Below are 57,671 nucleotides of genomic sequence, written 5' to 3'. Positions count from 1 at the left end.
CACTGTATTTTTACCGTATTTAAAAAGTCTTAACTTAGACAACTTAACTATAGCTTCACCAGATATGGGAGGTTCTAAAAGAGCTTATGCTTATTCTAAAGCATTAGAAAGTGACGTTGTTATTTGCTACAAGCAAAGAGCTAAAGCCAACATTATTTCACATATGGAATTAATTGGAGATGTTACAGGCAAAAATGTAGTCTTAGTAGACGATATGGTAGATACTGCTGGCACATTAACCAAAGCAGCAGATTTAATGATGGAAAGAGGTGCACTTAGCGTAAGAGCTATATGTACGCATCCTATTTTATCTGGAAACGCATATGAAAGATTAGAAAATTCTAAATTAGAAGAATTAATAGTCACTGATTCTATTCCACTAAAGCAAAAGAGTAAGAAAATAAAAGTACTTACTTGCGCTAACTTATTTGCCGAAGTAATGCATAACGTACACTACAACAAGTCTATAAGTTCAAAATTTTTAATGTAATTAATAATTAAATATAAATAACAAAAATGAAATCGATTACAATCAACGGATCTCAAAGAGAAAGCGTGGGCCGAAAAGCAACAAAAGCCTTACGTAATGCTGGTCAGGTTCCTTGCGTATTATACGGAGGAGACAAATCAGTGCATTTTTCAGCAGCTGAATTAGCATTCTCAAAATTGGTTTACACACCTAATGCGCATACAGTTGTAATTAGCTTAGAAAATGGCGACACTTACAATGCTATTTTACAAGACATTCAATTTCACCCAGTAACGGACAAAATTCTTCACATAGATTTTTACCAATTATTTGATGATAAAGAAATTACCATTGATATTCCTGTAGCATTTACAGGGAACCCAAAAGGTGTTAGAGCTGGTGGTGTTTTAAGAAAAAACAAACGTAGTTTAAGAATTAAAGCTTTACCAGGAAACCTACCTGATTTTATTGAAGCGGATATTACAGAACTTAAAATAGGAAACAAATTATATATTACAGCTTTAGAAAATGAAGCCTACAAATTTGTGCACCCAGAAAACACTGTTGTATGTTTAGTAAAACGTTCTAGAACATCTACAACTGAGAGCGAAGACGAAGATGACAACGAAGGAGAAGAAGCAGCAGAATAAATTTAAGTTCGTTTAAACAACAAAAGCATTCTGTTAACTCAGGATGCTTTTATTTTTATAAAAGAACTGTTAATCCATTGCAATAGAAAATAAACATTCTATGAAAAAATTCCTTATTGTTGGCTTAGGAAATATAGGCTCTAAATACGAGAATACTCGTCATAACATTGGATTTAAAATATTGGATTTTTTTGCAAAGCAAGAAAACCTAACATTTGAAACTCAAAAACTAGGAGACATTGCCACATACAAATTAAAAGGGCGTACTTTTATTTTTCTAAAACCCAATACGTTTATGAATTTAAGCGGTAAAGCAATTCTATATTGGCTAACAAAAGAAAAAATCCCTTTAGAAAACCTATTAGTTATTACAGACGACCTAAACCTACCTTTTGGTAGTTTGCGCATAAAATCAAAAGGAAGCGATGGTGGACATAACGGCTTAAAAGACACTCAAAATAGCTTAAACACTACAAAATACAATCGTTATCGGTTTGGTATAAGCGATACTTTTAGCAAAGGAAGACAAGTAGATTACGTATTAGGAGAATGGACAACTGAAGAAGAAAACATACTACCTGAAAGACTAGAAAAGAGCGCAGAGATTATAAAATCATTCGCTTTAGCTGGTGTCAGCAACACAATGAACACCTTTAACGGTAAATAATTTTTATCCGTTATCACTAAGGTTTTTTTTGCATAATGCTATTTCTGAACAAGAAATATATATAATAAAAAAGGAGGCTCTTAGCAGCACCTCCTTTTTCTTTATTAATGCTATAACGTGTTTAGCAGTGTCACATTTTTAAATGAGACTTTTTAAATTACTGTACAATTATTTTCTTTGTTACTTCATATTCACCATTAGAAACATTCAATAAATACATTCCTGATTGAACATCTCCTAATGTAATCATTTGATTAAATTCTGATGTTTTTTCATATGTTCTATCAAAGACGCTTCTTCCTCTAATATCAAATACAGAAACGGTTACATTTTCATTTAAATTAGAATTAAACTTAACTACAAATGAACCATTATTTGGATTTGGGTGAAGAGAAAATCCTAAGGCATTAAATTCATCCACACTTAAAGTAGGCACTACATTAACAGTATAGTCTTCTACTTCTCCATCATGGCCGTTCTCACAAGATGTAGGAAAATCGTTAGCATTCGGAGCTGTATATTTCGTTGTCACACGCATTAATGTATTTCCTGGAATCGCATCTACTGGTATCACTACAGACAAAGGGGAATTAACAGTAGGCGCATTATTAATATTAGCAGACGTTCCTAAATCATATTGCTCACCAGGATCATCGAAGCTACAATTTTGATTCCAATCGATCCATACATAAGTAATAATACCAAAATTACCATCACTATTTGCGTTTATAGTCAAGTCATAAGATTCTCCAACATTAACATCTGTTACCATTGCCGTATAATCACTATAACCACTTGGCTTCCCTGTATTCAAATTACTTATAGTATTAAAAACAACACCCGTCGTACTTGTCGCAAATGATGTATTAGCTACAGAACTACAAACACCATCAGCAATACCTAATGTCACATCTATTGTTTTAGTCATCGATGCAGAAGTTCCTGTTATAGTAATTGTATAATTTCCTGCAGCAATACCAGACAAACCACTTACATCCATAGTAAATGCTCCATTAGCACTTAAAGCAGAAGGCGTCATAACCACTGATGACCCTGCTGGATTCCCCGAAACTGTAAATGTAGTCTCTTCGGAAAACCCGTTAGCCGCAGTATAATCAAAAGTATAACTTGCAGTATCCGCATTACACACACTTTGATTTCCATTTGTACTTACCATAAAAAACTCTGCCGTATTAGATATCGTAAAAGCACTAGTTACCGCGTAAAAAATATTATCAGCAGCTTCCACCAGTATTCTAGCAGTATTTGTATCTGCAATAGCAGGTACTACAATTGTTTCAGAACCATCATTAGGCGTATTAGTAGCCAAGGTTGTAGGGAAAGTCAAACCGTTATCTGTAGAAAGTTTAATATTTACATTTTGACAATTAATCGTTGCGTTAGTGGTTGTTGCGACATCCCAAGTAACCATACCATTATCACCCTGTCCCCAACCAACTGGAGCAACAACTGTAAAAGGCCCTCCTGATTCAACATTTACTGTCATCGTATCAAAATTAGTTTGAGGCATTTGCCCTACACCACCTGCTTCAGACCGATCTCTCACTGTTAAGGCAAAATTTAATGTTCTTGCCGTTGTAGATACAGTCTCCCATGAGGTATTATCTACAGTTTCCACAGGACTTGTTTCTGTAAGTTCACCATTTAACACACGTTCTAAAATCGGCATATACCTGTTTGGCGATGCACTTGGAGGCCTTGATCTAAACGTTGCTCCTGCTGTATTTGCTGGCCCAAAACTAGCACTAGTTACATTCCCATCATCTATTTGTTCCCATGTATAGCTTAATACATCTCCTCCATTAGGTTCTGTTGCAGACCCACTAAGAACAAATGCCGTCCCCATAGGAATAGCATAATCACTACCAGCATCGGCAACTGGAGGCGCATTTGTTATTGCTGTGGTTACTGCACAAGTGTTTGCACCAGTCGTTACATTATTAAGTATTTGATTAATACTATGATAATGAAAATACGGGTCACTATGATCCTGCACATCATTTGGGCCTGTAATCCCAGCGTATCCCATTATAGTTGTTCCACTTCCTGGCTCGGCATTTACACCCGCGCCTTCGTTATTGAAAGAAAATGTATGATTAGCTCCCATTTGGTGCCCTATTTCATGTGGCACATAATCAATATCAAAAAAATCTGCCATATATGGCCCGCCATCATTATCTACAAACATATGAGCAGAAAACCCACTCCCTTTTCCATTCTCACACACACAACCTATACATCCAGCATTTCCATTATTTCCAGCAAAAGCAAGTAAATGTCCGATATCATAATCGGCTTCTCCTACTGTAGCTGTTAAATTCGCTTGTAAATCCCCATTTAAATTCCCTCCATAAGGGTCACTACCAGAATAAATTAAATCCAACGCTGGATCATCTGCGGTATCTACTAAAACAAACGTAATAGCCATATCCACCTCAAAAACTTCATTATTTCTATTTAACGTAGACACTAATTGCGCTAGTGCATCAGCTTTATCGTCGCCATTAGCAGCATTACCATCATCCCAGAAATTAGTATATTCTGAAGTTACAGACATAGCCATTCTAAAGGTTCTTAATAGTTGATCATTTGCATCTCTATGCATTAATGAATTCGCTTCTCTTTCTACAACCTCATCCATAGTAGAGCATACGAAATCCTCAATATGATCTGGGCGAGAGTTTCTATTATAGATTAAATATTGCCCATTAGACACTTTAGTTACTGGCTGAATAAATACAGTTTCATTTCCCGGAGTAGACAGCATAGCATTTAATCCTAATGGCGTAACACTAAATCTAACCCGCGTTCCTGATCCATCTGCACTCGATCCTAAATACGTTTTAATATTAGGATGTGCTATTGCAGCATAATCTGGATCAGAAAAAATAGAGGTTTCTACAACTCTATACTGTTTCATTTTTCCTTTCTCATCAGGAAAACTCACCATAGTATTAGATTTCCCCGCAGACAAACTTCTTAGAGGCGCCCCAAGCAATCTCTGCTTTAACATTTCAATATTTAATTGAAAAACCTGATAGTTATTCTTATCTAATTTTTCAAGAGAAACATCCTGTGTTCCATTTCTAAATGTACTTGTTAACCAATACCCTTCTTGAGCAGAAATTGATCCCGCTAACAATGAAAATATTAATCCAAATACACAATGTAATTTTGTTTTCATTTATAATAATTTTAGAGTTCGCATAAATTTAGTATTTATTTTCAATTATGAATAAAAAATTATAAATAAATTCATCTAAATAACAAAAAACTCTTTAAGTATATTTATTAAAAAACCCTAGAGAACTTTAAACAATAATATTTAGAGGCGCTTAAAGTTATTTGAATCTGCTTTTTTCTATTTTTGTATTTTTAAAAGGCATACTGCAATTGAAAACAGAAAGACATCAAAAGAGAGATACCGTAATTACCATTGGAACTTTTGATGGTGTTCACATCGGGCATCAAAAAATTATACAACGTTTAATAGCTGTAGGTAAAGAAAAAAAACTAGAGCCAACCATTTTAACATTTTTCCCACACCCTAGAATGGTATTGCAAAAAGACGCAAACATCAAACTAATCAATACCATAGATGAGAAAAAAAGCATTCTTACCGACCTAGGGTTAAAAGCACTCGTAATAAAAGAATTTACGCAAGAATTTTCTAGACTGACAGCTCAGGAGTTTGTTGAAGACATACTCGTTAAGGAACTAAATGCAAAACACATAATTATTGGGTATGATCATCATTTCGGAAGAAACAGAACAGCAACTATAGACGATTTAAAAGCTTATGGTAAACGCTATAATTTTAGTGTTGAAGAAATTACAGCCCAAGACATTAATGATGTGGCGGTAAGCTCTACGAAAATAAGAAAAGCGTTATCTGAAGGCGCAATACAAACTGCAAATCGGTTTTTAGGATATAACTTTTTTCTTACTGGGGAAGTCGTAAAAGGAAAAGGAATAGGAAGAACAATCAATTTCCCTACAGCAAACCTTCAAATACAAAAAGACTATAAACTCATTCCTAAACAAGGTGTCTATGTTATAAAATCAATTTATCAAGGTGATCTTTACTACGGGATGATGAATATTGGAACCAATCCAACCGTTAACGGTAAAAAAGAAACCATTGAGATTCACTTTTTTAATTTAAACACATCGCTTTATAACAAAGCTTTAAAAGTTGAAGTTTTAAAACGAATAAGGGACGAACAAAAATTTGAATCTATTGATGCCTTAAAAAAACAACTCTATTTAGATCAGAAAAATGCCTTAACCTTTATAACAAAAAATGATTAACTCTCTTTTATTTAAATATATAGACAATAGCGCCTTAATTATTTTTAGAATTATTTTTGGTTTGCTTTGCTTTTTAGAATCTGTTGGCGCCATTTTCACGGGCTGGATTACAAGAACATTAGTCGCTCCAAAATTCACATTTACATTTATTGGTTTCGAATGGCTACAACCGCTACCAGGGAATTGGATGTATGTTTATTATGCTATTATGGGACTTTTCGGCTTACTTATAATGGTGGGCTACAAATACAGAATTAGTATTATTGCCTTTACTTTAATGTGGTCATGCACTTATCTTATGCAGAAAGCATCTTACAACAATCATTATTATTTATTGATTTTGCTTAGCAGTATTATGGTTTTTTTACCAGCAAACAAATATGCTTCTATAGACGCCAAACGAAACCCCGACATAAAAAGCAATGCAATGCCCAGTTGGTGTAAATGGATTTTTGTTGCTCAACTTTTTATTTTATACTCCTATGCTTCTATTGCAAAAATGTATCCTGATTGGATAGACTTAACCTTCCCTAAGTTATTAATGGCAGGTAAAAAAAACTACCCTATTATTGGCGCTTTCCTTCAAGAGGATTTTATAGCCTATCTTATTGCTTATGGCGGCATTTTATTCGACGGCTTAATTATTCCGCTATTATTATTTAAGCCCACTAGAAAATATGCCTTTTTCGCATCCATATTTTTTCATTTATTTAATGCTATCGTTTTTCAAGTAGGCGTATTTCCGTTTCTATCGTTATCGTTTTCTTTATTTTTCTTTGAACCCAAAACCATAAAAAAAATATTTTTAAAACATAAAAAATTCTATAACAAAGGAGAAGTCATTGTCCCTAATTACAAAACACCATTAATTGCAACCCTAAGCATATACCTTCTTATCCAGATAGCCCTTCCTTTGCGCCAACATATTATTCAAGACAATGTTCTTTTTACTGAAGAAGGCCACAGGTTATCTTGGAGGATGATGCTACGATCAAAAAGAGGAATTGCAACGTACAACGTTAAAGACAAAGCTACTGGAGAGACACAAAAGATTAACTTAAACCATTATCTCTCGGTAAAACAAAAAAGACTTGCCAGTACTAAACCTGATGTTATTTGGCAATTTGCACAATATTTAAAACAAGATTTCAAAACAAAAGGCCAAGATGTTTCGGTTTTTGTAGACTGCAAAATAAGTGTCAATGGAGGAAAGTACAAAAGGTTAGTAAACCCTAAAACAGATCTCGCCAATGTAGAATGGAGCGCCTTTAAACATAGTAATTGGCTACTTCCTTCAAAATAGGCATTCAAATTATTTCTTACAAATCAAAAACTTACTACTTTTACCTTTTTAAATTAAAATTATAATTTGCGTTAAGAAGTATCCCTTCTATTTAAGTTCTTTTGTATTACTTACTGGAAATAACAGTAAATTGATATCTCAATTTATATAAAACAGGAGCTAAATCCAAACTTAAAATAAAAACGCACAAACAAAAAAACATGTTACAAGTACCATTTATTAGAGAAAACAAAGACCTCGTAATCAAACGATTGGAAAAACGAAATATTGACGCCTCTCAAATGATTAGCGATGTTATCGTTTTAGATGAAGAACGTCGTGCCTTACAAGCACAGTTAGATAACACTTTAGCTGAATCGAACACGTTATCCAAAGAAATTGGTCTCTTGTATAAATCTGGAGAAGCAAAAAAAGCGACACTTTTAAAAGAAAAAACAACTCTATTAAAAGAAAGCATAGAAAACCTAAAAGACCGTTTAAAGACTAAAACTGAAGATTTAAATCAGTTATTATATAAAATCCCGAACATCCCCAATGCCATTGTTCCTTCTGGTAATACAGACGAAGATAATGAAGAAACGTTTCGTGAAGGCGTAATTCCAACACTACATGAAGGCGCACTTCCTCACTGGGAGTTAGCAAAAAAATACGACATAATTGATTTTGAGCTGGGCAACAAAATAGCAGGAGCTGGCTTTCCTGTATATAAAGGTAAAGGTGCGCGCTTACAACGTGCATTAATTGCTTATTTTTTAGATAAAAATACTGCCGCAGGTTATACAGAGTATCAATTACCACATTTAATAAACGAAGCTTCGGGCTTTGGGACAGGACAGCTACCAGATAAAGAAGGTCAAATGTACCATGTAACAGAAGACAACCTGTATTTAATACCAACAGCCGAAGTCCCTGGTACTAATATTTTTAGAAATGTTGTATTAAACGAGGCAGAGCTACCCATTGGCATTACTGGATATACTCCTTGTTTTAGAAGAGAGGCTGGAAGTTACGGCGCACATGTAAGAGGCCTAAATAGACTTCACCAATTTGATAAGGTTGAAATACTTAGAGTAGAACATCCTTCAAAATCCTATGAAGCTCTGGATGCTATGGTAGAACACGTTAAAAGTATTATGGACGAATTAAAATTGCCGTACCGAATTTTACGTTTATGTGGTGGAGATCTTGGTTTTACTTCTGCCTTAACTTACGATTTCGAATTATTCTCTACAGCTCAAGACCGCTGGTTAGAAATTTCTTCAATATCCAATTTTGAAACCTTTCAAGCCAATCGTTTAAAATTACGTTTCAAAAACAGCGATGGTAAAAATGAATTGGCGCACACACTTAATGGAAGTGCTTTAGCCCTACCTCGTGTTTTGGCTGGAATTCTAGAGAATTACCAAACCGAAAACGGTATTAATATACCAGATGTTCTAGTTCCATATACAGGGTTCAAAAGCATTAACTAATAAAAACTAATTGTTAAACTGTTAATTTTTCACGCTGTTTAACGATTTTCCGCTTTTCATTTTGGTTATTTAATTTATTCTTCTCAATTTTAGAATCCCCAATTAAATAACCTTAACCAAATGAAAAACATTAAACGTTTACTTTTACTTGTTGCGTTAATAGTTATAGCAGTTAAAGTGTTCTCATCGGATTTTGAAAAAATAAATTCCGAAAAAAACAGAGCGGTTATTATTGCGAACAACTAAGATAAAACCTAATATCCCTAATAATTCTATTATCTAGCAAAGTAATTTAACAATCCTTAATTTTAAAACCTGAACTACTAAGTTCAGGTTTTTACATTTATTTCACAATATCTAGGTTATACTTTTGTTATATTTACAAAAAGTATCATTGAATATGCGATTTTTAATCACACTCCTGCTCCTAGTTAGCTTCAACACATTTGCTCAAAGCGATCTTGTTGCGAGAGAATATTTTAAAAATGGAGCGTTTGAAAAGGCACTCGTTGCTTATCAAAATCTTGTTAAGAAAAATAAGCACAATTCCAACTACATCATACAGCTAATAAAAACACATCAACAATTAGAACAATTTATTGAAGCCCAAGCAATAATAGAAGAACAGATTTTAAAAAGAAATTATGCCCCGCTTCTAATTGAATTGGGTTATAATTATGCTTTGCAAAACGATACTATAAACGCTAAATCAAACTACAACAAGGCTATAGAAGCTATAGATAGCAACCCTAACTATGCTTATGCCTTGGGCAGACGATTTGAAAGCTTATCGCTTTTAGAAGAAGCTATTATCACCTACAATAAAGCAATGTTATTAAAACCCGAACTTAATTTTAACATGCAACTGGCTCGTATATACGGAGAACAAGGAAACATAGAGAAAATGTTTAATAGCTATATTAATTTTTCTGAAGCTAATGAGTCTTATATTAATAATATTAAACGAGAATTTAGCACATTCATTAGTCAAAATAGCGCGAACGAAAATAATATCATTTTAAAAAAGGTACTATTAAAAAAAATACAAACCCACCCCAATCTCATGTGGAATGAAATGCTTAGCTGGTTATTCATTCAGCAAAAAGAGTACAAAAAAGCATTTACTCAAGAAAAAGCAATATATAAAAGAGAGCTTTCTTCTTTAGCCCGTATTGAAGAACTGGCTATGATAACCTACAATAATAAAGCGTATGAAATTTCAAAAAGCATATTTAAATTTATTATAGACAATACTCAAGATATAGACACCAAAATAAAAGCCCATTATAACAGTTTAAAAATTGAAACAGAAATAGCTACCAAACAAGATTATAATACCATTAATAAAAAATATGTAAATACTATTAATGAATTTAAGCAGATTGGTAATACCTTAAACTTACAAATTGCCTATGCGCATTTTTTGGCTTTCAATTTTAAAAAAACTAACGAAGCTATTTTGCTCTTAAAGCAAACTTTAAAACAAAAGCATTCCAATTTTGATCTCGCAAAAATAAAATTAGAATTAGGCGATATTTTAGTGCTTGAAGAAAAATTTAATGAAGCATTAATCTACTACACGCAAATACAGCGTAGTTTAAAAAACAGCACCATCTCTCAGGAGGCACGATTTAAAGTAGCCAAAACAAGCTATTATAAAGGTGATTTTAAATGGGCAGAATCACAATTAAAAATATTAAAATCTTCTACATCTCAACTTACAGCAAACGATGCTCTAAATTTAAAGCTATTAATTTCAGATAATAAACCAAACGATTCGCTTCAAGTTGCCTTAAAACACTATGCAAAGGCAGATCTACTAGCCTTTCAAAACAGAGATAATGAGGCGATTACACTTTTAAACACTATATTAAAAGACCATAAAACAGAAACCATAATACCACAAACACTTTTTAAACAAGCCCAACTATTTGAAGCAAAACAGGATTTTGAAAAGGCAAAAAACAATTACGAGTTGCTTATTAAAAATTACAGTGACGGCATATTAGTCGATGACGCTTTATTCGCTCTAGCAGAATTGTATGCTACTGTTTTAGCGTTACCCCAAAAAGCGAAAGCTTTATATGAAATTATTTTGTTTAACCATGCAGACAGCATCTATTTCGTTGAAGCTCGAAAGAAATTTAGAGCCTTACGTGGAGACACACTAAATTAACGTTCAACAAGGTTAAACAAATAAAAAGAACTTTCCCTACCTAGTAACAGCGCATAAAATATAGTTTACCAGCGCCCCTTCACCAATAAAAAGGCGATTAAACTATAATTTAGTTATTATAAAAATGAAAATGAACAATGAAAAAACAGGAATTCCTTTTGATCATGATAAAGAACTTCTGTTATTTGCAAAAAACTTAGGATAATGTACATATATAATGTGACGGTTAATATAGAAGATAGTGTTCACGACGAATGGTTAAAATGGATAAAAGAACACATTCCAGAAGTATTATCCACAGGAAAGTTTAAAGAAGCAAAACTCACCAAAGTATTAATAGAAGAAGAAATGGGAGGGCAAACTTATTCTATTCAATACCGTTCTTACTCTCGTGAAGCCTTAGATGCCTATTACAAAGAAGACGCTCCAAAATTAAGAACAGCAGGCTTAAAAAAGTTTGCAGATAAAATGTTAGCGTTTAGAACAGAACTAGAAATTATTGATGAGTATTCAGTAAATTTCAAATAATCCCTTAATAAGTAAAACTCACTTTTAAGAACAACTATGGCTCAGAAACCAAATAACCACCAAGTAAAAGCAAAAAAGTTTTTAGGGCAACATTTTTTAGAAGATGAAACCGTTGCAGAACAAATTGCAAACTCTTTATTATTAAAAGGGTACAAAAACGTTTTAGAAATAGGCCCTGGAATGGGAGTGTTAACCAAATATTTATTAAAAAAACCCATAACCACCTATGTTATAGAAATCGACAATGAAAGTGTTGAATACTTACAAAATAACTATTTAAATTTAGCTCCAAGAATACTGGAGAAAGACTTTTTAAAATATAACTTAAACGAAACTTTTAAAGAAGAACCCTTTGCAATCATTGGAAACTTCCCATACAATATCTCCACCCAAATCGTATTTAAAACCTTAGAACTACGGGATCAAATCCCAGAATTCTCAGGAATGTTTCAAAAAGAGGTTGCTGCACGTATTTGTTCTAAAGAAGGTAGTAAAGTTTACGGCATTCTTTCGGTTTTAACCCAAGCTTTTTACAATGCTGAATATTTATTTACAGTACCCCCAACAGTATTTAACCCACCTCCTAAAGTAGACTCAGGTGTTTTAAGACTTACAAGAAAACCCGATTACAGCTTACCTTGTGATGAAAAACGCTTTTTTAGAGTTGTAAAATTGGCTTTTCAACAACGCAGGAAAACAATTCGTAACAGTTTAAAAACATTGAATTTAAGTGATAATTTAAAAGCAAATGTTATATTTGGCAAACGCCCAGAACAATTAAGCGTTTCGCAGTTTATTGAACTCACGTGTCTCATTGAAAACGACACACATAGCGACGAATAAAATATAAATTTAATACCCTCTCAATTGTATTTTTAACCATATATTTTGAGAGATTCTTAAACTAGTTTTGGTGGAAGAAAACAAAGAAAACACTCAGTTTAAAATAAGTGACACACTTATTAACACTGTAGAACAACTAATAGAATCAAGAAACAATATCGAAATTCTTGAACTATTAAATGATCTACACCACGCTGATATTGCTGAAATTCTTGAGGAACTTAAAATACAGCAGGCGACTTACATTATAAAACTCTTAGATAGCGAAAAGACGTCGGAAGTCCTTATGGAACTTGACGATGATGACCGTGAAAAAATTCTTTCGTCGCTATCCATTAAAGAGATTGCCGAAGAAGTAGAGGAACTAGATACCGATGATGCCGCAGACATTATTGCTGAACTCCCTGAAGCACGCAAAGAAGCTGTTATATCTCAAATTGAAGATGAAGAACACAAAGCCGAAATACAAGAATTACTTACCTACGGTGAAAATACAGCTGGAGGATTAATGGCCAAAGAGCTCGTAAGAGTTAATGAGAATTGGACGGTCACACAATGCGTAAAAGAAATGCGAGCGCAGGCAGAAGAAGTTACCAGAGTTCATTCCATTTATGTTGTAGACGATAACGAACGGCTAATAGGGAGATTATCCTTAAAAGATCTTTTAATGGCTTCCTCAAGAGCTCACATTTCTACTGTATACATTCCAAAAGTAGATTATGTAAAGGTTAATGATGCCGCAGAGGATGTCGCTAGAATAATGCAAAAATATGACTTAGAAGCCATTCCTGTAGTTGACGAAAATAAAGTGCTACTAGGTCGTATTACTATTGATGATATTGTAGATGTTATTAAAGAAGAAGCTGAAAAAGATTATCAGCTTGCTGCGGGGATTACTCAAGATGTTGAAGCAGACGATAGTATTCTAGAACTCACCCGAGCACGACTCCCTTGGCTGTTTTTAGGTCTCCTTGGAGGTATTGGTGCCGCGGGAATAATGGGAGGTTTTGAAAACTTAATTAATGAAAATTCTATTTTATTTTTTTTCACCCCATTAATAGCCGCTATGGCGGGTAATGTTGGCGTACAATCTAGCGCTATTATTGTACAAGGCTTAGCAAACGACGATGTAAAAGGAAGTATTAACAATCGCTTAGTAAAGGAAATGCTTTTAGCAATGCTAAATGGGGCTATTCTTGCCTTAGTTTTATTCCTTTTCGTTTGGGGATGGAAAGGAGAGATAAAAACAGCCTTAGCAATTTCGACTTCCTTAGTATTGGTTATTATAGTTGCAGGAATAATAGGCACATTTATCCCTCTATTTTTAAACAAAAGAGGTATTGATCCTGCCATAGCTACAGGCCCTTTTATTACAACAAGTAACGATATTTTTGGAATATTAATATATTTCTGGATTGCTAAGTTAATTTTGAATATATAACGCGATTCAATAAGAAATACATTAAACGTTATAACCCTTTAAATATTGAGACGATTTTAAGCCCTAAGCAACCAATATTAAAAACGGTAGGCCCCTTTAATTTAAATTAATTAATAATCACCTGTGTAGAAAACATTATGAAAATCCTTCATTTAGACACCAACCACCCTTTGTTAATTAACAAACTTGATATGTTAGGTCACACCAATGACGAAGATTACACATCATCCAAAGAAGACATTCAAAAAAAAATACACAAATACGATGGTTTTATCATAAGAAGCCGGTTTAGTATAGATTCAAATTTTATAGATGCAGCAACAAATCTAAAATTTATAGGTCGTGTTGGCGCTGGGCTAGAAAACATCGACTGTAGTTATGCAGCGCAAAAAAACATTACACTAATTTCTGCTCCCGAAGGCAATCGTAATGCCGTTGGAGAACATAGCCTAGCAATGATTCTATCCTTATTCAATAAGTTAAATAAAGCAGATAAAGAGGTACGATTAGGACAATGGAAACGAGAAGACAATAGAGGCATTGAACTCGACGGAAAAACCGTAGGACTTATAGGCTATGGCAATATGGGTAAAGCTTTCGCTAAAAAACTAAAAGGGTTTGACGTAAAAGTGCTCTGCTATGATATAAAACCAAATGTTGCCGATGAAAACGCTACTCAAGTCTCCTTATCTAAACTTCAAAAAAAGGCAGATATCATAAGCCTACATACCCCCGAAACACCATCCACTAAAGGCTTGATAAATAAAGCATTTATAAATACTGTTCAAAAGTCTTTTTGGCTAATTAACACCGCTCGTGGTAAAAGTGTTGTCACATCAGACTTAGTTAATGCCTTAAAGTCTGGCAAAATTATGGGCGCCGGACTAGATGTCTTAGAATACGAGAAATCCTCTTTTGAAAATTTATTTACAAATAATGAAATACCGGAAGCTTTTCAATACTTAATACAAGCAAAAAATGTTATCTTAACACCTCATGTTGCTGGTTGGACTATTGAAAGCAAAGAAAAATTAGCACAAACTATCGTTGATAAAATTAACCATAAATTTCATTAATTTCACAAAACAGACACAATGCCTAAGCCTTAAATAAATTAATATGAAGAAAACAATTTTAATTTTTAGCGCACTCATATTGGCATTGCTTCTCCTTTTTCAAATTAGCAAGTACGCTTTTCTTTATAGTCATTTAAAAATCGAAATCTTAATTGCTATTGTAGCGATTCTCTTCTTTTATATAGGAATTTATATCAATAAAAAAAGCCTAGATAAACCCATAAAATCGGCAACTGAAATCAATTATAATAAAATTAAAGCCTTAAAAATAACAAAACGAGAATACGAAGTTCTTCAAAATATTTCAGAAGGATTATCCAATAAAGAAATTGCAGATCGCTTATTCTTATCTGAAAGCACTATAAAAACATATGTTTCTAACTTACTAGTCAAACTAAATGCAAAAAGACGCACCCAAGCCATTTTAATTGCAAAAAACATTCAAATTATATAAAATCAAAGCCTTATAGATGGACACAAGTTATTTTAGTACTTTAGTATGAGCTTCAATTTAAAGCATTACCATACTTTTGAAAGCCTTATTAAAAATAATAATCTTATGAAAAATATAGTTTTAAAATATGGCGGTTATGGTTTTCTTACTGGCTTTGTTATTTTTACTTTACATCTTGTTTTAGGGATTCCTAATTTAGATTATTCCACAAACGAAGGACTAGGTTATATCTCCATATTTATTTCATTATCGTTTATCTTTTTTGGAATAAAGCATTATAGAGATCATATTAATAATGGGATACTAACCTTTAAAAACGCCCTTATTATAGGTGTTACAATCGCGCTTTTGGTTGGTTTTGGCATTGCTATAGCAGATTTTATATACACAAAATATATAGATCCTTCTTTTTTCAGTAATTATGAAGAACTATTAAAATCCCAAGGAAAAGAAGATGACATTATCAAAATGACTAGTCTTTCTGCTGCATTATTTATGCTTGTTCTTGTAACTCTTATTGGGTTTATTATATCTTTAATATCTGGATTAATTCTACAACGTAAAACGCAACAGTAATGCAATACAAAGCAAATTCCCCTGAAGACTATATTAGTCAGTTACCAGATGAAAGAAAAGCGCCTATAGCCAAGTTAAGGCAAATAATACTAAAAAACCTCCCCATTGGAATGGAAGAGCAAATGAGTTATGGTATGCTTGGCTACGTTATTCCTCACAGTATCTATCCCGCAGGTTATCATTGCGATGCAAAACGCCCTTTACCTTTTATGAATCTCGCTTCTCAAAAAAACTTTATTGCTGTGTACCATATGGGTATGTATTCAAAAAAAGAGATCTTAGACTGGTTTACAAGCGAATACCCAAAACACTGTAAATACAAATTAGATATGGGAAAAAGTTGTGTTCGCTTCAAGAAAACAGAAGACATCCCTTATGCGCTTATTGGTGAATTAACCGCAAAAATGAGTACAAAAGAATGGATCAATGTTTACGAAACCGCTATTAAAAAAAAATAACTTTAATTATGAAAAAACGCGTTACAGGAATTGGAGGAGTATTCTTTAAAACTAAAGACCCTAAACAAACAAAAGAATGGTATAAAAAACACTTAGGATTTAATACTGATGATTACGGCTGCACTTTTTGGTGGAAAGATAAAAATGATAATGATTGCTCTACACAATGGAGCCCTTTTTCTGAAGACACAAAATACTACGCCCCATCTAAAAAAGAATTCATGATTAACTACCGTGTAGAAAATTTAAAAGAATTATTGGTAGCGTTAAAAAATGAAGGCGTGACTATTATTGGAGAAATTGAAGAATACGAGTACGGAAAGTTTGGCTGGATATTGGATAATGATGGTAATAAAATAGAATTATGGGAACCTATAGATAAGGCTTTTTCATAAATCAGTTGATTTTTATTAACTTTAAAGTATCTAATCAATAATAAAACCAACAATGTCTAACGAAAAAAATCTAAGTGATGATCTTAACGAAATGTTAGGAGACGCTAAAAAGGGAGCAAAAAAGGCAGCTAAGAAAGCTGGTGAATTTGCTGGTGAAGCTAAAGAAACAGCTAATGAATTTGCCGACGGCGCTAAAGAAACTTACAATTATGTTACGTCTAATACAAATAAAAAAATATTAGCAGGAATATTAGGCATTCTCTTTGGCTGGCTTGGAATACACAAGTTTATTCTTGGCTACAATAAAGAAGGCGTAATTCTTTTAGTGGTTAGCCTTTTAACTTTTGGAGGAGCAGCAAGTCTTATTGGACTTATAGAAGGGATCATTTACTTAACCAAATCTGATGCTGATTTCTATAATACTTATCAGGTTGGCAAAAAACCATGGTTTTAATAATTCTAAATAAAAGCTTGAATTAGCATAGTATTCAAGCTTTTATTATACTAAAGTCGTGGTACTCATCTGATAAATAGAAACTATTAAAAACTCTATTTTAAAATTTAAAAAGCCTCATCTAAGCTCAAAAAAACATAAAAACAAGTCACTAACAATTATATTTTACCAGCTACTTATCTTCATTAGTTCCAGAAAACTTACGCTCTAATTCCTCTTGAAACTCTTCCATTACAGGACGAACGGTACTTTCTGGTAAATCTGATATTTTAATATACATTAAACCATCTACCGCATTATTAAACAATGGATCTACATTAAACCCAATTAATCTACAATTTTGTTTAATATATTTCTTTAATAATACTGGTAAACGTAAGGCTCCTGGTTCTATTTCATCTATAACTTTATCAAACTTATTTAAATCTGCAGCTGTCGAATCAAAAACAAAATCTTTATCTGCATCATTCAATTTAACTTTAAAAGCCTTTTTAGGGTGTACATATTGTGCCACATACGGATCGTAATAATGAGATTTCATAAACTCAATCATTAATGATTTCGAAAAGTTAGAAAACTGATTACTAATACTTACCCCTCCAATTAAGTATTTATGTTCAGGGAAACGCAATGTCGTGTGTACAATACCTTTCCATAACAAAAATAACGGCATAGGCTTTTGCTGGTATTGCTTAATAATAAAAGCACGTCCTAATTCTAAAGATTCACTCATCATCTTATGAAGTTCTGGTTCAAAGCGAAATAAATCTTGGAGGTAAAATCCATCGATACCAAATTTTTCAAAAATTTTAGCTCCCAATCCCATTCTATAGGCCCCTGCTAAAACGTTGGCTTCACAATCCCAAAGAAACATATGGTGGTAATAACTATCAAATTCATCCAAATCAATAGCTTCGTTTGTCCCTTCTCCTACAGCTCTAAATGTAATTTCTCTTAGGCGGCCAATCTCTCTTAATATATTTGGTATTTTCTTTGCTGGCGCAAGGTATACTTCATAATTTTTACTTTTCAGTAATCTATTATCATCTTCTCTAAGCAACTCGACTTCCTTTATCATAATTTCTGCTTTTACAGGTGTTACAATTTTTTTTGGAGCTTTGTGGGGTTTATGAGGCTTTAAACTAGAGGAAATTGTTTCGCGTAGATTTTCTTTAGGCTCGAAAGCATTGGAAAGCATGTAAGTTTTTTTTCTGATAAAGGCAGAAAAATCGGCTAAAGTTTTATGCGCATTTTGATCTTTTATCGAAATTGGTTTTCCTATACGTACTTTTATTGTTCTACGTTTCTGTGTTAATAATTCTGATGGTAATTTTGCAGTTCTAAACGTATCACTAATCTTAGACAATTTATAGAACAGCTTACTATTTTGAGCATGAAAATATATAGGCACTATAGGGACATTCGCTTTTTGAGCCAGTTTCATAGCTGCTGCTTCCCAAGGTTTATCCACAACTAATTTCCCATCTCTATAGGTAGATACTTCGCCTGCAGGAAAAATACCTAATGGGTGCCCATTTCTTAAATGTTTTATAGCATTTTTAAACCCTGCAATACTAGATTTAACATCTTTTCTATCTTCAAAAGGGTTTACAGGCATTATAAAAGGCTTCATTGGCTCTATACGGTGTAAGAGAAAATTAGCTATAATTTTAAAATCTGGCCTTTTTTCCAACATCAACTTTAACAATAGAATACCATCTATTCCTCCTAGCGGGTGATTCGATATCGTTATATAAGCACCATCTTTAGGCAATCGCTTTAAATCTTCTTCTGGAATTTCAAATTTAATCTGAAATTCTTCAAGAATAGCATCTAAAAACGCTGTATTACTTAAATGCTTATTACGATTATATATTTTATTAAGTATTGTGATTTTTAGAACTTTCATTAAAATCCAACCAATAAAAGTGCCTAAAACCCCATATTTACTAAGGTTAATTGCTTTTGAAACTTCTTTAGCGGTTACTAATCCCATTCTTTATTTTTATTTTTTTTGATATTTACAAATGTAACAAATACATTACTTAGTTACTATTTGAACCGTTTCTTGAAATAACTGTTTTAACAATACTGTTTTACCGTTTTCTAACGCTTTTACAGAAAGAGAATCATAATGTCTTATCGTATACAAAGAGACATTAATGTGACAAGTTACCTTAAATTTCGCTTTTAAGTGTAACAATAGTTCCTCTAAATTATTGTAAGCATTCTCAAAACACACCGAAAAACTTATAGCAGAATTATGAATCACATCTACCTTCATTTTATACAGAGCTAATAAATTAAATATCTCACTTATATTTTCTTCAACTATATACGAAAAATTTAAAGTAGAGAGAGACAACAATACCTGATTTTTTTTAAGTATAAAGCACGGCACTTTTGGATTTATCCCTTCGTCTTTATTAACTATTGTCCCTGCATTTTTTGGCTCTAAAAACGATTTAACTAACAATGGTATCTCTTTTTTCTGTAAAGGCTGTAAGGTTTTAGGGTGTATAACCGAAGCCCCATAAAAAGCAAGCTCAATCGCATCTGTATAAGATATAGCGTTCAATAGTTTTGTGTTTTCAAAAACACGTGGATCAGCATTCAAAACCCCAGGGACATCTTTCCAAATTGTTACGCTTTCAGCATTTAAGCAATAGGCAAATATAGCTGCTGTATAATCACTTCCTTCTCGCCCTAAAGTAGTCGTAAAGTTATTTTTTGAATCACTTGCTAAAAACCCTTGAGTAACATACACCGTCGATACATCTATAGTTTCTTGAATGGCTTCTTGTGTCTTTTTCCAATTTACATTCCCGTTTCTATAATAACTATCTGTTTTTATACAAGTACGCACATCTAAGCATGTATTCTCAAACCCCTTTTTATTTAAGTAGAAACTAATAATTGTAGTCGACAAAAATTCACCATAGCCAATAACTTGATCATAAACAAAATTATAGTCTGGAGACCTATTTGTTTTAAAAAACAACTCTAAGTCTTCAAATAGTGTTGTTACAACTTTAAAAACATCCTCTTGTTCATCTTCAAATAAATCTAAAAGAATATTCTTATGAAAGGTTTTTATAGGATCAAGTACTTTTTGTAATTCGTTTGTAGCATTAAAGTACTTATCGATAACCGTTTCAAAAGCATTTGTCATCTTACCCATAGCAGAAACAACAATAAGTGTATTGTTATAGCCTACTGTTTCTAACACTTTAATAACATTTCGTACACCGTTAGCATCTTTTACAGAAGCCCCACCAAATTTAAATATTTTCATTATATGTTATTAATATATTTTTTTATGCCATCTTTATCTAATTGTACCACATCCCAATCGCGCATAATCTTAGCGCCTTTTTTTTCATAGAATGCGATAGCAGGTTCGTTCCAATCTAAAACTTCCCATCCAATACGCTTAACTCCTAAAGTATTCCCATAAGTTATCACTTCATTCAATAAAGCGGTTCCTAGTCCACTTCCTCGCATTGCCTTACTTACAATAAGATCCTCTAAATGTAAAGCTTGTCCTTTCCATGTAGAATAACGCATATATACAAGGGCTATTCCAACAATTTTATTTTGAGATTCTGCTACAAAACATTTAAACTTAGGAACAGCACCAAACCCATCATTTTGCAATTGCGCCACAGTAAGCTCTACAGCGTCTAATGCCTTTTCATAAAGTGCCAATTCCTTTATTAAATCAAGCACTTGTGGCATATCGCTTTTATTAGCAAATCGAATAGAAAAATCCATAATCTTAATTTTACACCAAATATAGTTTAAACTTAAATAGGGTAATACATTAATATAACATGAAAACGATATAGTTTATTAAAAAATACGATATTTGCATATAAACTCATCTAGGCCTTTAAAGCCTAGATACAAAATAAACAGCATTACGCTTTATGTCTCGAAAAAATCAAACGTTAGGAGAGTTCATTATTGAAAACCAATCGGCCTTTAAATATACCTCTGGCGAGCTATCTAGACTAATAAACTCTATTCGTTTAGCCGCTAAAGTAGTAAACCACGAAGTAAACAAAGCGGGCTTAGTAGATATTATTGGTGCTGCTGGCGACACTAATATTCAAGGTGAAGATCAACAAAAACTGGATGTATATGCTAATGATAAGTTTATACAAACATTAACCAATAGAAATATTGTTTGTGGAATAGCTAGTGAGGAAGAAGACAATTTTATATCCATAAATAGTCAAGATGAAAACAATCAAAATAAGTATGTTGTTTTAATGGATCCCTTAGACGGCTCCTCGAACATAGATGTTAATGTTTCTGTAGGTACTATATTTTCTGTTTATAGGCGTGTTACTCCTGTAGGAACTCCTGTTACCATAGACGATTTCCTTCAAAAGGGAAATCAGCAGGTTGCCGCAGGATATATTGTTTATGGCACGTCTACAATGCTGGTTTATACAACAGGATATGGCGTTAATGGCTTTACATTAAACCCAGCAATAGGAACCTTTTATTTATCGCACCCTAATATGAGCTTTCCTGAAGATGGGAATATCTATTCTGTAAATGAAGGAAATTACATTCATTTTCCTCAAGGAGTAAAAGACTATATAAAATATTGTCAAATGGAAGAAGGTAACAGGCCTTACACTTCTAGATATATTGGATCTTTAGTTTCCGATTTTCATAGAAATATGATTAAAGGAGGAATTTATATGTATCCTAAAAGTTCTAAAAACTCTAACGGAAAACTACGCCTTTTATATGAGTGTAACCCAATGGCGTTTCTAGCGGAACAAGCTAATGGAAAAGCGAGTGATGGGCATACACGAATATTAGATGTAGAACCTACAGAGCTTCACCAACGCATTCCTTTTTTCTGTGGCAGTAAAAAAATGGTTGAAAAAGTAGAGTATTTTATACAAAAAGCGCACTAATTTAGTGCACCCTGTTTTTATATATAAAATAAAAATGTCTTGAAGTTATTAGCTCCAAGACATTTTTATTTTATAGACACCGCTACTGGTCTAATTTTTAAACCAATATTTATGCTAATATGTACTATTGATTCATTGCTTTCATTTCATCAATAAAAGTATCTAAGTCTACACCGTTATTAACCAGAGTTAATGCTTTATCACACACGTACTTTACGTTTTCTGGTGTAAAACCAAGTCCTACTGCTATTTTTCTAAGCAATACCTCTTCATGATCACCCTTAATATGATCTACATAAACCATACGAGACAAGTCATAAAGACGTTCTAATCTCCTTTCATAAGAAGTCGGTGGATTAATAGGGTGCTTTTTGTAATCTTTTAAAATCTCAGCATAATTAGCTTCAGAAAGATCTAGCTTTTGAGCCAATCTTTTTAAAAAGGCCTTTTCATCATCAGTAATAATTCCATCATCCATCGCCACTCTAACAATTGCTGCAAAATGATCTTTATTACGCTTTTTAAATCCGCTATCAAATAAATTTGAAAATGACATATATCTTTATATTTTTAAGTCCTGCAAATATAGAGAAACTTAAGCCTATTTAAAATTAAATATTTCTTTTTTTGAACACCAATCTAGGTTCATAAAACAAGCTTTTTCGCGTCTCACAATAAAAAAAACACCCTTTTCAAAAGCCTAAAAAACAAGCCTTTTTCACTATTTTAAACCGTTTTAAACTTTAAGCATTTAACAAAAACAAGCTTTAAAAAAAACAGGTCGTAATTGGCAAATCAAAATTCTAAACATATCTTTGTTTAAAAGAAAAATACGTGAGCAAATCTTCAATCTCGCAAGCCTATTTAAAGTCTTTGCAACTGCAAAAACTGCAAATTGCTATTGGCGAAACCGAATCTAAAAATGATAACAAACTTCATTTAAAAGGGCTTGTAGGCTCTGCTTTATCCTTTGTTATAAGCGAAAGCTTTAAGGCTACAGAAAAACCTTTTTTACTCATCTTTGACGACAAAGAAGAAGCCGCCTTTTACCTCAACGATTTTGAACAACTTTTAAACACTAAAGATGTTCTGTTTTACCCTGGCAGTTACCGCAGGCCCTATCAAATAGAAGAAACCGACAATGCCAACGTATTGTTACGTGCCGAAGTTTTAAATCGCATAAATTCTCAAAAAAAACCAGCATTAATTGTAACTTATCCCGATGCTCTATTCGAGAAGGTTGTTACACGGAAAGAACTCGAACGCAACACACTAAAGGTTTCTGTTGGCGATAATCTTTCTATAGACTTTGTAAATGAAGTCCTATTTGAGTACAAGTTTAAACGTGTAGATTTTGTTACAGAACCTGGAGAATTCTCTGTTAGAGGTGGTATTGTCGATGTCTTTTCATTCTCTCACGATGAACCATATCGTATAGAATTTTTTGGAGATGAGGTTGATAGCATTCGTACATTCGATGTAGAAACACAACTCTCAAACGAACAAATAAAAAAAATCGGTATTATTCCCAATGTAGAGAATAAATTTTTAGACGAATCTAGGGCTAGTTTTTTAAAATATATCGCCGCTAAAACAGTGGTATTCACAAAAAATGTAGCTGTTTTATTTTCTAGGATTGACGATTTTTATAGCAAGGCAGAAAAAGCCTTCAATGCGCTTTCTACAGAAGTAAAACATGCCAAACCAAATGAATTGTTCTGTCATTCAGAATTATTAAAAAAACAGCTTCTCTATTTTACTTTAGTCGAATTTGGAACAGACGCCTGGTTAAGTCCCAAAACGGAGATTGTATATAACACAACTCCCCAACCAGTATTTAATAAGCAATTTAATTTATTAATTGATGACCTTAATAGAAATCACAATAATGGATTTACAAATTATATTGCTTGCATAAGCGAGCAGCAAGCCAAACGCTTCCATGATATTTTTGATGATATGGAGCAAAATGTACACTACAAAACCATTACATTATCGCTATATCAAGGCTTTGTAGATCATGCTAATAAAATAGTTTGCTACACAGACCATCAAATTTTTGAACGGTATCATAAGTTTCATCTTAAAAATGGTTATGCAAAAAAACAAGCCATTACTCTAAAAGAACTTACAAACTTAGAAATTGGTGATTATGTCACACATATAGATCATGGTATTGGTAAATTTGGCGGACTTCAAAAAATAAATGTAGAAGATAAAAAACAAGAAGCTATAAAATTGGTATATGGAGAACGAGACGTATTATATTTAAGCATACATTCCTTACACAAAATCACCAAATTTAACGGCAAAGACGGGAAACCACCAAAAGTATACAAGCTTGGCAGTAAAGCATGGAAAACGTTAAAACAAAAAACAAAAGCACGTGTAAAACACGTGGCTTTTAACCTAATAAAACTTTACGCAAAACGTAAGTTAGAAAAAGGCTATCAATACAACGCAGACAGCTACTTGCAACATGAGCTAGAAGCATCTTTTATATATGAAGATACCCCAGATCAAACTACAGCTACCATAGACATCAAAACCGATATGGAAAGTGAACGTCCTATGGATCGTTTAATTTGTGGAGATGTTGGCTTTGGAAAAACAGAGGTAGCCATTCGTGCAGCTTTTAAAGCCGTAGATAACGGAAAACAAGTAGCTGTTTTGGTACCAACAACCATTTTAGCTTTTCAGCACCACAAAACTTTTAGCGAACGCTTAAAAGAATTCCCTGTTACCGTAGACTATGTTAACCGCTTTCGAACGGCAAAACAAAAAAAAGACACTTTAGAACGTTTAGAAAAAGGACACGTAGACATTATTGTTGGTACACATCAATTGGTTAATAAAAAAGTAAAATTTAAAGATCTTGGACTACTCATAGTAGATGAAGAACAAAAATTTGGAGTCGCCGTTAAAGAGAAATTAAAGACATTAAAAGATAATGTAGACGTATTAACCTTGACTGCAACACCAATCCCTAGAACACTCCAATTTAGCCTAATGGCCGCTCGTGATCTATCGGTGATTACTACAGCTCCACCCAATCGATTTCCTATAGAAAGTAATGTGATTCGTTTTAGCGAAGAGCATATTCGTGATGCTGTTAGCTATGAGATACAACGTGGCGGGCAAGTGTTCTTTATTCATAATCGTATTGAAAATATTAAAGAGGTCGCTGGGATGATCCAACGTTTAGTTCCTGACGCGAAAATAGGTATTGGACACGGACAAATGGATGGTAAAAAGTTAGAGGAACTAATGCTTGGCTTTATGAATGGCGCTTTCGATGTTCTCGTTAGTACAACTATTATAGAAAGTGGTTTGGACGTCCCCAATGCAAACACCATTTTTATTAACAATGCCAATAATTTTGGGCTAAGTGATCTGCATCAAATGCGTGGACGTGTTGGTAGAAGTAATAAAAAAGCTTTCTGTTATTTTATTACGCCTGAATATTCCGCAATGACTAATGATGCTCGAAAACGCATCCAAGCTTTAGAGCAATTTACCGCATTAGGTAGCGGGTTTAATATTGCAATGAAAGACTTAGAAATTCGTGGCGCAGGAGACCTTTTAGGTGGTGAACAAAGTGGCTTCATAAATGAAATCGGGTTCGATACCTATCAAAAAATATTAAATGAAGCTATTGAAGAATTGAAAGAAACCGAGTTCAAAGACCTTTATCAAGAAGATATCGAAAACAAAGAGTATGTAAAAGACATAACAATAGATACGGATTTCGAATTATTATTTCCTGATGATTATGTTAATAATATCGCCGAGCGCTTAAATTTATATACTCAATTAAATAATTTTAAGACTGAAGCTGAATTAAGTCAATTCGAAAATGAACTCCTAGACCGTTTTGGCGAACTACCAATACAAGTAGTCGACTTATTAAATAGTGTCAAATTAAAATGGATAGCGACTACGTTAGGTATTGAAAAAGTAATACTAAAACAAGGAAAGCTTGTTGGTTACTTTATAAATGATCAACAAAGTCGTTTCTACCAGAGCCAAAACTTCTCAAAATTATTACAATATGTGCAACAGCACCCACAACGTTGTAAAATGAAGGAAAAACAAACTAGAAATGGTTTACGCTTATTACTTACCTTTGAAAATATAAAAACAGTCGAACAGGCACTAATAGTACTCAATCCTATTTTGGAATAATTATTGTTTTTGTAATAGAAAATAAACAGCAATGACTAAGAAACTCCTTTTTTTATTAAGCCTTTTACCAAGTATATTGTTTGCACAACACACTATAAAAGGAACATTTACACCCCCAAAAGAATTCACCTTTGCCTTTTTATATAGGGTCACCGCAGAAACCTCCATTTTTGTAAATAATGCGAATATAGACGAAGATGGTAATTTTGAGTTTATTATGGATCCGAAGGCTCCCCCAGGAACCTACCGCATTGTATATGCGCAACCCCAAGACGAATTTAATTTTGATGTGCTGTATGACGGTAAAGAAGATATTATTTTGGAATTTGATTTAAAAAAAGGGGTGCGTTTTACAAGTTCTACCCAAAACAAACTCCTTGTTTCATATAATAAAAGTATGAATTTAGTTAGCGCTAGTATAAACAACTATTATTCACAAAACAAAAAAGATGATGTAGGGTTTAAAAGTGTATTCAAAGTACTTAAAGATACTCAAGACACTTTTGAAAAGGCCTCTAAAGACATGCTTGTTTTTAATTTTATAAAATCTAGAAGACCCTATATTCCCAAAGAATATGAAGATGCTAGCACTTTTTCAAAACATATAAAAGATCATTATTTTAATCATATAGATTTTGGTAGTGAAATCCTTCAAAATTCTAATTTACTAATAGAATCAACATTAAATTATGTTTTTGGTTTTGCAAATCCCGAAAATGGAAATGAAGATTTTATAAACAATATAGATGTCGTTGGAAAAGTAACTAAAGAGCATCCAAAAATTCAAAAAATTCTATTAGAAACACTATGGCATCAATTTGCTCAAGAAGAAAATGAAACGGTAGCAAACCATATTGCAACGCACTACTTAATTGCGCTTGCAAACGCTTCAAACGATTATAAACTAAGTGAAAAATTAACTTACTTTAAAAATGCATCTATAGGAAATACCGCTCCTAACTTTGATATAAAAACAACGAACAACAAAGGCATAACAGCAACTAAAAAGCTTAACGAATTAAATGGCGCTAATCATTATTTAGTTTTATTTTGGAGCACAACTTGTTCCCATTGTCTTGAAGAAATACCTAAACTTAAAGCATACACAGATTCTATTAACGAAAAAGAATTAAAAGTTATCGCCGTTGCATTAGATAATGACTCCTATCGTTGGGAGAACATGACACATAACTACCCTAATTTTACACACGTTTTTGGCAAAGGAAAATGGGATAATCCTATTGGAAATAATTATAATGTTAGCGCTACGCCTAGTTATTTCTTATTAGATAGCGACAAAAAAATAATAAGCAAACCATATGATTTTGAAGCCTTTAAAAGCCATTTTAAAACACTCCCTAAAGAAAAACAAACAAGTAACAACAACCTAATTGGCACATGGGTAGATTCTAGAGAAGAGCAGCAATTAAATCCTAATGGTTTCGTTTTTCGCCCATCAGATTATAAAAAATTTCCCCCAAGCAGGTTTAGATTTAGAATGGAATTAAAAGAAAAAGGAAATTGCAACTATTTATCGCTAGCCCCTACAGACAAACATGAAATGATGCCTGGCAAATGGTCTTACGACAATAAAGCGCAAACCTTAACGCTTTACTCTCTTGAGGATACACTTATTAAAACTTTTACGGTTGATAAAGCAGAAAAAGAGGTGTTACTATTAAGTAAAATAAAATAACAATGGTGTTACAAAAATCAGCCAAGATGAAAACAGTCTTTTTTAATAATCTATTAAAGGCGCTCTTCTTAGTGGTTGTACTATGCATATCCATTGGCTGTAGTAAACAAACAAAAAAAACTTTAGAAGATTCTAAAATTATCATTGCTCACCGTGGGGCTTCAGGCTACTTACCAGAACATACCTTAGAGAGCAAAGCGATGGCCTATGCGATGAAACCCGATTTTATAGAACAAGATTTAGTACTAAGTAAAGACAACATTCCAATCGTTATTCATGATATCTTTCTAGATGACGTTACAAATGTTGCTGATGTTTTTCCTAACAGAAAAAGAAAAGACAACAGGTACTATGTTATAGATTTTAATTTCAAAGAACTACAACAACTCAATGTAACCGAACGGTATAATACAGAAACAAAAACAGCCATATACCCTAATCGATTTCCATTACACAAGTCTGCTTTTAAACTACACTCTTTACAGCAAGAGATTGAACTCATACAAGGCTTAAACAAAAGTCTTAACTATAACATTGGAATTTATCCTGAAATAAAAAACCCTAGTTTCCACCTAAAAAACGGAAAAGATATCTCTGCCATTGTCTTAAAAATTTTAACCAATTATGGCTATATTTCAAAATACGATAATTGCATGCTACAGTGTTTTGATGCCAAAGAGTTAAAGCGCATAAGAACAACATTACACTCCAACCTTTTTTTGGTTCAACTAATAGAATCTTCTGAAGAAGCCAAGCAATTAGACTATTTTTCAACCTATGCAGACGGTATAGGACCTTGGTACAAGCAAATTCTAAACAAGAAAAATACTAATGGTGAGTGGCAATTCACCAATTTAGTAAACAAAGCACATACACTAGGACTAAAAGTACATCCTTACACCTTTAGAGCCGATCAATTTGAAGGGTTCTCCTCTTTTAACCAACAATTAGAAACTCTTCTTTTTAAAGCAAATGTAGATGGGGTTTTTACCGATTTCCCTGATAAGGTTATTCAATTTCTAGAAGCGAAATAGCATAAAAAACACATATTCTTCATGGCCTTAGGACAAGAAGCACCTCATGAAATTTAGTAGCATTTCCATGCTAAGAATTAACTCTACAAATCACAACTAAACAATGTTTTTTAAACCTTAATCAACTAAAAGTTCATAAAACGTTTTACAGGAAAATAATATCATAATATAAAATACTAAGACTACATTATTTATCTTTAGGCTTTATAGCGCGCTATTACATATTTTTTAGAGTCTCTTTTTTACCCCTTGCTATATCTGAAAACGTTACATTTTAAATAAACATTAAGGAAACAAAATGATTATAAAGGATTTAGAATATATAACCATAGAAAACCAAACTACAGCATTCCCTAAGCACTTTCATGAAACCTTTTGTATTTCATTAATACAAAAAGGTATTGAACAAATTGATTTTGAAAACCAAAGCCTTTTTAGTGAAGCGGGGAGTATATCTATAACTAATCCTTATGAAATACACTCTAATCCTTTATTTGACAATAAGTCACAATTAAAATTTGATACCATTTATATCCCTAATGAATTAATAAAAACCATATTAAATGGAAAGAATATTAAATTTATTAATCGAAAAATAAACAGCAAACACGCCAACAAACTGTTTGTCAATCTTAAAAATGCAATTGCGAAACAAAAAATTGAAAGCATAGAATCTCATCTAAGACAATTTGTTTATATAATAAAATCCTACTCGGAAGAAAACAAAAATGAATATTCCGAATTTAATTTACAACATTTCAATCAAATTAACCACTATATTGAAACTCATATTTATGATAAATTTAGTTTAGATGAACTATCTAAAATTGCAAATATTAACAAATTTGGATTCGCAAAAAAATTCAAAGCCTCAACTGGAATGTCTCCTATTAATTATATCCTGATGAAAAAAGCTTTTTCAAGCAAGAAATTAATAAATTCAAAAACAGAACTTACAACTATAGCTTATCAATACAATTTTTCAGATTTAGCTCATTTTTCTAAAACCTTTAAACGTTTTGTAGGAGTTTCACCTAAAAACTACAAAGACAGTCTTAGCAGCAAGATATAATTGCCAATATTATACAAGCTTTAAAATAATGACAGTCTTACATTTGATAAACTTTATATTCAAATGAAAAAAACATCATACCTATTCTCGCTTTTCTTTTTTACTATATCTAATATTATTTATGCGCAATCTATAGACGATTCGTTTTCTAAGAAAAAGATGCGAAAAGATTTAAAAATCTTTAAAAAAATAAGATTATCAGCAAACTCTGGACTATATAAATATCGCACGAATCAAGAGATTGACAGCATCTACCAATGGGCTAACAATAAAATTAGTACAGCCTCTAGTTATAGAGATTTTTACAATATTATCTCCCAATTAACTGATTTTGAAGGCAGCTTACACAATGACACTAGTCTAACTGAAAAAATATATCAATCCATAAAAACGGAAAAAAGCGGTTATTTTCCATATCCAATTAAATGGATTGATAACAAGTGGATTATCAATTACAATAACGAAAACATTCCATTAGGCTCAGAAATCATATCTATCAACAATGAAAAAATTGAAGATATTATAAAAAATCTTTATAAATACTACACTACAGACGGAGTAAATAAAACAGGCAAACGCGTGGGTATAAATTACAATTTCAGTAAGTATTACCGCTTAAATTATGGTTTAACAAAGACCTTTTCTGTAAAATATAAAGAAAACAATTCAACTAAAACAAAAGAAGCTCTCCTTAAAAGCATTAGCTATAAAAACTATTATACCAATATAGACCATAGATTTTCAAAACCATTTGATGAAGTACATTATAAAGATTGGGATAGTAATGAAATATACAGTTATAAATTGATAGACAACTCTATTGGTGTTTTAACTATAAATAATTTTGGAATGGGTAACGAAGAAGATCCAGAACACCTAAAATACATTACCTTTTTAGATCGTGTTTTTTCCAGTATTAAAAAAAACGGTATCAAGCATTTAATTGTTGATGTTCGTTATAATGGCGGCGGAACAGACCCAAATGATTTAGTAACCTATTCTTATTTAACAGATCGAAATTTCTCAGAAAACAAACAAGCTTGGATAAGTTTTAAAAAAATACCACAATTAAGATATATAGAAAGTGAAGCGCCTTCATTTTTAAGGTTTTTAGGCGTTGGAAAATATAACAAATGGTTTCAAAAAGAGTTTTACATAAAAAAAGAAACCGGTTTTTATCAAGGGCCTTTAAGTGACGATCATAAAGTAAGAAAACCAAATAAACATACTTTTAGTGGGAACGTTTACCTATTAATAAGCGAAAGAGTTGCCTCTGCAGGAAGTTTATTTGCCTCGATGCTGGCTGGGAACAAAAATACGGTTGTAATTGGAGAAGAAACTATGGGTACTTATTATGGCCATAATGGACACACATCATTAACCTATATTCTTCCTAAATCTAAGATTTCAACCTCTTTTTCTATTGTAAACTTAGAACAAGATGTTCCTCAAAAAAAGAACCAGTTATATAACCGAGGGATTATTCCTGACTTTAATGTAACTCAAACATATCATGATTATTTAAATCAAAAAGACACTCAAATGGCTTTTACAATTAATTTAATACAAAATAAAAACTAGAGGCAAAATCTCGTTTCTCTATTTTTTGCATCGTGCTCTATAAAGCGCATTCATTAGAACCTAAAAATTTTTGACACAATGATTCAACATCCTGCAATATGTATTGCAGGATGTTAAATCGTTTTTCCTGCCATTAAATATTTTAAAACAGTAACTAAAAAATTCTTAGCCTATTTTATGTTTTATAATTTAATTTTATACACCGTAAATTCCATATTTGATAGGTCTTGGCTAACTTCATGAATACGAGAATTAGTATAATATAAATAGCCATTATCTATACTAAAACTATCTGCCCATTTTATCAATTCTCCTGCTGCTAAGGTTGAAATAACTTTTGTTTTTAGATTTAGCTGTTGTATTTTATGTTGCTCCAAATCTGCATAATACAAATACCCATTATTAATAATCATCCCATCTGGAGCTGCTGTTTTTGCAACTGCTGTAATCGCTTTCTCAATTTCTAGATTTGTTCCTTTTATTAAAACATCAACAGGCACACTATAAAGGCTATACCCCGTTAAGGCATGGTAATAAAGAGTCCCGTTTTCTACATCAAAAGCAATACCATCGGAATGCACAACATTATTCCAACGCTTCCCATTAATGGTTAAAAAAGACACCTCACTTTGAGTCGATTTATGCTTATCCAACACGCGTTTCGTCTCTCCTGTTTTTAAATTTAAAACCACTAAACCAGGACGCCCTGAGTCTGTAAGATAAGCATAGTTTCTTTTTGTATCAATACGTATGTCATTGATATATGAGTTCGCATAAAAACTTGCTATAGGTAGTTTATACGTTTTGATAAGTTGATTAGTCTCTAAATTAAAAACAAAAATTACAGGCTGTCCAATAACGCCTTTAAACTCGGGGTTTCTTGTATCGATTACATATAATAAACCATCTGAACTAACGACAGATTGTACTGCCACAAATACAGAATCTTGTACAGGTGTTCCTATCTCCCAACGGTTCCATTCCTCATTAGGATAAGGAGTAAATTGATTTTCATTTTTAATTTCAGAGAGTGCATATTTAACCTGTTTTCTCCAACGCGGAAAATTCACAAACACTCGGCCATTACTTACAGCAATTCCTGTTAATTGCTCCCCTTTTATAGCGGCTACTTTAGTAACGATTTCTTTTTTCTCATGCACTTGTTTTTGCGCTTTACAGCTTGTTACTATTATAAGTACAATAAAGCTAAAGCATAATGATTTAAAAGCTTTCATATTCAAATTATTTATTTAACACGTTATCTATTAGCATTTTTATCACACCACAATCTTTTACTACATATAAAACACTCTACTCCATCTATTCTCCTTTTACATCTCGGAACGAGTACATTTTCATAAAAAATACCCCTTTACAACCAAGCTTCTTCAAAGCAGTAGTAAAACGGAAAATTAAAACGGCCATTAGCCCTTCTGAAAAATTGTCGTAAGCCCCCTAAATAACTTTCCTTAATCGTTCCTTTTTGAGCACTTATATTTAAGTATATTATTTTAGAGACAGTATATAGCTTACAGTCTTTAAATTAGACTAATATTAAAAGGCCTTAGAAATATTATATTTATAGCCTTATAATGATTAATATACTTTTAAAATGTTACACAACTCAAAATTACGGTTTATTTTAATTGATTTATGCTTTATTAAGTAAACATAACTCTAAAAGTTTTTGACAGTTTATATTATTTTACCCCATTAGCTCAACAGTCATTCAAAAAAGAGATAACAAGCCACTAGCCCCTTCATTAATACGTATGTGCCTTCAATTTGATTTGTATTTACTACATTTAGCGCATTATAAAAGACTATACCAAAAAGATGGATTCAAGACAGAGACTCATAGCTCATTTTAGAAAAAGCATTGTATTAACAGATCACGAAGCAGACATTGTTAGTGGTCTTTTTACAACGATTACACTAAAAAAGAAAGATATTTTATTATTTGTAGGAGAACACTCTTCCCATATGAGATTCATTTCAAAAGGTTGCATGAGAAGTTATTATATGAACAAAGAAGCGAAAGAACACATCTTGCAATTTGGCATAGAAGACTGGTGGATTAATGATTTGTATAGCTACTTAACCAACACGCCAGCTAAACAATTTATCCAAGCCATAGAAGATAGTGAGGTCCTACAAATACATAAAGATCAATTAAACCAATTATATAATAGTGTTCCTGCTATGGAACGTTTTTTTAGGTTAAAATTTGAATCGGCTTATGTTGCCCTTCAAGAAAGAACTATAGATAACATGAGTAAACCTGCAGAAGAACGCTATATAGAGTTTCGTTCAAAATATAGAACTATAGAACAACGGGTTCCTCAATATATGATTGCCTCATACTTAGGGATAACTCCTGAATTTTTAAGCACTCTTAGAAAAAATATTTAACAGCTCCTTTCTTAAGGTATCTTAAGACTTAAAGATTTCGTCTCTTTTAAATTTGTACTATTAATTTAAAACCGTTGTACAAATGAAAAAAATAATAGCCTTTACAGGGAGTAATAACTCAAACTCGATTCATGAAAAATTAATTCAAGCCATACTACTAAATTCTCCTAATCAAAATATTGAATTTATAGATTTAAAAGAGTACAAGGCGCCTATTTACAGCCAAGATATTGAGCAAAACGGTATTCCCAAACCAATAAAAGCACTATTTAAGTTATTCACAACTGCTGATGCCTTTATTATAGCCTCTCCCGAGCATAATGGATTACCTTCTGCTTTTCTAAAAAACACGATCGATTGGCTTTCCTTAATAGATCAACGTTTTTTTGGAGAAAAGCCTGTTTTACTCGTAAGCACCTCCCCAGGACCAACAGGAGGCAAAACTCATCTTAAAATTTTAGAAAAACTACTCTTACGCTGGGGAAGCCTTTTTGTGGAGCAATATTCGTTGGGGAATTTCAATCAATATTTTAACACAAATACATTATCCTTTATAAATCCGTTAGAAAACGAAAAGTTAACAAAGGGAATAAACGCAATAATACAGCAACAGCCTAGTGCCCCGAAAAGCAATCTAGACGTTGTAAACAATTATTTCCAAGCCTTTAAAAATGGAGACACAAAACAGGTACTGGATACTTTTCATCCAAACTGTTATATTGTAAGTGTTAAGGAAGAAGAGCGCCCAAAAGAGCAATTGCACGGTATTTACAGGTCTCAAAAAGAAGCGCAGCAATTTTTAAATAATATCTTTAATTTATTCGACACAAAAGACTTCTCCATAGAGAATATTCTTCCTTTTGGTGAGCATTTAATAATGGCGCAGGGAACTTTTTCTCATAAAGTAAAAACGACTGGTAAATTATTTAATAGTTCTTGGGTGCTACTTTGCACTATAGAAGACGAAAAAATAAAAGAGTATCGCTTTTATGAAGATTCAGCCGCGTTTGTTACGGCCTCAAGCTTTTAATTTTAGATGGAGTAATACCTTGCCCTAATATATAGTGCATCTATTACTCCTTTATCATATAATATATTTAAATGGATAATTACAGTATTAGTCACTTGTTTGAATTTTGGGAATATATAGGTATTAAAAATCATTTTTTTTACCATAAAAAAGCATACAACTATAACCGCCCTAATAATAAGTCTTGGCCAAGTAAAATCTTTGGAATCGACAGAGAAACCATAGATTTTAAGCACTTACATTTTAAAATAAAAAAAGGAATCATTCCAAATTCACTAGTAATACATGAGAATGAATTTATCGAAAAACAACTTCTAGAAACCCATTTTGAAAAAACATCATGTGTAAGAGGGATGGCTTTAAATATTTCTCATACCACTAAGCTTACAGACAATTTCCCTAACATTATAGAGGTAAACACAACCTTAAAAGCTATTGAATTTGCTAGAATAGCATCCTTATCTTTTGGTTATAAAATAGATTCGAAAACCATTATATCCTTACTGCATTTAGAATCAAAGATTAGATTATATATAGGAAAACACAACGGTTATTATGCGAGTTGCGGCCTTATTTTCCTAGATCGTAATGCTGTATCTGGAATACACATGATTGGAACAATCGCTAAATACAGAGGTCTAGGTTTAGGAAAAAAAATGACCTCCAAACTAATTGTTGAAGCTATGAAAAATAACAGCAATACCATTGTTTTAGTAGCCTCTAAAGCTGGTGAAAAAATTTATTCCAAAATGGGTTTTACTCCTAATGGGAACTTAAAAAGTTATATTGCTAAAAATAGACCTACATGAGAACAAATACATTTTAATATAATATCATTATAAAAAAAGAAAGCACGATTCTTAACCGTAATACTAGAATAACTTTAACCCCTATTTTTAACTCCTTAAATCTAAGGAATCCGCTTTAATATTTTGCATTATAATAAAAACGAATTAATTTCGCGTCATTTATAAATAAAAAGAATAATGGAGGTTTCTTTAAGAAATTTAAAACTAATTAATGTTATTGTTAAAGAAGGGTCTGTAACGAAAGCCGCAGATAAACTATACCTCTCGCAACCCGCGTTAAGTCATCAACTAAAAAAATTAGAAGGAGAGATAGGTCTTAAAATATTTAACCGCTTGAATAAAAAATTAATACTTACGGAAGCTGGTCAAATTCTATTTAAAGCTTCTGAAAAATTATTAGTTTCTTTTAATTTACTTAACGCCGAACTTGATGAATTTAAAAAAGGCAAAAAAAAAGAAATCAGCTTAACAATCGAGTGTTATACCTGTTATCATTGGTTGCCTAAAGTGGTGCAGGAATTTAGAAAGAGTAATCCTGAAATAAATGTTCAAATTAACATTGAGGCAACAAAAGCTCCGCTTCAATATCTTACCGAAGGCAAAATTGATATGGCTATTGTGAGCCGCAGATCGAATAACTCATTCATCCATTTTGAACCATTAATCTCAGATGAGATGGTTGTTATTCTTTCAAAAGAAAATGATTTGAAAGATATGGACATACTGGAATTATCGGATCTTAAAAAGCAAAATTTAATTATTTATGATATGACGGATAAAGCTAATTATGTTTTAAATAATATTTTACAAAACAATCAAGACCTGGTTAACTCCATTCAAAAAGTACAATTAACAGAAGCAATTATACAGTTAGTTAATGCTAATTTAGGGATTACAATTATGGCGCAATGGGCAGCCTCTCCATTTTTAAAAAATAACGATTTAATATGCATCCCCTTTAAAGCGAATCTTGGGCAAAGAGATTGGTTTATCGCAAGTCTTAATAAAATAACATCGACAGAAAATTTATTTATTGAGCAAATCAAATCATACTTTAATCAACAGCATTTGATTTGAAGGTTAGAAACAATAATATTCATTGCGTAAGCGCTTCTTAATTTGTATTGGATTACACTAACAAAGACAAAGTCATATTAATAGAATTAGAAAGCTCTTTTCGGTATGGCTTAACTTTAGAAACACCTCTCACTGTATAAGATATAAAACAAAGAAGCAAGCAGATTTTAAATCTTTAGCCGAATCATAACCTACACCTCATCACCTTTAATTACAGCTGTTTTTTCCTTTTAAGCTCTTTAAAAACATCAAGACAGCTTTCTTAAGCTACATTAATATTTCACTTCTATTTCTAACATAATTTTGCCTCTCACAAAATGAATAGATTATGTTAAAATATATAAGTTTTTCGATTACTCTCTTTTTTGCTGTTTTAGTCTCAAATGCACAAAAGCTTAATTTTTCCCCAGAAATAGTATTAGGCCATAGGTCTACATCATACCAACATTTTATTAACCATAGTTTTAATAAAAAATGGTCTTTTAATAATGTATCATACATAGATACAGAATATAATAATGAAACAAATAATATTTTTTTTATAAGAAATATGTTGTCTTTGAATTTGAATAAGGCCTTTAAATTTAATGCTGCGGTAGGACTTAAAAACCCTGGCGCATTTGCGACAATAACCTCTCAATATCAATATTGGGTAACACCTTTTAAAATAAGCTATGCTATTGGGAGCACCTATCAAAATGGGTTTACTATTGAACAAACATTAACAATAAATTACACCCCTACTTTAAGCAAAAACATAAAAGCTTACCTCAACATATTTATAGTTGCTAATACTGATTTAAAAATATTAAATAGAGGGATACAACAACTCCGCATAGGACTTAAAAAAGAAAACCTTATCACAGGAATAGCAATCAATTTAGATCAATTTGCAAAAGCAGAAAAAACACTCGAAAATTACGGGATTTTTATTAAACAAAACTTTTAAACATTATATTATGAAACACACAAAACAACACATCGGATTATTACTTTTAAGAGTTAGCATTGCTTTTACAATGCTCATTTACGGAATTAGTAAATTAATTTTTGGAATCGATTTTATTGCTAGTCAGATAACGCAATATGGACTTCCTTCTTTTTTAGCTTATGGGGTTTTTGTTGGAGAAATTATTGCCCCTATTCTTATTATTATAGGATATAGAACCAAATTAGCAGGTCTTATATTTGCCCTTAACTGCTTTGTAGCAACCATAATGGTACAACTCCCTAATTTACTAAAACTAAACAACTTTGGCGGCTGGGAAATGGGGCCTTTATTTATTTATACTATTTTTGGTCTTGCTTTATTCTTTACAGGCGGAGGAAAATATAGCTTCTCAACTAAAAATAAATGGGACTAATACCGCGGGTTACACAACAGTAATTTATCTTTTGTAACGATTTACTCTTAATTAAAAAACAAGTAAAAAAATTCATTAATTTTTAAAATAAACCAGCTCATATTCTAAATGTTTTCAGGTCGAATATCATAAAGCTTAAAATACAATCTTATAACATTCCATCCTTTAAAAGCCATTTAAACAGAATAAAGTAGCATTATAGTATATTTTAATAATAAAATATTGCAAAAAGTAGCATAAAATAGCGCTCTAAAATAAGATAACATTTATCTTTAGGTATTGAAATACTATGATAGCCTAAGCCAAAATGAAAACTAACATCTTAATTTTAAATTTTATAATGCTACTTCTTTGCACTCCAATATGGGCTCAAAATGAAGTAAAAACAAATAAAAAAAAACCTCTTACAATTGGAGAAAAGCTTGATTTTAAATCAAAAATTCTAAAAGAAAACAGAGGAATAAACATCTATTTACCACATGGCTATAGTTCTGATTCGTTAAAAACGTATCCTGTTATTTACTTATTAGATGGCGCTATCGATGAAGATTTTATTCATATTTCTGGGCTGGTACAATTTTGTTCCTTCTCTTGGATTAATATTATCCCAGAATCTATCGTTGTAGGAATTGCTAATGTTGATAGAAAAAAAGACTTTACGTTCCCAACAAAGAACACTAAAGATAAAGAAGATTTTCCAACAACAGGAAGTTCAAACAATTTTATAAACTTTATTGAAAAAGAACTACAACCACTAATTGCTAGCAATTATAAAACAAATGCTACTAAAACTTTGATTGGGCAATCACTTGGTGGCTTATTAGCAACCGAAGTTTTATTAAAAAAACCTCAGTTATTTGATAATTACATCATTATAAGCCCTAGTTTATGGTGGGACGACGCGTCCTTATTAAAGCTAGAACCAACTTTATATACATCAAAAAAATCAATTTATATTGCCGTTGGAAAAGAAGGTAAGGTCATGGAAAAAATGGCAAAAAAACTATTTAGCAAGCTAAATTCCATAAAGAAAAAAAACACTACTCTCTATTTTGAATTTTTCAAAAACAAAAACCATGGCGACGCCTTACATTTAGCTGTTTATGATGCTTTTGAAAAAATATTTAAAACTAAAAAAAAGTAATAACGCTCTCTTATTATAGTACCCTCTAAACGGCTGTTTTTAGAATTCTCTTTTTATTTTTTCCATTGTACAGATTCCATAATCTGCTTAATATCTTTCTGCAAATAATTTGCTGCGGGAAGAATTGAATCGTAATTTGGTTTTGCATAAAAATACAAAGACCCTACAAGAAAATGATTAATACTATCTGTTACATAAAATTGCGATTGTGATGCGGCATTACCTCCTACTTCATAAAACATCCCATACACTTTTCGCTTAGAGTCTTCATAAGGCTGTTCTATAATTTCATCTGCTTTTTGGGTATGTTCTTGTGTGAAATTTTGAGCATCTCGTAAAAAAGTATTTAGATACTCAGGATTCTGATCTACGCCTTTATAGGTTAAATAGATAGCCCCTTTTAATTTAGGATATTTTATGGTTATCCCATAACTTGTCGTTTCGGTATTAAATGTTTTCGTTTTTAATTCTTTCCCCAGTTTATTACGATCGAACGCAAAAGGCATTTTAGCTATGTTTTCAGTTTCATATACTGCTTCTGGATACTCTAATCGCAGATAAGCATTAGGTTTAGGCGTACTATCATTACCACAACCAATCAATATTAAAGCCCCCATAATTAACCATAAACACAATAGATATTTAGTTTTCATTTTTTTAATTATATTAAGCCCCCCCATATACAATACGTCTTATTATTCTATTTTTTCATTCGTTTACAACACCAAAAACACACTAAGTTATTATCCTTAAGGCAAGGTGATCTTTAATCTTTTTATTCGCTTTCGATCTAAAGCTTCAACGGTAAAAATATAAGTCTTAAAGTTAATTCTAGTATTTGGCTTCGGAAAACTTCCAGAAATCTCTAAAACAAACCCAGCAAGTGTTTCTGCTTCTCCTTTTTTATCTTCAAAAATAGTTTCATCCTCTAAATGTATAATTCTATAAAAATCTTTCAATGCTGTTTTCCCTTCGAACACGTAATTCCTATCATCTAATTTAGAATAGATAACATTTTCATCATCAAACTCATCACTTATATCGCCAACAATTTCTTCTATAACATCTTCAAGAGAGACAATCCCTGAAGTTCCGCCATATTCATCTACAACAACCGCTAAGTGCACTTTTTTCTCCTGAAATTCGGCCATCAAATCGTCTAATTTCTTATTCTCAGGAACAAAAAAAGGTGTTCTTAACAGTATTGTCCAATCAAAAATTGTTTTATCAATATGAGGAAGTAAATCTTTTACATATAAAATACCTTTTATTGTATCTACATTATCTTTATACACAGGAATTCTTGAATAACCGTTACTTTTAATTTCTTTAATAATCTCAAGATAAGACTGTTCAATATCTAATGCAAAAATATCCAATCGCGGTCGCATAACTTGCTTGGTATCTGTATTACCAAAAGACACAATGCTCTTTAATATTTTCTGTTCTTCTCGTGTTGTATCTTCTTCACTCGTTAATTCCAAGGCTTGAGATAGTTGATCTACACTTAAATTGGATTTTTGTTTCCCTAATTTGTTATGAATTCCTAATGTTATTTTTTGCATTGGTAAACTCAATGGCGCAAAAAGAATGTCTAACACTTTTAACGGGTAGGCCATAAACGTAACAAACTTTAAATTGTTCCTACTAGCGTATATTTTTGGTAAAATTTCACCGAATAATAGAATAAAAAAAGTAACAACAATAACTTCTACAACAAACTTTATTACAGTACTGGTTATTCCTGAAAAAATAATATTCCCTAAAAACCCAAAAAGAATAACCATTCCTATATTAATAAAATTATTAGCCACCAATATCGTTGCCAACAACCTTTTAGGCTCTTCCAATAATTTGGCTACAATCTGAATCTTTTTAGAGCCTTGTAGCGCTTCCCCTTCAATATCTTGCCGAGTCAGAGAAAACAATGCGACTTCGGCACCAGAAATAAGTGCAGAACATACCAATAATAATATGAATAGTAAAAAACCTGAAACTATTGATAAGTCAATAGTCAAACTTGGTAACATTAAACTAACGGGTTCGGGATCCAAAAGCTATCGTTTTTAATTAAATTTATAAACTTTAAAAAGGTAAGTCATCATTTTCTGTAGATGTCGTTGGATTATCCTTTTTTGTTTCTACATTTTTTTGTGTTTGCGTTGTAGGCATCGCCCCACTTTCTTTTTTTGTCGTTAAAAAAGTAAAATCTGTTGCTTGAATCTCTGTCGAATACCTGTCGTTACCAGAGTCATCTTGCCATTTCCTTGTCTTTAAACGCCCTTCTATATAAACTTTATCCCCTTTACTTAAATACTTTTCACAAATCTCTGCCGCTTTATTCCTTAATACAATATTATGCCACTCTGTATTAATAATACGTTCATTTGTTTGTTTACTTATATAAGATTCGTTTGTTGCTAGAGGAAAACGGCCAACACAACCGCCTCCTTCAAAATAATGCATTTTAATTTCATCTCCCAAATGCCCAATTAGCATTACTTTATTTAATGTTCCTGACATAATTATTCTTTTTATTTACAAACAAAATTGCACCTTCTTATGTAATACAAAACTATGCTTTTGCAATACATAATTTTAAATTTAATAAAAAAAAAGCATTGTCCATATTTGCAAGCCTAAAAATTAAAGGCTTCAATAAAATTTTTAATTAAAATAGGCACAGGATAGTCATACACTTTTTCCATTGCAACACCTTCTATTAGGCTATCTTTTAAATTAACTATCCAAAACTTAGTATGTAAATGTTGATGAGACAATTTATGAACAATTGCCTTCTCATTATATGAAAACACACTATACTCCTTACCCTTTAGAATATTAAAATTTTCTAACTGCAATGTTACCTCCTCTAAATTAGCCGTTTTTTTTGTCTCTATTAAAGGAAACTGGTATAATTGCTGCCAAATCCCTTTCCCTTTTCGCTGTTCGATTATTGTTTTTTTATCCTCAGAAAGGAGGACTATAAAGTTAAAGTATTTTTTTTTAACCTTTAATGCTTTCTGTTTAACAGGAAGCCTATCTATTTTATTCCTTTTTAATGCAACGCATCCATCATTTAAGGGGCAAATACTACAATTTGGATTTTTAGGCTTGCATTGCCTTGCTCCAAATTCCATAATAGCTTGATTAAACTCGGCTGGATTATCTTTATCTATTAAATCTTGAGCCAAGGCTTTAAACGTTTTAAATCCCTTTCCTGTATTTATAGGAGTCTCTATTCCGTAATAACGAGATAGCCCTCTATATACATTTCCATCTACCACTGCTGTTACTTCATTAAAACAAATAGAAGCAATGGCACTCGCTGTATAATCTCCTACCCCTTTTAACTTTAATATCTCATCATATGTAGTAGGAAATACGCCTTTTAAATTGCTTTCCACATATTTAGCCGAAAAGTGTAAATTTCGTGCTCTTGAGTAATATCCCAAGCCTTCCCATAATTTTAACACTTTACTTTCACTAGCACTTGCTAGGTCAGAAATTGTTGGAAAATTAGCGACAAATGCCTCGTAATAAGGCAAACCTTGCTTCACTTGTGTTTGCTGAAGGATGATCTCTGACAACCAAATATAGTACGGATTTACAGTGTTTCGCCATGGCAAATCACGCTTATTAACTGAATACCAGTCTGTTAAAATTTTACTTACATTCATTTTTTAAAAAAATACAAATAACAAAAGTAATCGTTTATAGCATTAAATTTTAATGAATTAGGTTTGAAATATTGAAGATTAAATTCCTATATTTGCCCACCCTTAAAATTAATAGTAACCAAAATAAAGAATAAGGAAATGACTAAAGCTGATTTAGTATCAAAAATTTCTGAGAAATTAGGAATTGAAAAAGGTGATGTTCAAGCAACAGTAGAAACTTTTATGGAGGAAGTTAAAATATCCTTAGAAAGTGGAGACAATGTATACTTGAGAGGTTTCGGGAGTTTTATCATTAAAACCAGAGCCGAAAAAACAGGTAGAAATATATCTAAGAACACCACTATCAAAATTCCTGCTCATAATATCCCTGCATTTAAACCTGCAAAAGTTTTTGTAGAAGGTGTAAAAACCAATGTAGACGTAAAGTAAAAAGTATAAACGAATTATTAATTTAAAAACCGACATCTTATGCCAAGTGGTAAAAAAAGAAAGAGACACAAGGTTGCAACGCATAAGCGCAAGAAAAGAAGACGCGCTAATCGTCACAAAAAGAAAAAATAATTCAAAAAAGTAGTTTTTTAAACTACTTTTTTGGTTTATTAAAAACAATGTTCTTTGAAAATGAGTTTAATAATAAAATACGTAAAACCTTGCGTATTTGTTAAGCTCGCTGGATTTCGAAAATCCTGTGAAAAATAATGTATAATCCATCTGTACTTAATTGTATGGATAAAAATTAACGTAATGGATAGAGAATTAATTATTCGATCTAGTTCACAAGCTGTTGATTTTGCCTTATTAAAAGATGGAAAACTTATTGAATTGCATAAGGATGAAGATAGTAACAATTTTTCTGTTGGCGATGTGTTTATCGCCAAAATAAGAAAAGCTGTTCCTGGGTTAAATGCTGCATTTGTTAATGTAGGTTATGAAAAAGATGCTTTTTTGCATTATCATGATTTAGGCCCAAAAATATCTTCCCTTTTAAAATTCACAAAACGTGTAAGCACAGGTAAATTAAATGACTTTTCTTTAAAAGACTACCCATTTGAAAAAGATATTGATAAAGACGGTAAAATTACCGATGTCTTAAAATCAAATCAATCTATGTTGGTACAAATTGTAAAGGAACCAATTTCTACAAAAGGCCCTAGAATAAGCTCTGAGCTTTCTATTGCTGGTAGATATATTGTTTTGGTCCCATTTTCAGATCGTATTTCTGTTTCTCAAAAAATAGAAGATAAAGCTGAAAAAGACAGACTAAAACTTTTGGTAAAAAGTATTACACCAAAAGGTTTCGGAGTAATTATACGAACAGTCGCCGAAGGCAAAAAAGTAGCCGAGTTAGATAAGGATTTACAAAATTTGTTAGGTCGCTGGACCGCAATGTGTAAAAAATTAAACAAAGCACATCATCCTACAAAAGTTCTGGGAGAACTAAATAAAGCCTCTTCTATTTTAAGAGACATATTTAACGATTCATTTACAGGGATTCATGTAGACGATGATGAACTTTACATTCAAATTAAAGAGTACGTGCAAACCATTGCACCAAAGAAAGAGTCAATAGTAAAACTGCATCAGTCCAAAACACCTATTTTTGAAAAATTTGGGGTAGAAAGACAAATAAAAACAGCTTTTGGAAAAACTGTTTCTATGGCAAAAGGGGCTTATTTAGTTATTGAACACACTGAAGCCCTTCATGTTATTGATGTAAACAGTGGGAATAGATCTAATAAATCGAACTCACAAGAAGACACAGCTATGGAAGTTAATTTAATTTCTGCTACTGAAGTCGCAAGACAATTACGCCTACGTGATATGGGTGGAATTATTGTTGTAGATTTCATTGACTTAACCAATGCTGAAAATAGAAAAAAACTATTTAATCATCTTCGTGATGAAATGAAAGATGATAAAGCCAAACATAAAATACTACCACCTAGTAAGTTTGGATTGATTCAAATTACAAGGCAAAGGGTTAGACCTGAAATGAAAATTAAAACACGTGAGGTAAACCCTAACGAAATTAATGGAAACGAAGTTGAAGCTCCTATTGGAATTGTACCAAAAATTGCTCATGATTTAGAGCAAATATTAAAAAAAGACTATAAAAAGGTAACTTTAAACACACATCCTTTTATAGCAGCTTTTCTTACGAAAGGCTTTCCATCGATACGTTCAAAATGGTTTTTTGAACATAAAAAATGGGTTAAAATTTTACCTAGAGATGCTTACACATATTTAGAATATCATTTTTTTGATAAAGATGGTAACGAAATCAAATAATTTAAAACGCTCAAACCTTTATGGGGTGGGCGTTTTTTTTTGTTCTTAACACCTCTCTTTTTAACTAGAAATACGCTTTTAACTGAATATTTCCTGTATGAATTGTTTTACTAGTTTCTGTTTTACGTCCTTGATAATTAAGATTAAGATCTAAGAAATTTGTTAATTTTTTTTGCGCTAACACACTCCAAGTAAAATTTTTCCCTGCTTGCAATCCTTCAAGCATTTGGTATGCTACAGGTGAATTTTCATTCCCAAAAAAATCATTTGAAAACACATTAAACTCTCCAGAAACTGCATTATTCTCATTATTTGAAAAAGCAAAAGACACCCCGTATTTTTGCTGCCTTAATGTTTCAAATCCGCCAATAGTATTCTCCTTATTAGTATATTGATAAAACACATCAAAACGGGTATTATCATTAAATAAATAAGACAATTTAGGGTTTAAACGCTGTTCATTTATTTTAAAGTTCTTACTGACAAAATTCTCACTTTCATTTTCATTTTTATCTAAACTAGTCAATAGATTCACCAACCAACTCCCAGCAAGCTTATGATTAAAATGTAATTGATGACTTTTAAGGGCATTTGCAATAATCCCTACTGTTAACACATTTCTAGATTTATTATCCAAATAAGTATAAGACGTCGTATAATTTTGTTTTCCCCTGTTATAAAACAATACGTTTCTAAAATTAAGCTGAAGCCCTAATTGATTATTATCACTATCATCAAAAGGGTTCACATTAAAGTCATTCCCTTCTCGCTTAACTTTACGATCAATCAAATAAGAGCTTTGATTATAAAAATGAGACCAAAATTGTTTAGCTCTACGATCTGAATTCCCCCAATCTATTGGGTTTAAGGTTAAGGTTTGGCTTAGCCTATTCTGATGTGTTTTTATAAACACTTGATTAGGCAATAAAACTCGAATATAATCTCCTTGATCCTGAAACTGAGCAATTTCAAACTCTTCAATCTCTTGGATACCATTATTATTATAATCAAACCATGTATAAGTTCCTTGACCAGGCTCCACCGCAACATAAGTAAAATCTTGCTGAGGCAAGGTTCCTGAGTTCGTTTCAAAAACAGTATTCCATTGTATAAAGTTTTTAAAAAAACGCTGACTATATTGTAATCTTGAATTTAAAGACTGCTCGTCTTTATCCTCACTAACGACATCATTGAGCCTTCTATAATTTACATAAAGAGATAAATTTGTACTTTCATTGTTAACAAACCTAGAATCTAAATAATACGTATGCGATGTATTTACCTTTTGTAAAATATTGCTTCTCACACTATCGTTAACTCTATATTTATAACCTATTTCGGTAAAAACACCTGTACTATCACCTATACCTGTATAAACCTCATAAGCTTTAAATTTTTGAGATAACGAGGTATACTCTTCTGTTTCTCTATTTTTTTGCGCATTATCCTCCATTCCAAACTTAGCGCCAACCCAAGCTTGGTTTAGGCTATACATTACACTAGTAGATGACCTTAAAAAAGTAGAATTATTTAGAGTAGAATTCGCAGTTAAAAAACTAGATTGAGATCTAACTAAAAATTTATGCAATATCAAATCGGTTAAAACCACATGTCTATTTCCATTAAATCCCTTAGAGTAATTTAAATGTTCAAATTTATAACTCGCCATTCCTTTTTCAGGATGAAACATTTTAACTCCTGAAGTAATCAAACCTTGGTTTCCTAAGTTTTCAACACTTTGCGTACTACTTACCTGAGGTTCTAAATTCCAATCACGATTAAATTCTGGGTTGTAAAGGCCTTCAATATTTCTAAAATCCTCATTTATGTAATCCGTATCAATTAAAAAACTCGTATTCCATAAACTATCACTTTTTACTAAAGCTTGTTCAAAATTAACCTTAGCGGCAAACCCATCATTATCCTCATCATCTATTTCAGAGAAAAGATTTAAGTCATTTTTACTTCCTGCAATTTCGAACTTAACAGCAGTCTTATCCGTAGGGTTATAGCGCCCATTCACAACCGCTATTTGTAGTTTTGTTGGTGAAACTAATTGTACAATTGGATCAAAATTCCCTTGCGGCACTCCTAAAACAGGTGCGACATACTCATAAATATTACTAATCGCGTTAATATTACTTAATATATAATCTCCTTGATTATCGCCAACATTAGTGAAATTAACACTAAACAACGTGTCTTCTGGGTTGTTTGAAAACACAAAAATCGCCTCACCTCCAACAACTTCCTTTTTATAGAGGATTCTATTTTCACTAAAAGACTCTGCTACGCTGGATGGCGCCACCATAAGCGATTCATTATCTCCAGCATTAGTTAAAATCGCCACCTGCTCTGCCGATAAGTTTTGCTGTAATGGATTATTTTTAGCATCACTTTCGGAATATACAGAAGCTCCTATCATAAACTTATCGCTTGTATAACTCCCGCCACCATAAGCTACTAATCTTGAATAATTACGATCGCTAAATTGATAATCTACAGTTATACGCATTTCTGAAGTTATAGGGAATGTAGCATTAAAAATAATCTCCCCAGCATTATAATCTATAATATAATCCTCACTATCGCCACGCTCTAAGGCAATGCCGTTAACATAAACAGTCTCACTACCAGACACAATCAACACAAACAACTCACCATTAGACCCTTGTAACTTGTAAGGTCCTTGATTCCCCTCTTGTGCAGTAAATTGACTTGTTGTAAACTGCCCTCTTACTAATGCTCCTGCCCCAAACACCTGTGTACTAGCTTCATCCCTACCTAAATTAGCACGAAGAGATAAGCCTTGTACACGCTTTGAAAAACTAGCAAAATACGAGTTCGTATTCTCTAAATCAATATCACCCGCTCTAATCCCCCATCGGTCACTAAATATTTCGATAAAAACTTGATCAAACTCATCTAATTTTTGAGAATAACCGCTCTCTTGCAAGGGTATATTAGCATCTTGAATAGAAGCTCTAAGAGACACTTTTTCATTAAGTTTTCCTGTAATTTGAAGATCCAACTCACTGTTTAATACTGAATTTTGATTATTCCCAATTGTAACACCTCTAGAAATACTTCCTGATGTAATCAAACCATCAAATGGCTTATATTCCTTTACAAAGCTTGGTCTCGAAATCTTGTAAATCTTATTAAGTTTATCATTATTTTCTACAATAACAGCCGTATCAAATTGCTGATACGTTTTGGTTAAAAATTTAGGGTATTCTAAATAATCAATAACCACAGAGTCCCCCGCAATTTTTTTCCTAAACGTTAATAGCCCTCTAGAAAAATCAACCTTATAAAAAGTAGAATCTAGTACAGCCCCTCCCTTTAATTTAACCGAAAAATGGTTTGGGTTTATACTTACGCTATCAATCATAACCGTTTTAGTAACCGCAACTATTTTACTTTTATAGTTTAAATTTTGCCCTTGCACTAAAACGAGACTCCCTAGATAGAAAATAAAAAAAGTAGCTATCCGATTCATTTATTTTTTTTGTCGCAATAATAAAAACAGTCTCCACCCCCTTTTTTCTCCATTAAATTATTATGACTTATTATGTTTACTAACATTAACTTGAAACTTGCCAATATATTTTGTTAATAGTTTTCGTTAAAACTGTTTTAATTTAATAGCGTAAATGTAAACCATTATTTATTTTAGCTAAAATAACTTCAAAAGAACAATGAAAATAATCTCTTACAACGTAAATGGTATACGAGCAGCTATAAACAAAGGGTTTATAAACTGGCTTGAAAATGCTAATCCAGATGTTATATGCCTACAAGAAATAAAAGCAATGGAAGAGCAATTAGATTTGACTCTTTTTGAAAATATAGGATACAAATACAATTATTGGTATAGTGCCCAAAAAAAAGGGTATAGTGGTGTTGCTATTTTAAGTAAAATAAAACCTAAACACATAGAATACGGCACAGGCATAGAAACGATGGACTTTGAAGGACGAAACCTTCGCGTCGATTTTGAGGGGCTTTCTATAATGAGCATGTATCTTCCCTCTGGCACTAATAAAGACAGGTTATCGTTTAAGTTTAATTATATGGATGAAATACAAAACTATATTAACACATTACGACAAACAATTCCCAATTTAGTTGTTTGTGGAGATTATAATATATGTCATGAAGCCATAGATATTCATAATCCAAAGATGAAAGGTGTTTCTGGTTTTTTACCAGAAGAACGAGAATGGCTAGGAAAATTCATAGATAGTGGCTTAATAGACTCCTTTAGATACCTAAACCCTGAAAGGGTGGAGTATAGTTGGTGGAGTTATAGAGCCAATGCAAGGGCCAATAATAAAGGTTGGCGTTTAGATTATGCGATGGTAACAAAACCCTTATTAAATAAAATAAAACGAGCAGTTATATTAACCGAAGCTAAACATAGCGACCATTGTCCTATATTAGTAGAAATAGAACATTAAAACCCAAATATCAATAACCTTACCCATAAGCTTGGGATCGATTAAAAAGTATAACCTATGAAAAAAATAGTTGTCTTAGCATTAACAGTTACACTACTAAACGCCTGTGTATCTCCAAAAGTATACAAAGAACTAGAAGACAAATATGTTGATTTAAAAAAAGAGAATCGCACCCTTCAAAATGAAAATGATGCACTCTTAAAAGCAAAAAACACTGCTGAAAACGAATTAGAAAAACTCCAAAAAGATTATGCAGACGTCCTTGCAAAACGAGATCAATTACAAAGAGATTATGATGCTACAAAATCAAGCTTAGATAACTTAAAAGCGTCTTATGATGCATTGGATGCTAATAGCTCCTCTGCAATTGCTGCTAATACAAAAAAAAACAGAGAGTTACTAGCGCAATTAGAAGCTAAAGAACAAGCACTTGCTTCAGAAAATGCAAGATTAGAAGCCTTAAAACAACAACTAGAAGATCGATCTCAACGCGTTGCAGAATTGGAAAGCGTTATCGCTGCAAAAGACGCAGCAATGTCTAATTTAAAAAACGCTATTTCTAAAGCTCTAACAGACTTTGAAGGGAAAGGTTTAACTATAGAACAACGTAACGGGAAGGTATATGTTTCCATGGAAAATAAACTGTTGTTTAAGTCTGGAAGTTGGGCTATTGGTTCTGAAGGAAAAAAAGCTGTTAGACAACTAGGAACTGTTCTGGGTGAAAATCCTGATATTGCCGTTTTAATTGAAGGTCATACAGACAACGCACCATTTAAAGGTTCTGGTCAGATTTCTGGAAACTGGGATCTATCTACCAAGCGCGCTACAGCAATTGTAAAAATTTTACAAGAAAACACCAATATAAACGCAGACAATTTAACCGCTGCTGGTCGCGGAGAGTTTGCTCCAATAGCTTCTAATGAGACCGCTTTAGGAAAAGCAAAAAACAGAAGAATTGAAGTTATACTAACACCAAAACTAGACGAAATATCAAAAATTTTAAATGATATTTAACGTCAAGAATACGCATTAGAATAGATAAGGCTTAAAAACCTTATCTATTTAATCATCAAAATTCAAACCCTTGCTTTATGAAATACACCACACTTCCCAATACCGATATAAAAGTTAGCAAAATATGCTTAGGTTCTATGACTTGGGGAAATCAAAACTCAGAAAAAGAAGGCCATAATCAATTGGATTACGCCTTCGACAATGGTGTTAATTTTATTGATACTGCAGAATTGTATCCGGTACCTGCTACAGCTGAAATGTCTGGGCGTACTAGTAAAATAATAGGGAATTGGTTAAAAAAGTCAAAACAAAGAGAAAAAGTTATTTTAGCTTCAAAAATAGCTGGACCTGGGGATTACACAGCACATATTCGCACAACAGGATTTAGTCCTAATGCAATAAAAGAAGCCATCAACTTAGAACTGAAAAGGCTACAAACCGACTACATAGACCTATATCAATTACATTGGCCAGAACGCCAAACAAATACCTTTGGTGTTAGAGACTATAAACATAACCCAAATGATGAATGGCAAGATAATTTTAGTGAAATTCTACAATCGTTAGAAAATGCAATTAAAGAAGGTAAAATTCGTCAAATTGGATTATCGAATGAGAAAGCATGGGGAACTATGCGTTATTTAGAAGAGTCTAAATCTGGTAACCGTCCACGTCCCACTAGCATTCAAAATGCCTATTCTTTATTAAATCGTGTTTTTGAAGGCGATATGGCAGAAATTTCACTTCGTGAAAACATAGGTTTACTAGCATATTCTCCAATGGCATTTGGAGTACTATCAGGAAAATACATAAAACACACCGCAAGTAACAATGCGCGCTTAAAGCTATTCCCAAGATTTTCAAGATACAGCAGCGAACAGGCAACAAAAGCAACACAAAAATATTTAGAATTAGCCGAGGCAAATAATCTTACATTAGCTCAAATGGCTCTAGCTTTTGTAAACCAAAGACCATTTGTAACAAGTAATATTATAGGCGCAACAACATTAGAACAACTAAAAGAAAATATCGATAGTATCAATATTACATTAAACAATACGATTCTTGAAAGTATAAATGCTATTCATAATACAATACCAAACCCTGCTCCTTAATTTCATTTATAAAAAACAACCATATAACTTACCTCAAAAAAGCACTATACTTTTTTCCTATTAGCTTACATCGTTAATAATTTAAAGCATGCTATTTTATATTCGCTTTCTAAATAATAGAATCCATATAGAAAAGCGCGTGTTGTAACCAAAGAAAAAATCGTGTTTTATAAGAATAGTCTCTTACAAAACACGATTCTTTTTCGATATAGATTTCAGTCTAAATTTAAAATATTTACTAACACATCCTATTTTATGTCTTTACATATTATTTAAAAGTCCACCTTCTTTTGTATCAAATTATAACAGATTAAACATTATCATTACCTTTTCATCATCTTTAATCTTATATTTCAAACAGATTATCCATTTTAACATATAACGCCATTACAATATCGTGTATTTTATCGATAAAATAAGCGCTTTGTCTATAATATAAAAAATTAACTTTTCTACCTTAGTATTTTCTTTAGTTTTAGAAAATTATTAAACTAAACAACCTTTTTACATAATGAAAAAAATTACTTTACTGTTAATTTTTCTTTCATTTAGTTTTGCTCTCAATGCACAAACTTATCTGGAAGAAAATTTTGATACAGAAATCCCTACTACTTGGATCGTAACAGATGGAGGAGCAGCAACTGGAGATTCTTGGATCTCTGGACAACAAGGAGGAGGAAATAGCCTCGATGGCACTAATGGTGTTGTTGTTGATAGTGATGCCAACGGAAATGGCACACTGCTGCTTGAAACATTAACATCTCCTATATTTGATACTACTGGAGCCGTTGGGCTCTTTTTAGATTTTGATCAATACTACAGAAGTGGTTTTGGAGACTCTGGTATCGTAGAAGTCTTTGATGGGACGAATTGGGTAGAGCTATTAAACCAAACCTCTACCTTTGGAAATTTCAATACTCCAGATCAACAACATATCAACATTACTGCATACTCTAATGCTAACATGCAAGTACGTTTTATATATAATGATGGCGATGCATGGCTATGGTATTGGATGATAGACAACATACATGTATACAACTCCTTATGCGAACCTCCAACTGCTTTAACTGCTAATAACATCGCGGGAAGCACAGCAGAACTTTCCTGGGATACTGGAGCTATTACTGCTTGGGAATATGTACTACAGCCTGCTGGAACAGGTGCTCCAACGAGTAACGGTACTGCAACTACTTCAAACACTATAAATGCAACAGGTTTAAACATTCTTACAGACTACGAACTATATGTAAGATCAGATTGTAGCGGGGGAACTTATAGCCAATGGGTAGGTCCTTTTAATTTCACTACAACTATACAAGTAAATTATACTGTTGATTGTACTGTTGGCCCTACAGATTTCACTTATTGTTATGAAGCCAACGACACCAATGTTTTCACATTTACTAGCAATGATGGCACACCTTTAAATTTAACCATAAATTCTGGAGATGTAGAGAATGGCTGGGATGAATTAATTGTTTTCGATACCGATGGGATCACAGATTTAAATGCTGCTACGCCTTATGGTAATGCAGGAAATCTAGCTGGAATCACTTATCAATCTTCTGGAAACTCTATTTCTTTTACCATTCAATCTGATGGTGGCACAAGCTGCAATAATACCGATGATATTAATCCAATAGACATTACATTCTCTTGCGCAACTTGTATTAACCCAGTGGCAACTTATACTGTAATTTCAGACTGTATTAATGGTCCTCAATTCTTTGTTGAAACAGATATTACCAATTTAGGCTCTGCTAACACTATTACAGTAAGCGACAATCAAACGAACACGCAACAAGTGAGTACAACAGGACTGGTTACTTTTGGCCCTTATGCAAATGCAACAGATGTTGTAATTACATTAACTAACGATGACGATAATGATTGTACAATATCTAGCAATTCTTTAACTCAAGAAATCTGTTTAGATCAACACGTTGATTGTGCTGTTGGCCCTACAAATTTCACTTATTGTTATGAAGCCAACGACACCAATGTTTTCACATTTACTAGCAATGATGGCACACCTTTAAATTTAACCATAAATTCTGGAGATGTAGAGAATGGCTGGGATGAATTAATTGTTTTCGATACCGATGGGATCACAGATTTAAATGCTGCTACGCCTTATGGTAATGCAGGAAATCTAGCTGGAATCACTTATCAATCTTCTGNCTTATACTGTAATTTCAGACTGTATTAATGGTCCTCAATTCTTTGTTGAAACAGATATTACCAATTTAGGCTCTGCTAACACTATTACAGTAAGCGACAATCAAACGAACACGCAACAAGTGAGTACAACAGGACTGGTTACTTTTGGCCCTTATGCAAATGCAACAGATGTTGTAATTACATTAACTAACGATGACGATAATAGTTGCTCTCTAACTAGCAGCTCTCTAACTCAAGAATTCTGCCTAGATAATTATGTGGATTGTTCGGTTGGCCCTACAAATTTCACCTATTGTTATGAGGATAATGATTCCAATGTTTTTACCTTTACTAGCAATGATGGCACACCTTTATATCTGGTTGTAAACTCTGGCTCCGTACAAAATGGCAGCGACGAATTACTTGTTTTCGATACAGATGGCACAACAAATTTAAATACCGCAACGCCTTACGGAGATGAAGGAGATCTTACTGGCCTCATATTTCAATCGACAGGAGATACGATTTCCTTTTCTGTTGACTCTAGTTTTTTTAGTAGTTGTAGTGACGGTACATACTCCCCTATAGACATTACAGTATCTTGCGCTACTTGTATTATGCCTACAGCTACTTACACCATTATAGAAGATTGCGACAATGGCAACCAACTCCTTATAGATGTAGATGTTACATCATTAGGAGATGCCAGTTCTGTATTAATAGAAGACAACCAAGGCTCCCCTGGAGTTTCCGTTTCAACTACAGGAATTACCCAGTTTGGCCCTTACCCTTTCTTAACAGATATTATTTTCACCTTAAGTAATGAACAAGATTCTAACTGTACTATTACAAGTCAAGCCTTTCAACTAACAAGCTGTATACCAGATAATGACGATTGCATCAATGCAACCGTTGCCGTAGTTAATGATGGCTTTTTATGCGAACTAACAACACCTGGAAGCTTGTCTGAAGCTACAGACTCAGGAATACCTGATCCAAGTTGTGGAGACGGTACAGATGACGATATTTGGTTTCAATTCACAGCCTTAAGCGAATTTCAATTAATTGCTTTAGCAAATTTACCAGAATTTAACACCCCCGAATTTACTTTAGCGCTGTATGAAGGGACATGTGGTAGTTTAGCTGAATTAGCATGTTTTAACACTAATCCTCCTGGCACCTTCAATGCAGATGAACCTTCAATGATTACACCTCTATTAGTAATCGGGGACACTTATTTCCTTAGAATATTTTCTAATGGAACTACACCTGTAACAACAACATTTGATTTGTGTATTACGCCATATATTTTACCGACAAATACAACTTGTGCAGATGCAGAAAATTTTTGTCCATCTGGAAGTGAAAATGGAGTTTTATACTCTTCAAATACCGTTAACACAGATAGTAGTGGTAGCCTGAATTGTTTATTCACAACACCAAACCCGACTTATAACATATTAGAAATTGATACCTCAGGAGACATTTTAATAGAAATGGTACAAAGCACTGCATTTGATTCCAGTGGCAACAATATTGGAGAAGGATTAGACGTCGACTTTGCAATATGGGGTCCCTTTATGCCTGGCGATGACTATTGTACATCAAATTCAGATGCAAATATTGTAGATTGTAGTTATAGTGCATCTGAGACAGAGAATGTTGTTATTAACAATGCCATATCAGGAGAACTTTATTTAATATTAATAACGAATTTCAAAAATAATCCAGGTATTATTCAAATCACACAAACCAATTTTGATCCCACAGACCCAAATTCAGGAAGTTTAACGAGTAGTGTTTCTGTAGATTTAATTAGTAGTGATGCAGTGTTTATAGACGAAGACAGCGATGAAACGACTCCTAGTGTAGCCAATTTATGTGGTTACGACTCAATAATACTAGAAGCCGATTCTCCTTTTGCCGATACATATGAGTGGTCTGTAAATGGTATTTTTGATCCAACATTAACAGGCTCCAGTATAACCGTAACAGAATCCAACACCTATAGTGTAACAGTATACAATACAAAATGTGCAAGTTTTGCTGAAAAAACAGTTATAGTAAATCTGTATAAAGAACCACTTGTAAACACTATTCCTGGAGATAATATTAATATCTCAACATGTGATGATGAATCTGGTGATGGGATTGAAGGTTTCAATTTAGAGAATTTATCTTCAACTATTTTAAATTCACCAGGTCAAAATGCAGCAGATTTTGTGGTTACTTATCATGAAACACTAGCTGACGCACAGAGTAGCACAAACGCTCTCACCTCTCCTTACTCTGCAGCAGACGGCACTATAATATACGTAAGAGTAGAAGATATTAATGCAGTAGGATCCGGATCTGGATGCGCCAATACAAGCACATCATTCCCGCTAACCATTACAGGAACTATCCCTAACGCTACTTCTGTAAATATGGAGCTTTGTGATGATGACTCTGCAGATGAAATGGAATTTTTCGACCTAGACTCTAATATTTCTAGCATTTTAAATGGACAGGATCCTACCTCTTTCTTAGTTAGTTTTTATATAAGTCAAGCTGATGCTGATGCTGGCGTTAATGCCTTAGCTTCTCCTTATGAAAACACGAGTAACCCTCAAGTCATTTATGCAAGAGTTGAAAGTAATACCATTTCCAATTGCTTCAATACGACGACTCTTAACTTAGCCGTTAACGATACACCGATTACATCATTTAATGCAGATTATAAAGTTTGCCCTAATGCAACCACCCCTATTACTATTGCGGCTATAGGAGAAAATTACACAGCTGATGAAGTAACTATCGCTTGGTACTATGAAGGGGCTATAATACCCGGACAAACAGGGTTAGATTTACCTACAGTTCTAGTAGAAGGAACTTACTCTATTGAAACTACCTTTAATGCTACAGGATGTACTTCTACAGCTGATATTTTAGTAACAGAACGTGTATCATGTGTTATCCCAAAAGGTATTTCTCCAAACGGAGACGGAAAGAATGACAACTTTGATTTAAGTAGTTACGATGTTCAAACCATAGATATCTTTAATAGAAATGGAACCCTTGTATATTCTAAAACGAACTATACTAATGAATGGTATGGGCAATCAAAAGATGGAGACGAACTTCCAGTTGGAACGTATTACTATGTTATAAAATACCAAGGCAATAAAACTAAAGCCTCTTGGATTTACATTAACAGAGCAAACTAACAACTACTAAAAAAGAAAACAAGACCAATGAAAAAACTAATATATACCATTTTCATCTTCCTGTTAGGGTACCAACTGTATGCCCAACAAGATCCACAATACACGC

General features: G+C 32.6%; 47 protein-coding genes (1 of these 47 running past the window's edge). 36 read left to right on the top strand and 11 right to left on the bottom strand.

What is annotated here, in order from left to right:
* From AC2D8I_RS06245 to pth, 3 genes are all read left to right on the top strand, one after another.
* Nucleotides 1–490: the 3' portion of a ribose-phosphate pyrophosphokinase gene (locus AC2D8I_RS06245; protein WP_484705134.1), read on the top strand. 452 nt of this gene lie to the left of the window's left edge; only the last 490 of its 942 coding nucleotides appear in the window; the start codon falls outside the window, past its left edge; its stop codon occupies nucleotides 488–490.
* Nucleotides 491–516: 26 nt separating this feature from the next.
* Entirely contained in the window at nucleotides 517–1,119 is a 603-nt protein-coding gene (locus AC2D8I_RS06240) for a 50S ribosomal protein L25/general stress protein Ctc (RefSeq protein ID WP_484705133.1), read from the top strand.
* A gap of 100 nt (nucleotides 1,120–1,219) precedes the next feature.
* The gene (gene pth, locus AC2D8I_RS06235; protein ID WP_484705132.1) at nucleotides 1,220–1,786 is read left to right on the top strand and encodes an aminoacyl-tRNA hydrolase; all 567 of its coding nucleotides are present in this window, start codon (nucleotides 1,220–1,222) and stop codon (nucleotides 1,784–1,786) included.
* A 157-nt stretch (nucleotides 1,787–1,943) separates the two neighbouring features.
* On the opposite strand, the gene AC2D8I_RS06230 is transcribed toward pth, so the two are convergent.
* Complete coding sequence (locus AC2D8I_RS06230; protein WP_484705131.1) at nucleotides 1,944–4,991, bottom strand: zinc-dependent metalloprotease; 3,048 nt, start codon at nucleotides 4,989–4,991, stop codon at nucleotides 1,944–1,946.
* A 209-nt stretch (nucleotides 4,992–5,200) separates the two neighbouring features.
* Here AC2D8I_RS06230 and AC2D8I_RS06225 point away from each other — a divergent pair, with 209 nt between their 5' ends.
* The 14 genes from AC2D8I_RS06225 (at nucleotide 5,201) to AC2D8I_RS06160 (ending at nucleotide 17,294) form a co-directional block, all read left to right on the top strand.
* Nucleotides 5,201–6,118 carry a bifunctional riboflavin kinase/FAD synthetase gene (locus tag AC2D8I_RS06225; RefSeq protein ID WP_484705130.1) on the top strand — a complete coding sequence of 306 codons (918 nt, stop codon included), beginning with the start codon at nucleotides 5,201–5,203 and terminating at the stop codon, nucleotides 6,116–6,118.
* Complete coding sequence (locus tag AC2D8I_RS06220; protein ID WP_484705129.1) at nucleotides 6,111–7,421, top strand: HTTM domain-containing protein; 1,311 nt, start codon at nucleotides 6,111–6,113, stop codon at nucleotides 7,419–7,421. The genes AC2D8I_RS06225 and AC2D8I_RS06220 overlap by 8 nt, the downstream gene beginning before the upstream one ends.
* Before the next feature lie 200 nt (nucleotides 7,422–7,621).
* A complete protein-coding gene (gene serS, locus AC2D8I_RS06215) occupies nucleotides 7,622–8,893 on the top strand; it encodes a serine--tRNA ligase (RefSeq protein ID WP_484705128.1) in 1,272 nt (423 codons plus the stop codon).
* A 120-nt stretch (nucleotides 8,894–9,013) separates the two neighbouring features.
* A complete protein-coding gene (locus AC2D8I_RS06210; RefSeq protein WP_484705127.1) occupies nucleotides 9,014–9,139 on the top strand; it encodes a hypothetical protein in 126 nt (41 codons plus the stop codon).
* A gap of 154 nt (nucleotides 9,140–9,293) precedes the next feature.
* Nucleotides 9,294–11,069 (top strand): tetratricopeptide repeat protein, encoded by a 1,776-nt coding sequence (locus tag AC2D8I_RS06205; RefSeq protein WP_484705126.1) that lies wholly within the window; start codon nucleotides 9,294–9,296, stop codon nucleotides 11,067–11,069.
* A 204-nt stretch (nucleotides 11,070–11,273) separates the two neighbouring features.
* A complete protein-coding gene (locus AC2D8I_RS06200; RefSeq protein ID WP_484705125.1) occupies nucleotides 11,274–11,597 on the top strand; it encodes a DUF4286 family protein in 324 nt (107 codons plus the stop codon).
* 36 nt (nucleotides 11,598–11,633) lie between these two features.
* Nucleotides 11,634–12,440 (top strand): 16S rRNA (adenine(1518)-N(6)/adenine(1519)-N(6))-dimethyltransferase RsmA, encoded by an 807-nt coding sequence (gene rsmA / locus AC2D8I_RS06195; RefSeq protein WP_484705124.1) that lies wholly within the window; start codon nucleotides 11,634–11,636, stop codon nucleotides 12,438–12,440.
* A 70-nt stretch (nucleotides 12,441–12,510) separates the two neighbouring features.
* A complete protein-coding gene (mgtE, locus tag AC2D8I_RS06190) occupies nucleotides 12,511–13,881 on the top strand; it encodes a magnesium transporter (protein ID WP_484705123.1) in 1,371 nt (456 codons plus the stop codon).
* 137 nt (nucleotides 13,882–14,018) lie between these two features.
* Entirely contained in the window at nucleotides 14,019–14,957 is a 939-nt protein-coding gene (locus AC2D8I_RS06185; RefSeq protein WP_484705122.1) for a 2-hydroxyacid dehydrogenase, read from the top strand.
* A 43-nt stretch (nucleotides 14,958–15,000) separates the two neighbouring features.
* Entirely contained in the window at nucleotides 15,001–15,411 is a 411-nt protein-coding gene (locus AC2D8I_RS06180) for a response regulator transcription factor (protein WP_484705121.1), read from the top strand.
* Between the two features lie 105 nt (nucleotides 15,412–15,516).
* Nucleotides 15,517–15,987, top strand: coding sequence for a DUF4199 domain-containing protein (locus AC2D8I_RS06175; RefSeq protein WP_484705120.1), 471 nt, complete (start codon nucleotides 15,517–15,519; stop codon nucleotides 15,985–15,987).
* Nucleotides 15,987–16,445 carry a DUF1801 domain-containing protein gene (locus tag AC2D8I_RS06170; protein WP_484705119.1) on the top strand — a complete coding sequence of 153 codons (459 nt, stop codon included), beginning with the start codon at nucleotides 15,987–15,989 and terminating at the stop codon, nucleotides 16,443–16,445. Before AC2D8I_RS06175 ends, AC2D8I_RS06170 begins: the two co-directional genes overlap by 1 nt.
* An 8-nt stretch (nucleotides 16,446–16,453) precedes the next feature.
* Nucleotides 16,454–16,840, top strand: a complete 387-nt coding sequence (locus AC2D8I_RS06165; RefSeq protein ID WP_484705118.1) for a VOC family protein — start codon at nucleotides 16,454–16,456, stop codon at nucleotides 16,838–16,840.
* Between the two features lie 52 nt (nucleotides 16,841–16,892).
* The gene (locus AC2D8I_RS06160; RefSeq protein WP_484705117.1) at nucleotides 16,893–17,294 is read left to right on the top strand and encodes a TM2 domain-containing protein; all 402 of its coding nucleotides are present in this window, start codon (nucleotides 16,893–16,895) and stop codon (nucleotides 17,292–17,294) included.
* A gap of 172 nt (nucleotides 17,295–17,466) precedes the next feature.
* On the opposite strand, the gene AC2D8I_RS06155 is transcribed toward AC2D8I_RS06160, so the two are convergent.
* From AC2D8I_RS06155 to AC2D8I_RS06145, 3 genes are read right to left on the bottom strand one after another with little or no spacing between them, the layout of a single operon-like run.
* A complete protein-coding gene (locus AC2D8I_RS06155; RefSeq protein ID WP_484705116.1) occupies nucleotides 17,467–19,290 on the bottom strand; it encodes a GNAT family N-acyltransferase in 1,824 nt (607 codons plus the stop codon).
* 45 nt (nucleotides 19,291–19,335) lie between these two features.
* The gene (locus AC2D8I_RS06150) at nucleotides 19,336–20,589 is read right to left on the bottom strand and encodes an aspartate kinase (RefSeq protein WP_484705115.1); all 1,254 of its coding nucleotides are present in this window, start codon (nucleotides 20,587–20,589) and stop codon (nucleotides 19,336–19,338) included.
* On the bottom strand, nucleotides 20,589–21,068 hold the full coding sequence (locus AC2D8I_RS06145; protein WP_484705114.1) for a GNAT family N-acetyltransferase: 480 nt from the start codon (nucleotides 21,066–21,068) through the stop codon (nucleotides 20,589–20,591). The genes AC2D8I_RS06150 and AC2D8I_RS06145 overlap by 1 nt, the downstream gene beginning before the upstream one ends.
* A gap of 155 nt (nucleotides 21,069–21,223) precedes the next feature.
* On the opposite strand from AC2D8I_RS06145, the gene fbp reads away from it, so the two are divergent.
* Nucleotides 21,224–22,231 carry a class 1 fructose-bisphosphatase gene (gene fbp, locus AC2D8I_RS06140; protein WP_484705113.1) on the top strand — a complete coding sequence of 336 codons (1,008 nt, stop codon included), beginning with the start codon at nucleotides 21,224–21,226 and terminating at the stop codon, nucleotides 22,229–22,231.
* Between the two features lie 124 nt (nucleotides 22,232–22,355).
* Here the strand turns inward: fbp and AC2D8I_RS06135 are convergent, their stop codons facing one another.
* Nucleotides 22,356–22,787, bottom strand: coding sequence for a TerB family tellurite resistance protein (locus AC2D8I_RS06135; RefSeq protein WP_484705112.1), 432 nt, complete (start codon nucleotides 22,785–22,787; stop codon nucleotides 22,356–22,358).
* Nucleotides 22,788–23,065: 278 nt separating this feature from the next.
* On the opposite strand from AC2D8I_RS06135, the gene mfd reads away from it, so the two are divergent.
* The 5 genes from mfd (at nucleotide 23,066) to AC2D8I_RS06110 (ending at nucleotide 31,799) form a co-directional block, all read left to right on the top strand.
* Complete coding sequence (gene mfd / locus AC2D8I_RS06130) at nucleotides 23,066–26,416, top strand: transcription-repair coupling factor (RefSeq protein WP_484705111.1); 3,351 nt, start codon at nucleotides 23,066–23,068, stop codon at nucleotides 26,414–26,416.
* Between the two features lie 31 nt (nucleotides 26,417–26,447).
* Entirely contained in the window at nucleotides 26,448–28,112 is a 1,665-nt protein-coding gene (locus tag AC2D8I_RS06125; RefSeq protein WP_484705110.1) for a TlpA family protein disulfide reductase, read from the top strand.
* Nucleotides 28,113–28,138: 26 nt separating this feature from the next.
* Nucleotides 28,139–29,146, top strand: a complete 1,008-nt coding sequence (gene glpQ, locus AC2D8I_RS06120; RefSeq protein ID WP_484705109.1) for a glycerophosphodiester phosphodiesterase — start codon at nucleotides 28,139–28,141, stop codon at nucleotides 29,144–29,146.
* A gap of 298 nt (nucleotides 29,147–29,444) precedes the next feature.
* Complete coding sequence (locus AC2D8I_RS06115) at nucleotides 29,445–30,218, top strand: AraC family transcriptional regulator (protein ID WP_484705108.1); 774 nt, start codon at nucleotides 29,445–29,447, stop codon at nucleotides 30,216–30,218.
* Between the two features lie 63 nt (nucleotides 30,219–30,281).
* Nucleotides 30,282–31,799 carry a S41 family peptidase gene (locus tag AC2D8I_RS06110; protein WP_484705107.1) on the top strand — a complete coding sequence of 506 codons (1,518 nt, stop codon included), beginning with the start codon at nucleotides 30,282–30,284 and terminating at the stop codon, nucleotides 31,797–31,799.
* A 182-nt stretch (nucleotides 31,800–31,981) separates the two neighbouring features.
* Here AC2D8I_RS06110 and AC2D8I_RS06105 read toward each other — a convergent pair whose 3' ends face one another.
* Nucleotides 31,982–33,034, bottom strand: coding sequence for an L-dopachrome tautomerase-related protein (locus AC2D8I_RS06105; protein WP_484705106.1), 1,053 nt, complete (start codon nucleotides 33,032–33,034; stop codon nucleotides 31,982–31,984).
* A 601-nt stretch (nucleotides 33,035–33,635) separates the two neighbouring features.
* On the opposite strand from AC2D8I_RS06105, the gene AC2D8I_RS06100 reads away from it, so the two are divergent.
* From AC2D8I_RS06100 to AC2D8I_RS06070, 7 genes are all read left to right on the top strand, one after another.
* On the top strand, nucleotides 33,636–34,211 hold the full coding sequence (locus tag AC2D8I_RS06100) for a Crp/Fnr family transcriptional regulator (protein ID WP_484705105.1): 576 nt from the start codon (nucleotides 33,636–33,638) through the stop codon (nucleotides 34,209–34,211).
* Between the two features lie 82 nt (nucleotides 34,212–34,293).
* On the top strand, nucleotides 34,294–35,241 hold the full coding sequence (locus tag AC2D8I_RS06095) for an NAD(P)H-dependent oxidoreductase (protein ID WP_484705104.1): 948 nt from the start codon (nucleotides 34,294–34,296) through the stop codon (nucleotides 35,239–35,241).
* A gap of 71 nt (nucleotides 35,242–35,312) precedes the next feature.
* Nucleotides 35,313–36,050, top strand: coding sequence for a GNAT family N-acetyltransferase (locus tag AC2D8I_RS06090; protein WP_484705103.1), 738 nt, complete (start codon nucleotides 35,313–35,315; stop codon nucleotides 36,048–36,050).
* A 177-nt stretch (nucleotides 36,051–36,227) separates the two neighbouring features.
* Nucleotides 36,228–37,127, top strand: coding sequence for a LysR family transcriptional regulator (locus AC2D8I_RS06085; RefSeq protein ID WP_484705102.1), 900 nt, complete (start codon nucleotides 36,228–36,230; stop codon nucleotides 37,125–37,127).
* A 328-nt stretch (nucleotides 37,128–37,455) separates the two neighbouring features.
* Entirely contained in the window at nucleotides 37,456–38,076 is a 621-nt protein-coding gene (locus AC2D8I_RS06080) for a hypothetical protein (RefSeq protein ID WP_484705101.1), read from the top strand.
* Nucleotides 38,077–38,086: 10 nt separating this feature from the next.
* A complete protein-coding gene (locus AC2D8I_RS06075; protein ID WP_484705100.1) occupies nucleotides 38,087–38,491 on the top strand; it encodes a DoxX family protein in 405 nt (134 codons plus the stop codon).
* A gap of 307 nt (nucleotides 38,492–38,798) precedes the next feature.
* Nucleotides 38,799–39,635 carry an alpha/beta hydrolase gene (locus AC2D8I_RS06070; RefSeq protein ID WP_484705099.1) on the top strand — a complete coding sequence of 279 codons (837 nt, stop codon included), beginning with the start codon at nucleotides 38,799–38,801 and terminating at the stop codon, nucleotides 39,633–39,635.
* Nucleotides 39,636–39,688: 53 nt separating this feature from the next.
* Here AC2D8I_RS06070 and gldD read toward each other — a convergent pair whose 3' ends face one another.
* The 4 genes from gldD to mutY form a co-directional block, all read right to left on the bottom strand.
* Nucleotides 39,689–40,288 (bottom strand): gliding motility lipoprotein GldD, encoded by a 600-nt coding sequence (gene gldD, locus AC2D8I_RS06065; RefSeq protein WP_484705098.1) that lies wholly within the window; start codon nucleotides 40,286–40,288, stop codon nucleotides 39,689–39,691.
* 96 nt (nucleotides 40,289–40,384) lie between these two features.
* Nucleotides 40,385–41,689 carry a gliding motility-associated protein GldE gene (locus AC2D8I_RS06060; RefSeq protein WP_484705097.1) on the bottom strand — a complete coding sequence of 435 codons (1,305 nt, stop codon included), beginning with the start codon at nucleotides 41,687–41,689 and terminating at the stop codon, nucleotides 40,385–40,387.
* Between the two features lie 31 nt (nucleotides 41,690–41,720).
* Nucleotides 41,721–42,158: a single-stranded DNA-binding protein gene (locus tag AC2D8I_RS06055; protein WP_484705096.1), complete on the bottom strand. Its 438-nt coding sequence runs from the start codon at nucleotides 42,156–42,158 to the stop codon at nucleotides 41,721–41,723.
* Between the two features lie 116 nt (nucleotides 42,159–42,274).
* The gene (gene mutY / locus AC2D8I_RS06050) at nucleotides 42,275–43,315 is read right to left on the bottom strand and encodes an A/G-specific adenine glycosylase (protein WP_484705095.1); all 1,041 of its coding nucleotides are present in this window, start codon (nucleotides 43,313–43,315) and stop codon (nucleotides 42,275–42,277) included.
* Nucleotides 43,316–43,426: 111 nt separating this feature from the next.
* Between mutY and AC2D8I_RS06045 the strand changes: the two genes are divergently transcribed.
* Together AC2D8I_RS06045 and AC2D8I_RS06040 are read left to right on the top strand one after the other, a co-directional pair.
* The gene (locus tag AC2D8I_RS06045) at nucleotides 43,427–43,744 is read left to right on the top strand and encodes an HU family DNA-binding protein (protein WP_484705226.1); all 318 of its coding nucleotides are present in this window, start codon (nucleotides 43,427–43,429) and stop codon (nucleotides 43,742–43,744) included.
* Between the two features lie 315 nt (nucleotides 43,745–44,059).
* Nucleotides 44,060–45,604, top strand: a complete 1,545-nt coding sequence (locus tag AC2D8I_RS06040; RefSeq protein ID WP_484705094.1) for an Rne/Rng family ribonuclease — start codon at nucleotides 44,060–44,062, stop codon at nucleotides 45,602–45,604.
* Between the two features lie 64 nt (nucleotides 45,605–45,668).
* Here the strand turns inward: AC2D8I_RS06040 and AC2D8I_RS06035 are convergent, their stop codons facing one another.
* The gene (locus AC2D8I_RS06035) at nucleotides 45,669–49,106 is read right to left on the bottom strand and encodes a hypothetical protein (protein WP_484705093.1); all 3,438 of its coding nucleotides are present in this window, start codon (nucleotides 49,104–49,106) and stop codon (nucleotides 45,669–45,671) included.
* Nucleotides 49,107–49,305: 199 nt separating this feature from the next.
* Here AC2D8I_RS06035 and AC2D8I_RS06030 point away from each other — a divergent pair, with 199 nt between their 5' ends.
* From AC2D8I_RS06030 to AC2D8I_RS06015, 4 genes are all read left to right on the top strand, one after another.
* Nucleotides 49,306–50,067 (top strand): exodeoxyribonuclease III, encoded by a 762-nt coding sequence (locus tag AC2D8I_RS06030; RefSeq protein ID WP_484705092.1) that lies wholly within the window; start codon nucleotides 49,306–49,308, stop codon nucleotides 50,065–50,067.
* A 57-nt stretch (nucleotides 50,068–50,124) separates the two neighbouring features.
* A complete protein-coding gene (locus AC2D8I_RS06025) occupies nucleotides 50,125–51,081 on the top strand; it encodes an OmpA/MotB family protein (RefSeq protein ID WP_484705091.1) in 957 nt (318 codons plus the stop codon).
* A 77-nt stretch (nucleotides 51,082–51,158) separates the two neighbouring features.
* Complete coding sequence (locus AC2D8I_RS06020; protein ID WP_484705090.1) at nucleotides 51,159–52,196, top strand: aldo/keto reductase; 1,038 nt, start codon at nucleotides 51,159–51,161, stop codon at nucleotides 52,194–52,196.
* A gap of 2,303 nt (nucleotides 52,197–54,499) precedes the next feature.
* The gene (locus AC2D8I_RS06015; protein WP_484705089.1) at nucleotides 54,500–57,565 is read left to right on the top strand and encodes a T9SS type B sorting domain-containing protein; all 3,066 of its coding nucleotides are present in this window, start codon (nucleotides 54,500–54,502) and stop codon (nucleotides 57,563–57,565) included.
* Nucleotides 57,566–57,671: the final 106 nt, after the last annotated feature.

The organism is Lacinutrix sp. YIN62, from assembly GCF_057219185.1.
Note: the sequence above shows the minus strand (reverse complement) of the source record. Positions and strands in the feature narration are given on the sequence as shown.

Excerpts from the sequence above, each read along its gene's own strand:
- AC2D8I_RS06240 (WP_484705133.1), top strand. The coding sequence starts at position 517 with ATGAAATCGATTACAATCAACGGATCTCAAAGAGAAAGCGTGGGCCGA.
- pth (WP_484705132.1), top strand. The coding sequence starts at position 1,220 with ATGAAAAAATTCCTTATTGTTGGCTTAGGAAATATAGGCTCTAAATAC.
- AC2D8I_RS06230 (WP_484705131.1), bottom strand. The coding sequence starts at position 4,991 with ATGAAAACAAAATTACATTGTGTATTTGGATTAATATTTTCATTGTTA.
- AC2D8I_RS06220 (WP_484705129.1), top strand. The coding sequence starts at position 6,111 with ATGATTAACTCTCTTTTATTTAAATATATAGACAATAGCGCCTTAATT.
- serS (WP_484705128.1), top strand. The coding sequence starts at position 7,622 with ATGTTACAAGTACCATTTATTAGAGAAAACAAAGACCTCGTAATCAAA.
- AC2D8I_RS06210 (WP_484705127.1), top strand. The coding sequence starts at position 9,014 with ATGAAAAACATTAAACGTTTACTTTTACTTGTTGCGTTAATAGTTATA.
- AC2D8I_RS06205 (WP_484705126.1), top strand. The coding sequence starts at position 9,294 with ATGCGATTTTTAATCACACTCCTGCTCCTAGTTAGCTTCAACACATTT.
- AC2D8I_RS06200 (WP_484705125.1), top strand. The coding sequence starts at position 11,274 with ATGTACATATATAATGTGACGGTTAATATAGAAGATAGTGTTCACGAC.
- rsmA (WP_484705124.1), top strand. The coding sequence starts at position 11,634 with ATGGCTCAGAAACCAAATAACCACCAAGTAAAAGCAAAAAAGTTTTTA.
- AC2D8I_RS06185 (WP_484705122.1), top strand. The coding sequence starts at position 14,019 with ATGAAAATCCTTCATTTAGACACCAACCACCCTTTGTTAATTAACAAA.
- AC2D8I_RS06180 (WP_484705121.1), top strand. The coding sequence starts at position 15,001 with ATGAAGAAAACAATTTTAATTTTTAGCGCACTCATATTGGCATTGCTT.
- AC2D8I_RS06175 (WP_484705120.1), top strand. The coding sequence starts at position 15,517 with ATGAAAAATATAGTTTTAAAATATGGCGGTTATGGTTTTCTTACTGGC.
- AC2D8I_RS06170 (WP_484705119.1), top strand. The coding sequence starts at position 15,987 with ATGCAATACAAAGCAAATTCCCCTGAAGACTATATTAGTCAGTTACCA.
- AC2D8I_RS06165 (WP_484705118.1), top strand. The coding sequence starts at position 16,454 with ATGAAAAAACGCGTTACAGGAATTGGAGGAGTATTCTTTAAAACTAAA.
- AC2D8I_RS06160 (WP_484705117.1), top strand. The coding sequence starts at position 16,893 with ATGTCTAACGAAAAAAATCTAAGTGATGATCTTAACGAAATGTTAGGA.
- AC2D8I_RS06155 (WP_484705116.1), bottom strand. The coding sequence starts at position 19,290 with ATGGGATTAGTAACCGCTAAAGAAGTTTCAAAAGCAATTAACCTTAGT.
- AC2D8I_RS06150 (WP_484705115.1), bottom strand. The coding sequence starts at position 20,589 with ATGAAAATATTTAAATTTGGTGGGGCTTCTGTAAAAGATGCTAACGGT.
- AC2D8I_RS06145 (WP_484705114.1), bottom strand. The coding sequence starts at position 21,068 with ATGGATTTTTCTATTCGATTTGCTAATAAAAGCGATATGCCACAAGTG.
- fbp (WP_484705113.1), top strand. The coding sequence starts at position 21,224 with ATGTCTCGAAAAAATCAAACGTTAGGAGAGTTCATTATTGAAAACCAA.
- AC2D8I_RS06135 (WP_484705112.1), bottom strand. The coding sequence starts at position 22,787 with ATGTCATTTTCAAATTTATTTGATAGCGGATTTAAAAAGCGTAATAAA.
- AC2D8I_RS06125 (WP_484705110.1), top strand. The coding sequence starts at position 26,448 with ATGACTAAGAAACTCCTTTTTTTATTAAGCCTTTTACCAAGTATATTG.
- glpQ (WP_484705109.1), top strand. The coding sequence starts at position 28,139 with ATGAAAACAGTCTTTTTTAATAATCTATTAAAGGCGCTCTTCTTAGTG.
- AC2D8I_RS06115 (WP_484705108.1), top strand. The coding sequence starts at position 29,445 with ATGATTATAAAGGATTTAGAATATATAACCATAGAAAACCAAACTACA.
- AC2D8I_RS06110 (WP_484705107.1), top strand. The coding sequence starts at position 30,282 with ATGAAAAAAACATCATACCTATTCTCGCTTTTCTTTTTTACTATATCT.
- AC2D8I_RS06105 (WP_484705106.1), bottom strand. The coding sequence starts at position 33,034 with ATGAAAGCTTTTAAATCATTATGCTTTAGCTTTATTGTACTTATAATA.
- AC2D8I_RS06100 (WP_484705105.1), top strand. The coding sequence starts at position 33,636 with ATGGATTCAAGACAGAGACTCATAGCTCATTTTAGAAAAAGCATTGTA.
- AC2D8I_RS06095 (WP_484705104.1), top strand. The coding sequence starts at position 34,294 with ATGAAAAAAATAATAGCCTTTACAGGGAGTAATAACTCAAACTCGATT.
- AC2D8I_RS06090 (WP_484705103.1), top strand. The coding sequence starts at position 35,313 with ATGGATAATTACAGTATTAGTCACTTGTTTGAATTTTGGGAATATATA.
- AC2D8I_RS06085 (WP_484705102.1), top strand. The coding sequence starts at position 36,228 with ATGGAGGTTTCTTTAAGAAATTTAAAACTAATTAATGTTATTGTTAAA.
- AC2D8I_RS06080 (WP_484705101.1), top strand. The coding sequence starts at position 37,456 with ATGTTAAAATATATAAGTTTTTCGATTACTCTCTTTTTTGCTGTTTTA.
- AC2D8I_RS06075 (WP_484705100.1), top strand. The coding sequence starts at position 38,087 with ATGAAACACACAAAACAACACATCGGATTATTACTTTTAAGAGTTAGC.
- AC2D8I_RS06070 (WP_484705099.1), top strand. The coding sequence starts at position 38,799 with ATGAAAACTAACATCTTAATTTTAAATTTTATAATGCTACTTCTTTGC.
- gldD (WP_484705098.1), bottom strand. The coding sequence starts at position 40,288 with ATGAAAACTAAATATCTATTGTGTTTATGGTTAATTATGGGGGCTTTA.
- AC2D8I_RS06055 (WP_484705096.1), bottom strand. The coding sequence starts at position 42,158 with ATGTCAGGAACATTAAATAAAGTAATGCTAATTGGGCATTTGGGAGAT.
- mutY (WP_484705095.1), bottom strand. The coding sequence starts at position 43,315 with ATGAATGTAAGTAAAATTTTAACAGACTGGTATTCAGTTAATAAGCGT.
- AC2D8I_RS06040 (WP_484705094.1), top strand. The coding sequence starts at position 44,060 with ATGGATAGAGAATTAATTATTCGATCTAGTTCACAAGCTGTTGATTTT.
- AC2D8I_RS06035 (WP_484705093.1), bottom strand. The coding sequence starts at position 49,106 with ATGAATCGGATAGCTACTTTTTTTATTTTCTATCTAGGGAGTCTCGTT.
- AC2D8I_RS06030 (WP_484705092.1), top strand. The coding sequence starts at position 49,306 with ATGAAAATAATCTCTTACAACGTAAATGGTATACGAGCAGCTATAAAC.
- AC2D8I_RS06025 (WP_484705091.1), top strand. The coding sequence starts at position 50,125 with ATGAAAAAAATAGTTGTCTTAGCATTAACAGTTACACTACTAAACGCC.
- AC2D8I_RS06020 (WP_484705090.1), top strand. The coding sequence starts at position 51,159 with ATGAAATACACCACACTTCCCAATACCGATATAAAAGTTAGCAAAATA.